Origin of the sequence: Glycomyces sp. TRM65418 (genome assembly GCF_019710475.1) — a bacterium.
Classification (GTDB): Bacteria; Actinomycetota; Actinomycetes; order Mycobacteriales; family Micromonosporaceae; genus Glycomyces.
In genome coordinates this window covers 115,344-172,292 of record NZ_JAJFAX010000008.1, presented here as the reverse complement: position 1 = coordinate 172,292, position 56,949 = coordinate 115,344, and the positions used below count along the sequence as shown (strand labels likewise).

General features: G+C 72.0%; 50 protein-coding genes and 1 pseudogene (2 of these 51 running past the window's edge). 28 read left to right on the top strand and 23 right to left on the bottom strand.

The window, feature by feature from the left end:
• The 6 genes in view from K3N28_RS17980 to K3N28_RS17955 are tightly spaced (at most 15 nt apart) and all read right to left on the bottom strand, a layout consistent with a single transcriptional unit that may run on beyond the window.
• Positions 1 to 654 carry the 5' portion of a methyltransferase domain-containing protein gene (locus tag K3N28_RS17980; RefSeq protein WP_228094129.1) on the bottom strand. 78 nt of this gene lie to the left of the window's left edge, so the window shows 654 of its 732 coding nt (coding positions 1-654); the start codon lies at positions 652 to 654; the stop codon falls past the left edge of the window.
• Between the two features lie 15 nt (positions 655 to 669).
• Positions 670 to 2,133, bottom strand: coding sequence for a polysaccharide biosynthesis C-terminal domain-containing protein (locus tag K3N28_RS17975; protein ID WP_228094128.1), 1,464 nt, complete (start codon positions 2,131 to 2,133; stop codon positions 670 to 672).
• Complete coding sequence (locus K3N28_RS17970; protein WP_228094127.1) at positions 2,121 to 3,005, bottom strand: sulfotransferase; 885 nt, start codon at positions 3,003 to 3,005, stop codon at positions 2,121 to 2,123. The genes K3N28_RS17975 and K3N28_RS17970 overlap by 13 nt, the downstream gene beginning before the upstream one ends.
• A 10-nt stretch (positions 3,006 to 3,015) precedes the next feature.
• A complete protein-coding gene (locus K3N28_RS17965; RefSeq protein ID WP_228094126.1) occupies positions 3,016 to 4,254 on the bottom strand; it encodes a hypothetical protein in 1,239 nt (412 codons plus the stop codon).
• Positions 4,251 to 5,651: a hypothetical protein gene (locus tag K3N28_RS17960; RefSeq protein ID WP_228094125.1), complete on the bottom strand. Its 1,401-nt coding sequence runs from the start codon at positions 5,649 to 5,651 to the stop codon at positions 4,251 to 4,253. The genes K3N28_RS17965 and K3N28_RS17960 overlap by 4 nt, the downstream gene beginning before the upstream one ends.
• A complete protein-coding gene (locus tag K3N28_RS17955) occupies positions 5,648 to 7,315 on the bottom strand; it encodes a Wzz/FepE/Etk N-terminal domain-containing protein (RefSeq protein ID WP_228094124.1) in 1,668 nt (555 codons plus the stop codon). The genes K3N28_RS17960 and K3N28_RS17955 overlap by 4 nt, the downstream gene beginning before the upstream one ends.
• 205 nt (positions 7,316 to 7,520) lie before the next feature.
• On the opposite strand from K3N28_RS17955, the gene K3N28_RS17950 reads away from it, so the two are divergent.
• On the top strand, positions 7,521 to 9,419 hold the full coding sequence (locus K3N28_RS17950) for a glycosyl hydrolase (protein WP_228094123.1): 1,899 nt from the start codon (positions 7,521 to 7,523) through the stop codon (positions 9,417 to 9,419).
• Between the two features lie 63 nt (positions 9,420 to 9,482).
• Here the strand turns inward: K3N28_RS17950 and K3N28_RS17945 are convergent, their stop codons facing one another.
• The 3 genes from K3N28_RS17945 to K3N28_RS17935 are packed head-to-tail and all read right to left on the bottom strand — an operon-like array spanning position 9,483 to position 10,914.
• Positions 9,483 to 10,091 carry a DNA-3-methyladenine glycosylase gene (locus K3N28_RS17945; protein WP_228094122.1) on the bottom strand — a complete coding sequence of 203 codons (609 nt, stop codon included), beginning with the start codon at positions 10,089 to 10,091 and terminating at the stop codon, positions 9,483 to 9,485.
• Positions 10,088 to 10,666 carry a DUF3515 family protein gene (locus tag K3N28_RS17940; protein WP_228094121.1) on the bottom strand — a complete coding sequence of 193 codons (579 nt, stop codon included), beginning with the start codon at positions 10,664 to 10,666 and terminating at the stop codon, positions 10,088 to 10,090. Before K3N28_RS17940 ends, K3N28_RS17945 begins: the two co-directional genes overlap by 4 nt.
• 14 nt (positions 10,667 to 10,680) lie before the next feature.
• Positions 10,681 to 10,914 carry an Lrp/AsnC ligand binding domain-containing protein gene (locus K3N28_RS17935; RefSeq protein WP_228094120.1) on the bottom strand — a complete coding sequence of 78 codons (234 nt, stop codon included), beginning with the start codon at positions 10,912 to 10,914 and terminating at the stop codon, positions 10,681 to 10,683.
• Between the two features lie 143 nt (positions 10,915 to 11,057).
• Here K3N28_RS17935 and K3N28_RS17930 point away from each other — a divergent pair, with 143 nt between their 5' ends.
• Entirely contained in the window at positions 11,058 to 12,014 is a 957-nt protein-coding gene (locus K3N28_RS17930; protein ID WP_228094119.1) for a thiamine-phosphate kinase, read from the top strand.
• A gap of 234 nt (positions 12,015 to 12,248) precedes the next feature.
• Here the strand turns inward: K3N28_RS17930 and rpmB are convergent, their stop codons facing one another.
• A complete protein-coding gene (gene rpmB / locus K3N28_RS17925) occupies positions 12,249 to 12,440 on the bottom strand; it encodes a 50S ribosomal protein L28 (RefSeq protein ID WP_030157716.1) in 192 nt (63 codons plus the stop codon).
• Between the two features lie 385 nt (positions 12,441 to 12,825).
• Here rpmB and K3N28_RS17920 point away from each other — a divergent pair, with 385 nt between their 5' ends.
• From K3N28_RS17920 to rnc, 9 genes are all read left to right on the top strand, one after another.
• Positions 12,826 to 14,010, top strand: a complete 1,185-nt coding sequence (locus K3N28_RS17920; protein WP_228094118.1) for a hypothetical protein — start codon at positions 12,826 to 12,828, stop codon at positions 14,008 to 14,010.
• 160 nt (positions 14,011 to 14,170) lie between these two features.
• Positions 14,171 to 15,826, top strand: coding sequence for a DAK2 domain-containing protein (locus K3N28_RS17915; protein WP_228094117.1), 1,656 nt, complete (start codon positions 14,171 to 14,173; stop codon positions 15,824 to 15,826).
• Positions 15,823 to 18,024 (top strand): ATP-dependent DNA helicase RecG, encoded by a 2,202-nt coding sequence (gene recG, locus K3N28_RS17910; RefSeq protein WP_228094116.1) that lies wholly within the window; start codon positions 15,823 to 15,825, stop codon positions 18,022 to 18,024. Before K3N28_RS17915 ends, recG begins: the two co-directional genes overlap by 4 nt.
• A gap of 143 nt (positions 18,025 to 18,167) precedes the next feature.
• Positions 18,168 to 18,725 carry a 16S rRNA (guanine(966)-N(2))-methyltransferase RsmD gene (gene rsmD, locus K3N28_RS17905; RefSeq protein WP_228094115.1) on the top strand — a complete coding sequence of 186 codons (558 nt, stop codon included), beginning with the start codon at positions 18,168 to 18,170 and terminating at the stop codon, positions 18,723 to 18,725.
• On the top strand, positions 18,722 to 19,213 hold the full coding sequence (coaD, locus tag K3N28_RS17900) for a pantetheine-phosphate adenylyltransferase (protein ID WP_228094114.1): 492 nt from the start codon (positions 18,722 to 18,724) through the stop codon (positions 19,211 to 19,213). The genes rsmD and coaD overlap by 4 nt, the downstream gene beginning before the upstream one ends.
• A 62-nt stretch (positions 19,214 to 19,275) precedes the next feature.
• The gene (locus K3N28_RS17895; RefSeq protein WP_374209824.1) at positions 19,276 to 19,788 is read left to right on the top strand and encodes a hypothetical protein; all 513 of its coding nucleotides are present in this window, start codon (positions 19,276 to 19,278) and stop codon (positions 19,786 to 19,788) included.
• Positions 19,789 to 20,120: 332 nt separating this feature from the next.
• Positions 20,121 to 20,690 carry a DUF177 domain-containing protein gene (locus K3N28_RS17890; RefSeq protein WP_228094112.1) on the top strand — a complete coding sequence of 190 codons (570 nt, stop codon included), beginning with the start codon at positions 20,121 to 20,123 and terminating at the stop codon, positions 20,688 to 20,690.
• A 27-nt stretch (positions 20,691 to 20,717) separates the two neighbouring features.
• Positions 20,718 to 20,891, top strand: a complete 174-nt coding sequence (gene rpmF / locus K3N28_RS17885) for a 50S ribosomal protein L32 (protein WP_136529731.1) — start codon at positions 20,718 to 20,720, stop codon at positions 20,889 to 20,891.
• A gap of 12 nt (positions 20,892 to 20,903) precedes the next feature.
• Entirely contained in the window at positions 20,904 to 21,620 is a 717-nt protein-coding gene (rnc, locus tag K3N28_RS17880) for a ribonuclease III (protein ID WP_228094111.1), read from the top strand.
• 293 nt (positions 21,621 to 21,913) lie between these two features.
• On the opposite strand, the gene mutM is transcribed toward rnc, so the two are convergent.
• The 3 genes from mutM to K3N28_RS17865 form a co-directional block, all read right to left on the bottom strand.
• Entirely contained in the window at positions 21,914 to 22,744 is an 831-nt protein-coding gene (mutM, locus tag K3N28_RS17875) for a bifunctional DNA-formamidopyrimidine glycosylase/DNA-(apurinic or apyrimidinic site) lyase (RefSeq protein ID WP_228094110.1), read from the bottom strand.
• Between the two features lie 13 nt (positions 22,745 to 22,757).
• Positions 22,758 to 23,381 (bottom strand): response regulator transcription factor, encoded by a 624-nt coding sequence (locus tag K3N28_RS17870; protein WP_228094195.1) that lies wholly within the window; start codon positions 23,379 to 23,381, stop codon positions 22,758 to 22,760.
• Between the two features lie 223 nt (positions 23,382 to 23,604).
• Complete coding sequence (locus K3N28_RS17865) at positions 23,605 to 24,351, bottom strand: CAP domain-containing protein (protein ID WP_228094109.1); 747 nt, start codon at positions 24,349 to 24,351, stop codon at positions 23,605 to 23,607.
• Between the two features lie 349 nt (positions 24,352 to 24,700).
• On the opposite strand from K3N28_RS17865, the gene K3N28_RS17860 reads away from it, so the two are divergent.
• The 4 genes from K3N28_RS17860 to K3N28_RS17845 all read left to right on the top strand — a co-directional run bounded on the left by K3N28_RS17860 (position 24,701) and on the right by K3N28_RS17845 (position 30,689).
• A complete protein-coding gene (locus K3N28_RS17860; RefSeq protein WP_228094108.1) occupies positions 24,701 to 24,889 on the top strand; it encodes a hypothetical protein in 189 nt (62 codons plus the stop codon).
• Positions 24,890 to 25,111: 222 nt separating this feature from the next.
• Positions 25,112 to 28,657, top strand: coding sequence for a chromosome segregation protein SMC (gene smc / locus K3N28_RS17855; RefSeq protein ID WP_228094107.1), 3,546 nt, complete (start codon positions 25,112 to 25,114; stop codon positions 28,655 to 28,657).
• Between the two features lie 90 nt (positions 28,658 to 28,747).
• On the top strand, positions 28,748 to 29,860 hold the full coding sequence (ftsY, locus tag K3N28_RS17850) for a signal recognition particle-docking protein FtsY (RefSeq protein WP_374209823.1): 1,113 nt from the start codon (positions 28,748 to 28,750) through the stop codon (positions 29,858 to 29,860).
• A gap of 40 nt (positions 29,861 to 29,900) precedes the next feature.
• A complete protein-coding gene (locus K3N28_RS17845; protein ID WP_228094105.1) occupies positions 29,901 to 30,689 on the top strand; it encodes a phosphotransferase enzyme family protein in 789 nt (262 codons plus the stop codon).
• Here the strand turns inward: K3N28_RS17845 and K3N28_RS17840 are convergent.
• The gene (locus K3N28_RS17840) at positions 30,662 to 31,483 is read right to left on the bottom strand and encodes a helix-turn-helix domain-containing protein (RefSeq protein WP_228094104.1); all 822 of its coding nucleotides are present in this window, start codon (positions 31,481 to 31,483) and stop codon (positions 30,662 to 30,664) included. The two genes, K3N28_RS17845 and K3N28_RS17840, sit on opposite strands and share 28 nt — an antisense overlap.
• Before the next feature lie 255 nt (positions 31,484 to 31,738).
• Entirely contained in the window at positions 31,739 to 33,019 is a 1,281-nt protein-coding gene (locus tag K3N28_RS17835; protein ID WP_228094103.1) for a transglutaminase-like domain-containing protein, read from the bottom strand.
• Between the two features lie 226 nt (positions 33,020 to 33,245).
• Between K3N28_RS17835 and K3N28_RS17830 the strand changes: the two genes are divergently transcribed.
• The gene (locus tag K3N28_RS17830; RefSeq protein WP_228094102.1) at positions 33,246 to 33,443 is read left to right on the top strand and encodes a hypothetical protein; all 198 of its coding nucleotides are present in this window, start codon (positions 33,246 to 33,248) and stop codon (positions 33,441 to 33,443) included.
• Positions 33,444 to 33,512: 69 nt separating this feature from the next.
• Here the strand turns inward: K3N28_RS17830 and K3N28_RS17825 are convergent, their stop codons facing one another.
• Positions 33,513 to 34,937, bottom strand: a complete 1,425-nt coding sequence (locus tag K3N28_RS17825) for a cellulase family glycosylhydrolase (protein ID WP_228094101.1) — start codon at positions 34,935 to 34,937, stop codon at positions 33,513 to 33,515.
• A gap of 158 nt (positions 34,938 to 35,095) precedes the next feature.
• The gene (locus K3N28_RS17820) at positions 35,096 to 36,142 is read right to left on the bottom strand and encodes a LacI family DNA-binding transcriptional regulator (protein WP_228094100.1); all 1,047 of its coding nucleotides are present in this window, start codon (positions 36,140 to 36,142) and stop codon (positions 35,096 to 35,098) included.
• 366 nt (positions 36,143 to 36,508) lie between these two features.
• On the opposite strand from K3N28_RS17820, the gene K3N28_RS17815 reads away from it, so the two are divergent.
• From K3N28_RS17815 to K3N28_RS17780, 9 genes and pseudogenes are all read left to right on the top strand, one after another.
• Positions 36,509 to 37,783, top strand: coding sequence for an extracellular solute-binding protein (locus K3N28_RS17815; protein WP_228094099.1), 1,275 nt, complete (start codon positions 36,509 to 36,511; stop codon positions 37,781 to 37,783).
• 72 nt (positions 37,784 to 37,855) lie between these two features.
• Complete coding sequence (locus tag K3N28_RS17810; RefSeq protein WP_228094098.1) at positions 37,856 to 38,830, top strand: carbohydrate ABC transporter permease; 975 nt, start codon at positions 37,856 to 37,858, stop codon at positions 38,828 to 38,830.
• A 2-nt stretch (positions 38,831 to 38,832) separates the two neighbouring features.
• Complete coding sequence (locus K3N28_RS17805; protein WP_228094097.1) at positions 38,833 to 39,792, top strand: carbohydrate ABC transporter permease; 960 nt, start codon at positions 38,833 to 38,835, stop codon at positions 39,790 to 39,792.
• Positions 39,793 to 39,938: 146 nt separating this feature from the next.
• A complete protein-coding gene (locus K3N28_RS17800; protein WP_228094096.1) occupies positions 39,939 to 42,365 on the top strand; it encodes a glycoside hydrolase family 2 protein in 2,427 nt (808 codons plus the stop codon).
• Between the two features lie 196 nt (positions 42,366 to 42,561).
• Entirely contained in the window at positions 42,562 to 43,527 is a 966-nt protein-coding gene (locus K3N28_RS17795) for a bile acid:sodium symporter family protein (RefSeq protein WP_228094095.1), read from the top strand.
• A 134-nt stretch (positions 43,528 to 43,661) separates the two neighbouring features.
• A pseudogene (locus K3N28_RS23605) lies at positions 43,662 to 44,750 on the top strand (pectinesterase family protein); the annotation flags it as partial.
• Positions 44,730 to 45,515 carry a rhamnogalacturonan acetylesterase gene (locus tag K3N28_RS23600; protein ID WP_374209822.1) on the top strand — a complete coding sequence of 262 codons (786 nt, stop codon included), beginning with the start codon at positions 44,730 to 44,732 and terminating at the stop codon, positions 45,513 to 45,515. The pseudogene K3N28_RS23605 and the gene K3N28_RS23600, both read left to right, overlap by 21 nt.
• 117 nt (positions 45,516 to 45,632) lie before the next feature.
• The gene (locus tag K3N28_RS17785) at positions 45,633 to 46,274 is read left to right on the top strand and encodes an HAD family hydrolase (RefSeq protein WP_228094093.1); all 642 of its coding nucleotides are present in this window, start codon (positions 45,633 to 45,635) and stop codon (positions 46,272 to 46,274) included.
• 115 nt (positions 46,275 to 46,389) lie between these two features.
• Positions 46,390 to 46,662 carry a hypothetical protein gene (locus K3N28_RS17780; RefSeq protein ID WP_228094092.1) on the top strand — a complete coding sequence of 91 codons (273 nt, stop codon included), beginning with the start codon at positions 46,390 to 46,392 and terminating at the stop codon, positions 46,660 to 46,662.
• A 139-nt stretch (positions 46,663 to 46,801) separates the two neighbouring features.
• On the opposite strand, the gene K3N28_RS17775 is transcribed toward K3N28_RS17780, so the two are convergent.
• Both K3N28_RS17775 and K3N28_RS17770 read right to left on the bottom strand, forming a co-directional pair.
• The gene (locus K3N28_RS17775; RefSeq protein WP_228094091.1) at positions 46,802 to 49,525 is read right to left on the bottom strand and encodes an AAA domain-containing protein; all 2,724 of its coding nucleotides are present in this window, start codon (positions 49,523 to 49,525) and stop codon (positions 46,802 to 46,804) included.
• Between the two features lie 69 nt (positions 49,526 to 49,594).
• Positions 49,595 to 50,791 (bottom strand): NAD(P)/FAD-dependent oxidoreductase, encoded by a 1,197-nt coding sequence (locus tag K3N28_RS17770; RefSeq protein WP_228094090.1) that lies wholly within the window; start codon positions 50,789 to 50,791, stop codon positions 49,595 to 49,597.
• Positions 50,792 to 50,880: 89 nt separating this feature from the next.
• Here K3N28_RS17770 and K3N28_RS17765 point away from each other — a divergent pair, with 89 nt between their 5' ends.
• Positions 50,881 to 51,513: a TetR/AcrR family transcriptional regulator gene (locus K3N28_RS17765; protein ID WP_228094089.1), complete on the top strand. Its 633-nt coding sequence runs from the start codon at positions 50,881 to 50,883 to the stop codon at positions 51,511 to 51,513.
• 72 nt (positions 51,514 to 51,585) lie between these two features.
• Here the strand turns inward: K3N28_RS17765 and K3N28_RS17760 are convergent, their stop codons facing one another.
• The 3 genes from K3N28_RS17760 to K3N28_RS17750 form a co-directional block, all read right to left on the bottom strand.
• Positions 51,586 to 51,963, bottom strand: a complete 378-nt coding sequence (locus tag K3N28_RS17760) for a hypothetical protein (RefSeq protein ID WP_228094088.1) — start codon at positions 51,961 to 51,963, stop codon at positions 51,586 to 51,588.
• 89 nt (positions 51,964 to 52,052) lie between these two features.
• On the bottom strand, positions 52,053 to 52,853 hold the full coding sequence (locus tag K3N28_RS17755; RefSeq protein ID WP_228094087.1) for a hypothetical protein: 801 nt from the start codon (positions 52,851 to 52,853) through the stop codon (positions 52,053 to 52,055).
• Between the two features lie 2 nt (positions 52,854 to 52,855).
• Complete coding sequence (locus K3N28_RS17750) at positions 52,856 to 53,998, bottom strand: nicotinate-nucleotide--dimethylbenzimidazole phosphoribosyltransferase (protein ID WP_228094086.1); 1,143 nt, start codon at positions 53,996 to 53,998, stop codon at positions 52,856 to 52,858.
• A 50-nt stretch (positions 53,999 to 54,048) separates the two neighbouring features.
• Between K3N28_RS17750 and dapF the strand changes: the two genes are divergently transcribed.
• Positions 54,049 to 54,831: a diaminopimelate epimerase gene (gene dapF, locus K3N28_RS17745; RefSeq protein ID WP_374209821.1), complete on the top strand. Its 783-nt coding sequence runs from the start codon at positions 54,049 to 54,051 to the stop codon at positions 54,829 to 54,831.
• Between the two features lie 281 nt (positions 54,832 to 55,112).
• Here dapF and K3N28_RS17740 read toward each other — a convergent pair whose 3' ends face one another.
• Complete coding sequence (locus K3N28_RS17740; RefSeq protein WP_228094084.1) at positions 55,113 to 56,501, bottom strand: NAD-dependent malic enzyme; 1,389 nt, start codon at positions 56,499 to 56,501, stop codon at positions 55,113 to 55,115.
• A gap of 306 nt (positions 56,502 to 56,807) precedes the next feature.
• On the opposite strand from K3N28_RS17740, the gene hflX reads away from it, so the two are divergent.
• Positions 56,808 to 56,949 carry the beginning of a GTPase HflX gene (hflX, locus tag K3N28_RS17735; protein ID WP_228094083.1) on the top strand. 1,286 nt of this gene lie beyond the right edge of the window, so only the first 142 of its 1,428 coding nucleotides appear in the window; it begins with the start codon at positions 56,808 to 56,810; its stop codon lies off the right edge, out of view.

The window sequence follows — 56,949 nt, the reverse complement described above, 5'->3', positions numbered from 1 at the left end:
CGCGGCCCAGCCCCACGGGGCCCGGTAGCAGCCCTGCGTGAACAGCGTGAAGCCCTGCATGCCGATCAGCTCGAAGCCGTGCCGGTCGAACAGGTCCTGCATCTCCTGATGCGACAGCTCCTGGAACCACGTGCTCGCGTCGAGCCGCCCGAAGGTCCGGCGCAGGTGCCGCAGGGAGGTCGCGTTGCCGTGGTTCTCGATGAGCAGGAGCCCCGCGTCGGCGTCGGGCAGCGCCGCCGCCGCGAAGTCCATCAGCTGGTCCCGCAGATGCAGGTCCACATTGAGCACGAACCGGAACGCCGTCACCAGCGCCGGCCGGGTCGGGTCGACGCTCGGCTCGGCGAGCCCGGGCTGCACCAGGTGCGCGTGCCCGGGCGTGCCGAGCTCGCGGCCCTTCTGGAGCATCGCCTCGGACGTGTCGTAGCCGTGCGAGACCGCGACCAGCCCCGCGAGCATGCGCGAGACCCGCCCGGTCCCGCAGGCGAAGTCGTGGTGGGTCGGCGGGGCGCCGAACGCGTTGGGGACGAATCCGCGCAGCCAGCCGGCCTGGCGGCTGGAGATTATCGAGGAGAACGTCCCGGGCGCGTAGGTGCGCTCGGCGTACTTCTCCACGGCGGTCGGGTCCTGGAACACCTCGGTGTAGTTGCTGGCCACGAAGTCCCTTTCAAGTCAGATCCTGGTCCGGTAGCGCAGCAGCGCCACCCCCCACGCGAGGCCCGCGGCCGCGAGCGCGGCCGACGTCCACAGCGGGCCGAGCGGCATGGCCGCCAGCGGCAGGACCCCGAATCCGAGGCCGGCCGCAAGCAGCGCCCGCCTCGTCAACGCCCCGAACGGGTGCAAGCCGAACGTGCGCCACAGTTGCGCGAGTGGAACCAAATTATTGACCAGAACGGCCGCGGACCATGCGATCGCCGCGCCGACGACGCCCATCGAGGGGATCAACGCCAGGTTCAACCCGATGTTGACGACGAGTGAAATCGAGACGTCGATCAGCTGCCACGAGGTCTTCCCGGCCATCGCCAGCATCGAGTCGACCACCCCGCACGCCGAACTGAGCATCATGGCGGGCACCAGGATCCACACCACCAGGCGGGCGTCCCCGCCGACGTAGTCCTGGCCGAACAGGCGCAGATACCAGTCGGCGAGCAGGCCGACGGCCAGGTACACCGGCCAGGTGAGCGCCACGATCCACGCCGTCGAGGCCTGGTACAGCGCCCGCGCCGACGCGGGCTCCCCGGCCGCCATCGCGGCCGCCGCCCGCGGCTGCACCGACTGCCCGACCGCGCCCGAGGCCATCTGGCCCACGATCACGAACCGGGTCGCGACCGTGTAGACCGCCGCCGGGCCGAGCCCGGCCAGCGCCGCGACCATGATGATGTCGAGCCGCTGCAAGCCCAGCTGGGCGACCCCGGCCGCGGCCCGCGGTGCGGTGAACCCCCAGAACGCCCGTGCTGAGACTCGATCGGGGAAGCCCGGGTCGGGCCGGGAGCGGCGGTGCCTTCGCAGCAGGTACCAGCCCGCCGCGAACGCCGCGGGCAGGTACGGCAGCACCCACGCGAACGTGATCGTGAGCGCCGAAGCGGTCCCGGCCAAGGCGATCGCCGCCAGCCCGATCAGCTGCGCCGCGGTGCGCCCGAGCTTGTCGATCATCACCGTGGGGCCCATGAGCCGGTAGCCGCGGGTGGCCGCCAGCAGCGCCTCCAGCGCGACCGACGCGGGCAGGAAGAGCGCGATGAGCCGCACCAGGTCCGGGCGGGCGAACATCGGCGCCGTCAGCAGCAGCGCCAGCGCCGCCGCCATCGACGCGATCGCGGCGGGCCACAGGCCCAGCCGCAGCACCGAGCCGACCGCGCCGTCCCGGCCGCTTTTGTGCAGGCGCGCCACCCAGTACACCAGGCCCGTCGGCGTGCCGAGGCGCGCGGTCGCGCCGGCCAGCAGGAACACCGAGGTCGCCGCGAAGAACGCGCCCGCTTCCGCGGGCGACATCGCGACCGCCGCCAGCCAGGTGACCGCGAGGCCGCCGAGACCGGAGACCGCCGCCCCGGCCAGGTTGACGAGGCCGCCGCGGGCGGTGCCGCGCAGTTCCTCGCGGCCGGCCTCGTCCGCGACGGCGGTCGCCGTCAGCGCCGCCAACTCGGCACGCTCCCGAGCCAGGCCGCGAGCCGCTCGTCGTAGGGCTCGTAATGAGCGGTCAGCGCTTCGCGCAGGGCATCCGACATCGGCGAGGGACGCCCGCGCGCGTTGTGCCGCGCGAAGGCGAACTCGCCGAGCCACGGCAGCCCCAGGAACCGGAGCACCCGCTCGAACGCGTCCTCGGGCCGCGAGAAGAACTCCCCGGAGTCGAGCACCAGCACCCGGTCCCGGCCCACCCGCTCCGCAAGCGGCTCGAGGAAGTCCGTGTACCGGCCGCGGGCGGTGTACGCGTGGTGCTGGTGGTCGAAGCTGTAGCGCCCGGGCTCGGCGCGCAGCCGCTCCTCGACCCCGTCGAGCCGCGCGTCTTCGGCGGCCACGGCCTCCGCGAAGTCCGCGATCGGCTCGAACCCGCGCGCCACCTCGTGCGCGTGGTGCGACCAGGCCCGCTCCACCGGGTCGCGCACGAGCACGATCACCTTCACCCCGGGCAGGTCGCGGGCGAAGCGCTCGGCCGCCAGGGGGTGGTACAGGTAGTACGGGCTCGACTCGAAGCCGATCGGCGCGAGCCCGGTGTGGTCGGCGATCCGCCGCGCGCTCGCCTGGGTCGGGAAGTGCCCCCGGTACCAGGCCATGCCGCGTTCGTAGTTCGTGTCGAAGTAGTGGACGCCCTTGTGGAACACCGGCTTCAGGATCGCCGGATGCTGGGCCAGGGCCCGGTACAGGGACGTGGTGCCGCAGCGCTGCCCGCCGCAGATCAGCAGGCCCGGCAGGATCCGCGACGCGGCCGTCAGGCGGCCGAACGTGCGGGACGAGTGGCCGACTGCGGCCTTCAACTGGTTCGGGATGCGCTCGCGCAGGGTCCGTTGGCTCATCGGGTTCTCCTCACTGCCCGCCGGTGCTCTCGGTCGGGGACGTGCGCTGGCGCGCGATGTGGCGAAGCAGGGTGGGCAGCAGCCAGCGGCCGAGGGCCCCCAGTGCGGCTCCGGCCCGTTCGGCCTGGTCGCCCATGTAGCGGGCGGCGAGGTCGACGAGGTACAGCAGCGTCGTCGGCTCGGCCTCGGCCGAGGTGACGCCCATGGGCGCCAGGACGGCCGAGGCGTCGGCGACGAGGCCGAGCACGGCCGTGGTCGGGTCGGCCCCCTTGGTGACGATGTCGTCCTGGAGGCGGTAGTGGGCGGCGTCGAAGCCGTAGGGCACGCCGGTCTCGAAGCGCTCGAGGTCCCACAGGTACACCGCGGACTCGGTCTCGCGGGTGTTCCACGGGGACCAGTCGCCGTGCCAGGACCCGAAGGTGAACTCGGTGGCGGCGTACCGGTCGAGGAGGGTCGTCCCGGCGGTCTGGAGCGTGTCGGCGTCGGGTTCGCCGCGCTCGGCGAGCGCGGCGAGCCGCGAGCGCAGCCGCGCGGCGTAGTCCGACTCGCCGAGCGGCGAGCGGGCGCTGCCGCAGGCGTCGGCGAGCTCGCGCATCGCGGCGGTGCGGCGGGAGGTCCCGAGGTCGGCCGGGGCCTCCCAGGAGGGGAGCGCGGAGGTCACCATGAGGTTGTGGCCGTTCCAGTTCCCGGCGTGCAGCAGCTCGGGCACCCGCAGCAGCCGCAGGTCGCAGAACTCGCTCAGGCGCCTCGTGGCGTTCGTCTCGGCCTCCACGAGCTCGCGCGTGAGCGGGTTGACGCCGAGCTTGGCGAACGCGACGGTCGTCGCGTCGCCGTCGAGGATCTGGAGCACGGGCTTGCGATTGGCCCGAGCCGGTCCGATGTGGATGCTCAGGTGCACCTCGTGGCCGAGGACCGACGCCAGGTGGTCGTCGATGCCTTCGGCGCCGCCGACCTTGAGGCGGTGCGGCAGCAGCACGCGGTCGACGCCCAGGCGCAGGGCCCACACGGCGGCGTCGCGCTTGAGGCGCGCGCCGCGCGCGGCGGGCCGGGCGTAGCGCCGCAGCGCGGCCGCGGCGACCTTGCGGTCGGCGGCCGGGATGAGCACGCGCGGCTTGCGCCGCCCGGGCACCACGATGTAGGGCCTGGCCGGTCCGCCCGCTCCCGTGCCGGGATAGAGCTGGTCGACCACCTCCGCGAGGTAGGTCGCCCGCCTGCGCAGGTCGTCGGCGGTCTTCAGGGCACGGCTCATCGGTTCTCCGTCTCTGGGCCTTGGTGAGGAACTCGGGCCTCGGGCGCGCTCGGGCGGCCCGTGGCGAGGAGGACGTAGCTGAGCAGGGTGAGCAGGAGGGGCGTGACGAGGGCGTTGTAGTAGAACATCGAGATCAGCGAGAAGCCGACGACGGCGCTCCCGGCGATGCCGACCGCGGTGTGGTCGTGCCGGAACCGCCACAGCACGGCGAACGCGAACCCGAGGTAGGTGACCGCGCCGAGGATGCCGTGGGCGAACAGGACCTGCCAGAGCTGCCCGTTCCCGCCGAGCGTGCGGCCGCCGCAGCGGGGGCACTCGGGCGTGGGACCGACGGCGATCGACTCGCCCGAGCCGAGGGTCTTGCGGGTGGAGCCGAAGCCGATGACGGGGGAGTGCTCGACGACGAGTTCGGTGGCGCGCTCGGAGGAGAAGGCCCGCCCGTCGTCGGAGTGGCCGTTGTCCATGCGGGCCTGGACCACCGTCCCCAGTGGCGTGAGCACGACCAGGAGCACGGCGGCGCAGCCGGCGCCGCCGAGGGCCAGCATGCCGCCGGGCCGCCCGGAGATCAGGAGCCGCAGGGCCGCGAAGACGGCGATCGCGGCCAGACCGAGCCACAGGCCGCGGTTCATCGAGTACACGGCCGGCACGAGCGAGACCGCGAGCAGCGCGACCGCGCCGACGCGCCAGCGGGTCCTCGTCGGGACGCCGAACGCGGCGACGACGAGCCACACCGAGGTGATCGCGAAGTTGTTGCCCCACGTGTTGGTGTACCCCCACGGCGCGGCCGGGCGCGGCGTCTCGTAGCCGAGGAAGTCCATGGTCTGCGCCGCCGCCGGGTGCACGAGGGACTGGACGAAGCCGTCCTTCGCGACGGCCTTCGGCAGCAGCGCCTCCACCGGGGAGGTGTACTCGAAACCGCCCGCGAAGGTCCCGAGGAGCCCGCCCGCGACGGTGACGGCGAACAGCCACGCGAGGAGCCGGACGAGCCGCTCGCGCCTGAGCTTCCCTTCGACGACGAGGTTGTAGGCCCACAGGGCGATGAGCGTGCAGCAGCAGTAGAAGCCGAACCGGAACGTCGCGCCGGGGAGGCTGGAGAACCAGGTCTCGGCCACCGTGCCGGGCGGGTCCACGCCGAGGTTCGCGAGGCTCAGGGTCACGGCGAGGAGGAACAGCAGCCACCACCCGAAGGCGGGCGGGACCGCGATCGCCCGGCGGCGCACGAGTTTGACCGCGGCGACGGCCGCCACGAACGGGATCGCGAGCACGCCGAGGCCGAGCGCCCACCACAGCGGGTAGGCGGCGAGGAGCCAGGTGATCGACGCGCCCTCGTTCGCGCCCCGGGCGGCCGGGTCGGTCCGGTTGCGCCCGGCCGAGCGGGCGGCCGCGAGGAGCGTCATCGCGACTCGGCCGAAGGCACGGCCGGCATCGCCGGCGTCGTCGCCTCCCGGCCCTCGTCCTCGACGGGTTCGAGCGAATCCGTGGGCGTCTCGTCGGCGGAGACCTGCCGCGGGCTCCGCGCCGGGGCGTCGCCGCCGGCATCGCGGCGCGCCGTGGGCAGCGGCACCGTGGTCATCGGACCGAGCACGCTCGGGAGCAGGATCGCCCCGAGCAGCGTCGTGTCGATCTGGCGCATGGCGACCGCGGCGGCCGCGGTCTCGCCGATCGCGTCCCGCTGGGACTGGACGGCGAGGATCACGGCGTCGGCGTGCCCGGCGAGGAGCTGCGCGTCGGCCGAGCACGAGAGCGGCGGGGCGTCGACGACGACGAACCGCCCGGCTTCGGCGAGCTTCGCGAAGGTCTCGGCGGCGGCCTCGCTCGTGGGGCCGGCGGCGCGCGCGGCGGCGCCGGGGCCGATCACGTTGAGGCTCGGCTGCCGCGGCGCGGCCTGAGCGACCTGGGCGAGGTCGACGCGACCGGACCAGACGTCGGCCAGGCCCGGCACCGGATCGGTGCCGAACAGCTCGGGCAGACCCACCGTGGTGCTCGGGTTCGCGGCGACGACGGTGACGCGGTCGCCCGCGCGGGCCATGGCGGTGGCGAGGTTGGCGGCGACGACGCTCGCAGCGGGCCCGGGGGCGACGCCCGCGACGACGACGACGCGCTGGTCGTGCGTGAGCTGCGAGGCGACGACGTTGCGGAGCTGCGCGAACACCCGGCCGCCGGGGCTGTAGGCCCCGAAGACCTCGCGCCGCTGGAACTTCACGGTCGGGGGCACGGAGGCGAGCACGTCGAGTTCGCAGCGTTCGACCAGATCGGTCGGGTAGGCGACCTTGCGGGCCAGGCGGTGGCGGGCCCACGCGAGGACGAGGCCGAGCGGCAGGCCGAGCCCGAGGGCCGCGGCGAGGTTGAACAGCCCGTTCGGGCTCACCGGCGCCTGCGGCACGGGCGCCTGGTTGATGACCCGGCCGGGCGCGATGGCGCCCTGCTGGGCCTCCAGAGCGGCGATCTCGGCCTCGAGGTCCCCGGCTTCGCGGCGCAGCGCGTCCAGATCGGATTCGCGGCCGGCGCGGTCCTCGCCCTCGTCCATCCGGTCGAGTTCGCTCTCGGCGGCGGCGATGTCGTCCTCGACCCCGTCGAGGCCGACGGCGGCCGCGGTGATCGCGTTCTGCAGCGCCGCGGAGGCCCCGGCCCGGCGGTGCGCGAGGTACGCCTCGCTGAAGGCCACCGCTCCGGCCTGGGCCGCCTCGGGGTCTCCGGCGCGGAAGCCGATCTCGAGGACCGCGGTGTTCGGCGGCACGGTGACCGACACGCGCGAGAGCAGATCGGCGTCAGGATCGGACCCGAGCGCCTCGGCGGCGGCCTCGGCGACCTCGGTGGACTTGACGAGCTGGGCCTCGGTGTCGAGATTGACCTGCCCGGCGGTGCGCGCCCCGGTGACGGCGGTGTCGCTCGCGGTGGGCAGGACCAGCACCGAGGAGGTGGACTCGTAGACTTCCTCGCTCTGAGCGGTGTAGGCGAACCCGGCGGCGACCGCCGCGACCACCGTTCCGGTGACGAGCCACCAGGAGCGGCGGAGAATGACGCCGTAGTCGGCGAGCGTGCGGGCGGCTGGGGTCCTCAACGCGAAAGCCTCTCTCGTTCTTGGGATCTCGGTTGCATAACGAGCGACACGCCGTCCAGGTGACGGCCGAAGCGCTGTTGGCGGGCGTGTGACACGGGACAGTGGCGGCGTTTGCGCGAGCAGGCCGGTAAGAACCGTTATGTTCGTTAATATGGTGATTCGCTGCATTTGAGTACGGATCACATTGGACGGAAGAAGGTGGACGATGGGCGACACCGGCACGCGCCAGAGCCTTTGGACGGGTCGAGGCCTCGTGACCGTCCTGGCGGCGCTCCCGCTGATCCTGGCGGGATTCGTGATCGGCTACGGAGTCGGATCGGACGGCGACCGCCAGGGCCCGGTCGACGAGGTCTGGCAGGACGGCGACGGCACCGTCGACCACGCGCCGCTCGCCGCCTCCTTCACCGCCACGGCCGTCACGGCCCCCGCGCCCGAGTCGCCCGCCGTGCTGCCCGTCGGCTTCTCCGAGGACCTCGGCGTCGCGGTGACGCACCTCCAGTTCGCGCTGGACGAGTCCACCGTGCGGCCCAGCCACACCGCGCAGCTGCGCCTGCCGGTGGCGGTCCCGCCCGACAGCGAGGACATGACCGTCGAGGTCGCGTCCGTGCACCCGGTGAGCTGCCTGTGCACGCTGACGGCGGCGACGGCCCCGCCGTACGGGACCGTGTGGGACGTCGTCGAGATCGACGCGGAGACCACCGAGGTCGTGCTCGACGTGACGGGCGCGATCGACGCGCCCGGCCGCTACGGGTTCGCCGTGACGACCCCCGACCGCGACGCCTACCTCGAATTCGAGGGCGTCGAATACGGCGAGGGACCGAACCTGCGCACCGTCTCGGTGGTGCCGCCGGCGAGCCCGGCGCCGCCGACCGCGCCGTACCCTGGCCCGAGCGCCGGCCCCCTCGCGCCGCCGGCCACGCAGGCCCCGGCGTCGCCGCAGCACCCGACCGGCTCGCCGGACGCGACGGGGACGCCCGGCGCGACCGAGCCGCCGACGGACGCGCCCGGCACGCCCGAGCCGCCGACGTCGTCGTCACCGGACGCGCCGCCCTCGGCGGACCCGAGCGCGGACCCGGCGCTGCCGGCCGCCGAGCCGGCCACGCAGCAGCCGCCGATGCAGCCCGAAGCGGATCGGAACGAGAACCGGCTCGCCGCCTGCGTCACCGGGGACAAGCTCATCCCGACCTGCGGCGCCCTCGTCGGCGCCGCGGCGGGGGCCCACACGTCTCGACCCAAGGAGGAGGCCTTCCTGGAATTCGAGTCCACGGTCGAGCGGACGCAGCAGATCTACCACGCGTACGAGCGCGGGGATGCGCGACTGTTCCCGACCGAGGAGCAGATCGCGCTGACCGAGGACCCGCTGCGGCCCCGGACGCTGTTCATCAACTGGAAGCCGCGCATGGCGGACTGGGCCGAGATCGCCGCGGGCGATCCCGAAGTGGACGCCTACCTCGACCGCCTCGCCGCGCACATCAAGGCGAACTTCGACAAGCCGTTCTTCTTCACCGTGCACCACGAGCCCGAGAACGACGTGATCCAGAAGGCGGGCTCGGGCATGGAGGCCGACGACTACGCGCGGATGTACCGCTACGTCGTCGAGCGCCTGCGCGGGGCCGGCGTCGACAACCTCGTGACCGTCATGAACTACATGGGCTACCTCAAGTGGGTGGAGAAGCCCTGGCACGGAGACCTGTACCCCGGCGCGGACGTGGTGGACTGGATCGGCCTCTCGGGCTACGGGCAGTCCCTCCACGACGACGGGAAGTCGGACTTCGGGGAGATCGTGGACCAGACGAAGGGCGAGAGCTCCTGGCCGGGGTTCTACCACTGGGTGGCGCGGGAGCACCCGGACAAGCCGATGATGCTGGCCGAATGGGGGGTGTTCCACGAGGAGGAGTACCCCGGGCACCAGGCGGCGGTCTTCAACGCGGCCCAGTCCCAGATGGCGCACTATCCGCGCCTGAAGGCGATCGTCTACTTCGAGTCGCCGGACGCGGAGGGCCGCAACTCGGAGGTGCACCGCCACCAGGACGTCTTGGACGCGTTCAGATCCCTGATGCGCTCGCGCCACTTCGACGTACGCCTGGAATGGCCGAGCAGCTGAGGCGGAGCGCCGCGTTCCGCGGAGTGGACTGAACCGGACGCCGCGCCTGGGGAAGCGAGCCCGTCAGCGCCCGGGCTCGCGGTCCTCGGCCTCCGCCGCCGGGGCCTTCGGGTGGCGCTTGTACGGGGACACGAACCGGTCGCCCGGGATCCAGAATCGCCAGGCCGCGTCCGCCGCCTTCGTGATGCCGGTCCGCGGGCCGGCCAGCACCGCCGCCGGTTCAGCGCTCGCGTACACCGCGCCGATCATGTCGCGGCCGTTGTCGTCCCTGCCCCAGCCCAGCGCCTGGGCCAACCGCGCCGGCCCCCGCGCGAGGTCCCGGTCCGTCGCCCGCGGCCCGCGGCGCTCGCGCGCCGCGTCGAGCCCGTCCACGACCTCCCCGGCCCGCAGCAGCACACCGGCCCCGAACCCCTCCGGACCGCAGACCAGGTTCCCGCAGTAGTGCATCCCGTAGGTGAAGTAGACGTACAGGTGCCCGGCCGGGCCGAACATGACCGCCGTTCGCTTCGTCGGTCCGCGGAAGGTGTGCGAGGCCGGATCGTCCTGGCGGTACGCCTCGACCTCGGTCAGCCGCACCGTCACCCCGTTGGCGCTCACCGCGCAGCCCAGCAGCTCCGGGGCCACGGTCACCGAGTCCCGCTCGAAGAACGAGCGGTCGAGCGGCGTGCTCATGCGCATCCGGTCGGCGCGTCTTCGGCGGCCGGGACCTTCTCGCCGATGACCGTCGACAGGTCGTTCAGGACGTCCACCGGCTGCTCGTTCTCCTCGGGCACGCTCACGCTCACCGGCACCTGCCGATCGAGCGTGGTCCATTCCCGACCGGCCTCGTCGGAGAACCAGCACACGCCGTTGAGCTTGAACACCGGCGCGGTGTCCTCCACCGCGACGGGCTCGGCCCCGCACGTCGCCACGGTCGCCGGGTCGCCGTAGGCCATGACCACCTCGGCCGCGGCGATGCCGGTTCCGCCCGCGCCGTCACCCACGGCGTCGCCCTCGACCGGGCGCGCCGCCAGACCGCCGGCCGACTCCGGGGCGGTCGCGGTGAGCGCCAGGCACACCAGCGCGTCCTCCTCGCTCAGCTCGGGGACGTCGACCGACACGGGCGACAGGTCCGCCTGCGCCGGGTGCGCATCCTCGGCCGCCGGCGCCATCGCGTTGAACACGAAGACGCCCGCCACCACCGCGACCGGCACCGCGACGACCGTCGCCACGACCGCCGGAAGCCGCGACTTCCCCTCAGACCCCACCAGGACCGCGCTCCTCAGATCTTGAGAATCGAACAGGTCAGCGTGCGCGTAATGCCCGCCACCCGCTGGACTTTACCCACCACCGACGCCCCCAGGTCCTCCACGGTGGCGGCCTCGGTGAGGATCACCACGTCGTAGGGGCCGGTGACGGTGTCGACCCGCACCACGCCGTCGATCTCGGCCACGGCGTCGGCCACTGAGGCGGCCATGCCGACCTCGGTCTGCACCAAGATGTACGCCTGCACCATCACAGGCCTCCTCACGGAAGGGGCGGAGAAGGGACCGGAGGTCGAGCCCGACACGGGCGGGGGCCGACTGCATCCCGATCGCCGTTGAGCGAAGATTACCCAGTGATTCACCGACCTTCAACCGCCCGAGGAATGATCCCGACGTGAGCGAGACCGTCGCCGAGGTCGGCGAGTTCCGCCTCATCGAGCGCTTCACGCGCCATTTCGCGACCACCCCCGCCGTGGTGCTCGGGCCCGGCGACGACGCCGCGGTCGTCACCGCCCCCGACGGCCGGGTCGTCGCCTGCACCGACATGCTCGTCGAAGGCAACCACTTCCGCCGCGACTGGTGCTCCGCCGCCGATGTCGGCCACAAGGCCGCCGCCGCCAACCTCGCCGACATCGCCGCCATGGGCGCCCGGCCCACCGCGCTCCTCGCGGCCGTCGCCGCCCCGCAGGACCTGCCCGCCGAATGGCTCGAGGGCCTCGCCTCCGGCATGGCCGCCGAGGCCGCCGCCGTCGGCGCGGCCGTCATCGGCGGCGACACCACCCGCGGCGAGATGCTCACCGTCACCGTCACCGCGCTGGGCGACCTCGAAGGGCGCGAACCGGTCGTGCGCGGCGGGGCCCGTCCCGGCGACGTGCTCGCCCTCGCGGGCCGGATCGGCTGGGCCGCCGCCGGACTGAACGTGCTCTCCCGCGGCTTCCGGTCCCCGGGCGCGCTCGTGAGCGCCTACCGCAGGCCGCAGCCGCCCTACTCGGCCGGACGTGACGCCGCCCTCATGGGCGTGCGCGCCATGATCGACGTCTCCGACGGCCTCCTCGCCGACCTCGGCCACATCGCGTCCGCCTCCGGCGTGGCGATCGACGTCGACACCGCGACCCTGCCGATCGCCGAGCCGATGCGCAACGCCGCCGACGCCCTGGGCGCCGACGCGCGCGGATGGCTGCTCACCGGCGGCGAGGACCACGCGCTGGCCGCCGCGTTCCCGCCCGACGTGACCCTTCCGGAGGGCTGGCGGCCGATCGGCACGGTCGCCGCAGGCAGCGGCGTCACGGTCGACGGCCGCCCGCGGCAGGGCCCGGCCGGCTGGGACCACTTCGGCGACTCGACGAAGTGACCGTCCGCAGCGCCTGACGTGCCTCCCGCGCCGGTCCGGAGCCCGCACGCAACGCCCGGGCGCGGTCCCCGCTCCACCCGCCCAGGGCGGACGGGTCTTCCCGCGGCCACCGTTCCGCCCGGGTGCGACGGCGACGCCCGGGCGTCGCGAACATCACCCGCAGCTCGATTTCGGGCACGACAAAGCGCCGCCGGGGCACTGCCCCGGCGGCGTAAGTCTTCGCGGCGTCAGCCCTTAACGGGTGACCTTGCCGGCCTTGATGCACGAAGTGCAGACCTTGGCGCGGCGCTTGTTGTCACCGGAGCCAGTCGCGATGCGGATGGTCTGCAGGTTCGGGTTCCAACGACGACGGGTCTTCTTGTGGGACCACGGGACGTTGTTGCCGAAGCCCGGGCGCTTCGCGCAGACTTCACACACGCTCGACATAATCCAAAACTCCTGCATTGACGTTCAATAGGCCCACCCCAACGGCGGGCAACCCGGCAATTCTAACGGACCCGGCGGACCGCCGGACATCCAGGTGGCGGGACCTGCGCCACAGCCGCCCCGGGAGCCGCGCGTCCGGGCGGAGCGTCGCGGCGGCCCCTCCCGGCGCCGACCGGCCCGCTGCCCGGGGAACGCCTGCGCCCCAAGCGGACCCGAAGCCGGAGCGCGCCGCCTCCTCGGTCCTGGCAGGACGCTCGGCGGCCGCTCTGTACTGTGGCGGCTGCCGCGGTCGGCTCCCTTGGGTGACTCTAGGATGGGTTCTGATCCCGTAGGCTGGCCGCATACATGATGTGCCGATGCCCATATCTTCTTTGGTGAGTCGAACATGAGCCACACCCCGCAGCAGCCTGCCGACGGCTGGCAGCCGCCGCAGCACCAGCCCCCGGTGTACCGCCCGAACGAGCAGCCGCCGACCGAAGAGCCGCCGCCGTGGTCCCCCGAGAGCCAGCGCATGGCCTCGTCGAGCCGGCAGGGCCCGGTCGAGGACGACGGCACCGTCAAATACGTGGGCGGACCGGGCCAGCCGCAGCAGTCGCCGCCGTACGGCCCGCCTCCCGGCGTCCCGGTCTCGCCGTTCGACGCACCGCCGCAGTCCCCCCAGCAGATGCCGGCCGCCGACCCGTTCGGCGGCGGCGGAATGCCGGTCTCGGGCATGCCGGTCTCCGGGATGCCCCCGGTCTCCTCGATCCCGGCTTCGGGCATGCCGGTCTCGGCCCCGGGCGGCCACCAGCCCCCGTACGGCCAGCCGCCCTTCGGCGGCGGCCAGTTCGGTCCCCAGGGCGGCCAGCTCGTCCCGGTCTCGGGCGGCGGCGCGCAGCCGTGGGGCGCGCCCGACACGATCAAGCGGAAGAACAAGAAGCAGGGCGGCAAGGGCCCGATGTGGCTCTTGATCGTCGGCATCGTGGTCATCGCCGCGGCCCTGGGCGTGGGCGGCTTCATCCTCTTCAACCCGGACGACAGCCCCGCCGACGACCGGACCGGCACCATCGAGACCTCCGCCGCGCAGGAGCCCACGCCGTCGGGCGAGGCCGCCCCGAGCGCCGAGGCCTCGGCCACTCCCGAGGCCCCCGCGGCGACCACCGTGCTCCCCGACGCCTCCGGCCTGAGCATCCTGGTTCCCGAGGGCTCGACCGAGGCCGCGACCCCGCCCGACGCGTTCAGCGCGGCGACCGGCTCGGTCCTGGGCGGGACCGGCCCCACGGTCTACTTCGGCGCGCTCGACCCGGCGAAGATCGGCGTCGCCGAGGACGTCCCGATCGCCACGCTCGGCGAGAACCTCCAGAACCTGGCCGCGAGCTGGGCCGGCGGCGCCGCCGAAGGGGCGCAGGCGACCCAGTACCGCGTGGACGCCCGCTCGGCCGAGTTCCGGACCTTCACCGTCGGGGACGTCACCGTGATGACCGCGGTCATCCAGGACGGGAGCGACTACGTGGGCTTCGTCGGGTCGGCCACCGCCGACCAGGTCGAAGCGCTCGAAGCGGCCCGCTCCAGCATCAGCTTCGGCTCGTAGGCCGAACGCGGCCCCGTCGAAGGACGGGGCGCACGGCATCGGCGTCGACCGGCCCGCACGCTCACCGCGTGCGGGCCGGTCGCGGTTCCGCGCCGGTCCGCGGCCCCGCCGCGCGGCCGGCGCTTCCGCCGGACGCGCCGGAGGCGTATCCTCATGGCCCGTGGTGGAAATCCCTGAGACCGGACGCCAAGTCCTCGACGCCGACATGATGCGCGAGTGGGCCGCGCGCGGCATCCACACGTTGACCCGCCACCGGCGCGGCGTCGACGAGTTGAACGTGTTCCCCGTCGCCGACTCCGACACCGCGACGAACATGGTCGCGACCCTCCAGGCCGCCTTCCAGGGCGGCACGCCCGGACTCGGCCTCGAAGCGCTCCTCGACGAGGCCGCCGGAAGGGCCCTGCTGTCGGCGCGCGGGAACTCCGGGGTGATCCTGGCCCAGATGCTGCGCGGTCTCGCCGACGTGTGGAACAGCGACCAGATCGACGCGAAGGACTTCGCGGCCGGCCTGCGCTCGGCCACCGACGCCGCGACCGCCGCCGTGGCCGTCCCGACCGCGGGGACCATCCTCACCGTCGCCGAGGCCGCGGCGGAGGCCGCCAAGAAGGCCGCCCCGTTCGGGCTCGTCTCGGCCGCGCGCGCCGCCGCCGAGGCCGCCGCGAAGGCCGTCGCGGCCACGCCCGGCCAGCTGCCCGCGCTCGCCCGAGCCGGGGTCGTGGACGCCGGCGGGCTCGCCCTCACCGTCATCCTCGAGGCCCTGGTGGAGACCCTCACCGGTTCGGTGTCGAACGGCGCGCTCGACCTGCTCGAACGCCACCGCGTGCGGGCGGTGTCCGAAGTCGAGGAGGTGCCGCGCGAGACCGGCTCGGAGGTCTACGGCTACGAGGTCCAGTACCTGCTCGAAGCGAACGCCTCCGCCGCCGCCGACCTGCGCCACCGGCTCACCGCCCTCGGCGACTCGGTGGTCATCATCGGCTCGCGCGCCGCGAAGGCCGTCACCACGTTCAACGTCCACGTGCACGTCAACGACATCGGCGCGGCCATCGAGGCCGGCATCGAACGCGGCCGGGTGCACCGGGTCTCGGTGACCCGCTTCGACGACACCGCCGGAGCACATGCGGCCCCGCAGCGCCGCGAAGCGCCCGCGCCGCACCCCGCCGCACCGGACGAGACGCCGAATCGCGTGGTCCTCGCGGTCACCGCCTCGGCCCGGGTGCGCGACTTCCTCGAACGCGAAGGCTGCCGCACCGTCGCGGCGGCTCCGCGCCCTGCTCGAGACGGCGACACCGACCCGGTCGCCACCGCGCTCGCCGAGATCCGCTCGGCCGGGGCCCGCGACGCGGTCGTCCTCGCCGTCGGCCCCGAAGCGGCCCGCGCCGCCGGGGCGGCCGTCCAGACCTCCCGCGGCGACGGCTTCCGCGTCACCGTGGTCCCCGCCGCCTCCGACATGCAGGCGCTCGCGGCCTTCGCCGTCCACGACCCCGAACGGCACTTCGACGACGACGTCATCGCCATGGCCGAAGCCGTGGCCGCCTGCCGCACCGGCGAACTGCGCCGCAGCGGCGGCGCGATCGCCGTCGTCGTCTCGGGCGAGACCGTCGCCGACTCCGACGACGCCGTCGCGGCCGCCCGCGACCTCGCCGACCGGCTCTGCTCCGCGGGGGCCGAACTGCTCACGCTCCTGCCCGGGGCCGGATCGGATCCCGAAACTGTCACAGCCCTGAGCGATCATGTCCACGAGGCGTGGCCGCTCGTGGAGATCCAGCAGCTGCCCGCCGGAGACGACGAACCGCTGTTGCTGATCGGAGCCGAATGACCATAGGGCTGGACACCCGGTTGAAGGAGGTCCTGGGCAAGGCCACGGTGAAGGCGCTCAGTGAAGGACTGGGCCTGGAGACCGTGGGCGACCTCCTCGGGCACTATCCGTTCCGCTACGCCCGGCGCGGCGAGCGCACCGACCTCGGCGCCCTTCAGATCGGCGAGGACGTCACCGTCGCCGCCCAGGTGCGCGCCGCCGTCAAGAAATCCTTCGTCCCCAAAGGACGCGGCCGAGGGCCCCGGCCGGGCGGGAAACCCCGCGACCTGCTCGAAGTCATCGTCGCCGACGAAGCCGGGCGCTCGCTCACCCTCACGTTCTTCAACCAGTCCTGGCGCGCCAAGGACCTCGTCGCAGGGCGCTGGGGCCTGTTCGCGGGCAGGGTCGCCCAGTTCCGCGGCCGACTCCAGCTCAACTCGCCGCAGTACCAGCTGCTCGCCGAGGACGCCGCCACAGGGCCCTCGAACGATGCGGCGAGCGCCATCGAGGAGTTCGCCGGGACCCTCATCCCCGTCTACCCGGCCACCGCCGAACTCCCGACGTGGAACATCGCCAAGGCCGTCCACACCGTGCTGGACCTCGTCCCGAGCCCGACCGACCCGCTCCCGCGCTCGGTGCGCGAACGCCTGCGCCTCCTCGACTACGGCAAGGCGCTGCGCCAGATCCACCGCCCCGACTCCCACGAGTCCCTGGGCGCGGCCAAGAAGCGCCTCAAATGGCAGGAGGCCCTGGTCATGCAGGCGGTGCTGGTGCGCCGCAAGGCCGAGTCGGCCGCGGAGGCCGCCACCGCCTACCCGCGCGGCGGGCCCATCGCCGACGCCTTCGACGCACGCCTGCCGTTCACGCTCACCGCCGGGCAGCGGCAGGTCGGCGACGAGATCGCCGCCGAACTGGCCGGGGAGCATCCGATGCACCGGCTCCTCCAAGGCGACGTCGGCTCCGGCAAGACCCTCGTCGCCCTGCGCGCCATGCTCCAAGTGGTCGCCCACGGCGGCCAGGCGGCGCTCCTCGCGCCGACCGAGGTCCTCGCGGCGCAGCACCACCGGTCCATCGTGGAGATGCTCGGCGACCTCGCCCGAGGCGGCGAACTCGGCGCGCCGCCCGAGGCGACCCGGGTCGTGCTCCTCACCGGATCCGCGACCGCCGCGCAGCGGCGCACCACCCTCGAAGCGGTCAAGTCGAACGCGGCCGGGATCGTCGTCGGCACCCACGCCCTCCTCTACGACGGCGTCGACTTCGCCGACCTCGGCCTCGTCGTCGTCGACGAGCAGCACCGCTTCGGCGTCGAACAGCGCGACGCCTTGCGCGCCAAGGCCGATCGGCCGCCGCACACGCTCGTCATGACCGCGACCCCGATCCCGCGCACCGTCGCGATGACCGTCTACGGCGACCTGGAGACCAGCCGCCTCACCGAACTCCCGGCCGGCCGCAGCCCGATCGCGACGCATGTCGTCCCCTACACGGACCAGCGGTGGATGCAGCGCACCTGGAGCCGCGTGCGCGAAGAGGTCGCCGCGGGCCGCCAGGCCTACGTCGTGTGCCCGCGCGTCGGCGGCGACGAGCGGGAGGACGGCGCGGGGGACAAGCGGCCCCCGCTGGCCGTCACCGAGGTCGTCGAGCAGCTCCGCAACGGCCCGCTCCAGGGCCTGCGCCTCGGCCTGCTGCACGGCCGGCTCGACGCCGACGAGAAGGACCGCGTCATGCTCGCCTACGCCGCCGGGGAGATCGACGTGCTCGTGGCGACCACCGTCATCGAGGTCGGCGTCAACGTCCCCAACGCGACCGCCATGGTCGTGCTCGACGCCGAGCGCTTCGGCATCTCCCAGCTCCACCAGCTGCGCGGCCGGGTCGGCCGCGGCAGCCACCCGGGGCTGTGCCTGCTCGTGAGCGAGGCCGCCGAAGGCGGCACCTCGCGCGAGCGGCTCGAAGCGGTCGCCTCCACCACCGACGGCTTCGCGCTGGCCGAGCTCGACCTGGAGCAGCGCCGCGAGGGGGACGTGCTCGGCGCGGCCCAGTCGGGCGTGAAGTCGCACGTCAAGCTCCTGTCGCTGCTCAAGGACGCCGACATCATCGAGGCGGCACGGGCCGAGGCCGCGGCGCTCATCGAGGCCGACCCGGGGCTGAAGGGGGAGCCGGACTTCGCGGCCCTCGTCGACGACCTCGCCGCCGACCGCGGCGACTACCTGGAGAAGGGCTGACCGGGCGACCGGAGCCGCCGCGTCGCCGCGGGGCACCGGCGAGTGTGCGCGGCCGGCGGCGGCGGTGCGCTGAGACGCGTCGTCGGCGGGCGTGGCCCCGGCACGGCTGCCGAACGCGCCGAGCCGGATTATTGTTGTGGCAAATGACTAGGATCATCGCCGGCAGCCTCAAGGGCCGCCGCCTCGCCACGCCGCCGGGGGACCGCACCCGGCCCACTTCGGACCGTGTCCGCGAAGCGCTGTTCAACTCGCTCGCCCCCGGCGGCGACCTCGAAGGCCTGCGCTTCGCCGACCTCTACGCCGGCTCCGGCGCGGTCGGCCTGGAGGCGCTCTCGCGCGGCGCCGCCGCCGCCCTCTTCGTCGAGTCGCACGCCCCGACCGTGAAGCTGCTGCGGCGCAACATCGCCGACCTCGGCGTCACCGGCGCCGAGGTGATCGGCGCCCCGGTGGAGAAGGCCCTCCAGAACGGCCCGGCCGAGCCCTTCGACATCGTCTTCGCCGACCCGCCGTACGCGGTCGCGGACGCGGGCGTGGGCGAGGTGCTCGAAGCGCTGGTCGCCCACGGCTGGCTCGCCGACGACGCCGACGTCGTCGTCGAACGCGGCGGCAAGGGCGCCTCGGTGCCGTGGCCCGAGAAGATCGCAGAAGACCGCGTCCGCCGTTACGGCACGACGGCCCTTTGCTACGGTCACGCCCTGTGAAACCTGAAGCTCGCATCGCAGTCTGCCCCGGCTCATTCGATCCGGTGACCTACGGTCATCTCGACATCTTCGGACGGTCCGCGCAGCTGTACGATGAAGTGTGGGTCGCGGTCTTCCACAACGCCTCCAAGAACGCGCTGTTCAGCGTCGAGGAACGGGTGGAGCTCCTCCGCGAGACCACCGCGGACATCCCCAATGTGCGGGTGGCCTCCTTCCAGGGCCTGGTCGTCGACTTCTGCCAGAAGCACGGAGCCGGCGTCCTCGTCAAAGGCGTCCGCGCGGTCTCGGACTTCGACTACGAACTGCAGATGGCCCAGATGAACTACGGCTTGCGAGGCATTGAGACGGTGTTCATCCCGACCAACCCCCTCTACTCCTTCCTGTCGTCCTCGATGGTCAAGGACGTGGCGAAATGGGGCGGCGACATCTCGCCCTACGCGCCTGAAATCGTCCAATCACGACTGGTCGAGCGATTGAGGCAGGATTAGCCACGTTTCCAACCCTCATCCGGGACAATGTCCCCATGACTGACATCGACGGGAGCAAATCGGTGGGTGCGCTCGACCGGATAGAAGAGATCATCGCCTACGTGGAGCAGGCCAAGGCGGTGGCCATGTCCCGCGCCTGCAAAGTGGACCGGGCCGAGATGATCGCCATGCTCGAAGAGCTCCAGAACGAACTCCCCGGCGACCTCCGCCGCGCCGAGGCCATGCTGCAGGAGCGCGACAAGATCATCGAGGCCGGCGAGCGCGAGGCCGAGCGGATCATCGCCGAGGGCGAGGCCGAGCACGCGCGGCTCGTCTCCCGCCACGAGATCACCGTCTCCGCCGAGCACGAGGGCAACCGCATCATCGCGGAGGCCCGCGGCGAGGCCCAGCGGCTGCGCGACGAGGTCGACGAGTACGTCGACACCACGCTCGCGAACTTCGAGCAGTTCCTGCACCGCGCCCTCTCGGGCGTCGAGCGCGGCCGCGACAAGATGCACACCCTCCGGGAGATCGGCACCTTCGCGCCCGGGCAGCCGGAGCATCACGAAGAAGAGAAGCCGCTCCCGCAGATCTAGGAGAAGCGCGTGCGCAGGCCCGGCACCGGGAACCCCGGTGCCAGGGCCGCTTTCGCGCGCCGGACGGTCGCATGGCGGGAGGTCGATCGGTCCACCCGGGGCGGGCCGGCCTGCCCTCCCGGGTACGGCGCTCGCGCCCGGAATCCGGGCCGAGTGCCGGCGGCGCCACGCCGCCTGCCGCGGATCGGCGCCGATCCGCACCCGCGGGCCGGGCGCACTCGCCGTGCCCCGCGTCGCCCGCTCCCTGGCTTGGAGCGGCCGTCGCCGTTGATGTAGCATTACCGGTCGGCCTCGATCGAGGCGCATCTCCCTGAAAGGACCGCAGCACACCCATGACGCAGACCGCTCTGGATCCCGCCGCGCCGCTGGTGTTCGACACCGCGGAGCTGCGTGGCGCGGGCACGATGATGCACATCGCGCGCGAGATCCCCGCACCCGAGGCGTACGGCCTCGAAGCGGTGTACGCGGTCCCCAAGGGCGCGGTCCTCGACATCGACGTGAACCTGACCGGCGTCAGCGAGGGCGTGCTCGCAACCGGGCAGGTGGAAGCGGTCGCCGAAGGCGAGTGTGCGAGGTGCCTCGCACCGGTGCAGGACGCCCTCAGCGTCCAGCTCCAGGAGCTGTACGCTTACGAAGGCTCCGTCACCGAAGCGACCACAGAAGCCGATGAGATCATGCGGCTCGAGGGGGACCTGCTCGATCTGGAGCCCGCGGTCCGGGACGCGCTGGTACTGGCGATGCCAGTCACGCCGCTGTGCCGACCTGACTGCCCGGGGCTGTGCGCCGAATGCGGCGTCCCCTGGGACGAACTGCCCGACGACCACGGTCACGAGACCGTGGACCCCCGTTGGGCGGGCTTGGACAAGCTTCGGCTCGCCGAAAACGACGGCGAATCGAAATAGCACAGCGAATAAGTATGGAGTTCTGAAGTGGCTGTTCCGAAGCGTCGTATGTCGCGCAGCAACACCCGGCACCGTCGGTCGCAGTGGAAGGCTGCCCCGATCCAGCTGGTCGAGTGCCCGCAGTGCCACGCCAAGAAGCGCGGCCACCAGGTCTGCGAGGTCTGCGGCACGTACAAGGGCCGCCAGGTCCTCGAGGCCTAAGCTCTCCCGCGCATGGGCGACAAGGCGGTACAACATTTCGAAGCGGTGTTCGGGGTTCGAGCGATCGACCCCGAACTGCTGCGTCTCGCCCTGACGCACCGGTCCTACGCTTACGAGCACGGCGGACTGCCCACCAACGAGCGCCTGGAGTTCCTCGGGGACTCCGTGCTCAGCCTGGTGATCACCACCGCGCTCTATCAGGAGCACCCCGATCTGCCCGAAGGGCAGCTCGCGCGTCTGCGCGCGTCGGTGGTGAACATGAAGGCGCTGGCCGGGGTGGCGCGTCGCATGGGCGCGGGCGGCATCGGCCCGCACCTCCTGCTCGGCAAGGGCGAGGAGTCCTCGGGCGGGCGCGGCAAGAACTCGATCCTCGCCGACGCGGTGGAAGCGCTGCTCGGCGCCGTCTACCTCCAGTACGGGATCGAGACCGCCAAGCGCGTGGTGCACGACTTCTTCGACCCGCTCATGGAGGCCGCGGCCGGTCAGGGCGCGGCCCTGGACTGGAAGACCAGCCTCCAGGAGCTGACGGCGGACTCCGGTCTCGGCGTGCCCGAGTACCGGATCACCGAGTCGGGCCCCGACCACGCCAAGCAGTTCACGGCGTGGGCGGTCGTGGCGGGCGAGGAGTTCGGCGAGGGCTCCGGCGGCTCCAAGAAGGACGCCGAGCAGATCGCCGCCCAGTTGGCGTGGCAGGTGCTGTCGGAACGCCTCGGCGTCAAGCAGCGATAAGCCGTTCGCGAGGGCGGGAACCGGGTCCCCGGTTCCCGTCCTCGCGCTCTGCGCGGGCACACGGAAGGACGCGGACCGACTGCCGTCCCTGACCCCCGCCCGCCCGGGGAAGGGGAGCGTCCATCGTTCCGCGCGGGTACGACGAGCACCTGCCCGTCCGGCGGTCGTGTCACTCGAAACGGTGGCCGAGCCGCGGCCGGGCGCCGATGGCCGGGGCCCGCCGCCGGTCATCGCGGACCGCGGCCGGTTCCGCACCGGCGCTCAGGTTTCCTCGGTGTCGGCACCGGTGCTCGTTAGCGCTGGCATTTCGGGCAGAAGTGGGCCGAGCGGTCGCCGATGACCTCCCGTTGGATCGGGGTTCCGCAGCGTTTGCACGGTTGGCCCGCGCGGCCGTAGACCGCGAGTTCCCGCGCGAAGTACCCGGCCTCGCCGCGTGCGTCCACGTACAGCTCGTCGAACGAGGTCCCGCCCACGGCCAGCGACTCGGTGAGCACGTCCTTGACGTGCCCGATCAGCTCCAGTGCCTTGCGCCGGGAGAGCGACTCGCCGGTGCGCCTGCCGCGCAGGCGCGAGCGCCACAGCGCCTCGTCGGCGTAGATGTTCCCGACCCCGCTGATCCAGGCCTGGTCGAGCAGGGCCTTCTTCACCTCGATGCGCCGCCGCAGCAGCCTGGCGGCGGCCGCGGCCGCGTCGAATTCGGCCTCGAACACGTCCGGGGCGATGTGGCCCAGGGTCTTCGGCACCGCGCCGTCCATCTCGGCGATCTCCCAGAACCCGAAGGTCCGCTGGTCGATGAACCACAGCTCGCGCTCGTCGATGAACCGCATCCGGCCGCGCAGGTGCTTGTGCACGGCGCGCCCGTCGGTGACGACGTGCAGCTGGCCGCTCATGCCGAGGTGGCACACGAGCGCGCGTCCGTCATCGAGGTCGAGCCACATGAATTTGCCTCGCCGCCCGCTCCCGGTGATGAGCAGCCCGCTCAGGTCGTTCTGGAAGGCGCTGACGCCGGGGGCGTGGCGGCGCACCGTCCGCGGGTTGTAGACCTCGACGGCGCTGATGCGTCCGCCGCGGAAGGCCGCGTCGACCCCGCGGCGGACCGTTTCGACTTCGGGAAGTTCTGGCACTCCTCAAGTATGACTAACTCAGCTGCGGGTGCTTCTCCCTGACCGTGTCGATCCCGTAGTTGATGGCGAAGGCGATCGCCGCGAGCCGTGAGTTGACGCCGAGCTTGCCGAGCACGTTCTGCACGTGGGAGCGGACGGTGGACACCGAGACGCCCATCTGGTCGGCCATGTGGCTGGTCGGCTCGCCGCGCACGATGCGGCGCAGGACGTCGTCCTCGCGCGGCGTCAGGTGGTGCGCGAGTTCGAGGGCGTCGTCGTCGCCGAGGAGCGGCGCGGGCTGCAGGGCCGCGCGCAGCAGCTGCGGGTCGTAGTAGGGCGGGCTCTGCAGCCCGCGGTCGATGGCGTTGAGCAGGTCGCCGGGCATGATGTGGGTGTTGGCGATCCCGGCGGCCGAGACCGAGACGGCTTTGCGGAGGACCGAGCCGTCCTCGCGGTCGGTGATGAGGAAGACCGGTCGCTTGCATTCGGTCAGGACCCGGTTCCGGGAGACCGCTTCGAGTGCGACCAGGCAGCAGTCGATCTGCGCATCCGCCGCCAAGAGCGCTTTGGCGCTCCTGGCCTCGACTGGGATGTCACCGCGTCGGTGGAGCAGAGGTCGAATGCTGGCGGAGAAGACCTGATTCGGGTCGTACAGCATGACACGCACGGTTGGCACCTCGTCCTTCAGGTTTTGCGGTCGCCTCCCCAGATGCGCGCCCGATCAGCAGGCGGCCATACCAGCATGACCGTTGGTAATCGCGCAGTCCAGCGTTGAGTCGGATGGACGACAGTAAGAGGTATGCGCGCGGCGCACCTGCGATAATGCGCGGCCCGTCGCCGGCTCGAAAGCGCCGCCGAGCGTGCCCGCGGGCCGGCGGCGACTATCCGAAGTTCTGGACCCAGTAGAGGGTGCCGTCGCGGTCGGCCACGCCGATGCCGATGACGTCGTACTCGCAGTTGAGGATGTTCGCGCGGTGGCCTTCGGAGTTCATCCAGCCCTCCATCGCCGCGGCGGCGTCGGGATAGCCCATGGCGATGTTCTCGCCGACGCCGCCTTCGAAGCCCTGCGCGTTGGCGCGGTCGGTGGGGCTGCGGCCGTCCTGCGAGTCGTGGCTGAAGTAGTCGTTGGCGGCCATGTCCTCGGCGTGGAGCCGGGCGGCGGCGTCCAGGCGCGAATCGCGCTCGAGGCTCCCGCAGCCGGCTTCGCCGCGCTCCTGGTCCGCGAGGTCGGCCACGGCCGCTTCGAGGTCGGCATGGGGGCTGGAGTCCTCCTGGCCCCCGCCGCCACCGTCGCCGGAGTCGCCCTCGTCCTCGGAAGGCGGCGCTTCGGAGGTCTCCTCGGGGGTCTCGGTGGTCGGGGCCTCCTCGGGCTCCTGCGGGCGGATGTCCGCCTCGCCGGTCGCGAACTCCGCGAGCGTCTCCACTGCCGCGGCGTCCCCGGCCTCCGAGGTCGCCTCCGCGGTCGCCGGGGCGCCGCCGGTGGAGGCCGCGACGCCGTCGAGTGGCGTGTCGAGCGCCCACAGTGAGGTCGCGGCGGTCGCGAGGCCGAAGGTCGCCAGGATCGTCAGGAACGTCCGGCGGCGGCTCTCAGAGGGATCGCGATGGCGTCCGCCTTGGAGTCTGCGCATGGGATACGGCCTCGTCACGTAGGGTTACGTGTGAAATGTTCGTATTTCGCGGACCTTACCAGGTTCCGCCCGGCCGTGCACGGGACATGGAGTACCCCGCCGGGAGTGACCCACCCCCCTCCGGTGTGACCCCCGTCGAAACCCGAGGGCAAAGCATGTGCAAAGCTTGACGAAGACCGCCGTTCAGGCGGATGATGTTGAGAGACGGCCAGCGTTCACGAGCCGTGCTCCACTGGTCCGTCGAGGGGCAATCGGCCCCAACGGCTAAAAAAATTCACTCATCGAAATGCGACGTTTTTCATGGTGCGTACGCCAACGCCACCATTCGACGTGATCGCAAGGAGAAACCATGGCGAAAGCCCTCTACGGCCACATCGGCCAGGCTCCCAACAAGCGCCTGCTCGAAGAAGTGGTCCAGCTACGCGCGCGAGTACGCAACCTCGAGTCCGAGCTCGCCGAGCTGCGGGCACGGGAGAACGAGATCGAGCACGATCAGGTCGAGGAGTTGATGCGGCTGCACGAGCCCGCGTTGACTTAAGTCGTCACTCGCGACATAGGAACACCAGCGCGCCTGCTGCGGGACAGCCGGCGCGCATTGTCGTGTCCGGGCCTCTTTCGGGCCCGCGCCCGCCCACGCGGCGTCCCTCCTCGTCCCCGTTCGCCCCGCCGGGGCCCTTGAACCGCCGGTGCCGGTCACAGGCGCCTTGTAGGCTGGGACGGTCCTGCACCCAACTCGACGCACACCAGCCCGGAGCGACCGTTGTACCTCAAGAGCCTCACGCTGAAGGGCTTCAAGTCCTTCGCCTCGGCCACGACCCTGCGTTTCGAACCCGGGATCACCTGCGTCGTGGGCCCGAACGGCTCCGGGAAGTCCAATGTCGTCGACGCGATCGCGTGGGTCCTCGGCGAGCAGGGCGCGAAGTCGCTGCGCGGCGGCAAGATGGAGGACGTCATCTTCGCCGGCACCACCGGCCGTCCCGCCCTCGGACGCGCCGAGGTCACCCTCACCATCGACAACTCCGACGGCGCCATCCCCATCGACTACTCCGAAGTGTCGATCACCCGCCGCATGTTCCGCTCCGGCGAGGGCGAGTACGAGATCAACGGCGACCGCTGCCGCCTGCTCGACGTCCAGGACCTCCTCTCCGACGCCGGCATCGGCCGCGAGATGCACGTCCTGGTCGGCCAGGGCAAGCTCGACTCCTATCTGCACGCCCGCCCCGAGGACCGCCGCGCGTTCATCGAAGAGGCCGCGGGCGTCCTCAAGCACCGCAAGCGCAAGGAGAAGGCCCTCCGCAAGCTCGAGGGCATGCAGGGCAACCTCGACCGCCTCGCCGACCTCACCGGCGAGCTGCGCCGCCAGCTCAAGCCGCTCGGCCGCCAGGCCGAGCTGGCCCGCCGCGCCCAGACGATCCAGATGGACCTGCGCGAGGCCCGCCTGCGCCTGCTCGCCGACGACCTGACCTCGCTGCGCGGCAACATCGCCAAGGACCTCGCCGACGAGGAGGCCCTCAAGGAGCGCAAGGCCGTGCTCGCCGACGAGCACGAGCGCCTCACCGTCCAGATCGACGAGATCGAGGCCGCGCACGCCCGCGACAAGCCGCGCCTGGCCCGCCTCCAGGAGACCTGGTACCGGCTCCAGGCCGTCGCCGAGCGCCTCCGCTCGACCGCGCAGCTCGCCGCCGAACGGCGCCGCTACCTCTCCGAGGACGCCGCGGACGACCGCGCCGGACGCGACCCCGAGGTCCTGGAGACCGAGGCGCAGCGCATCCGCGAGCAGGAGGTCGAACTGCGCGAGTCCATCGCGGAGGACTCCGAACGCCTCGCCTCCGCTGTGGAGGCCCGCGAGGAGACCGAGGCCGCGCTCGCCGAGGCCGAGCAGCGCATCGTCGCCGCCGTGAAGGCCGCCGCCGAGCGCCGCGAAGCCCTCGCCACGCTGCGCGGCCGCGTCGACTCCCTCAAATCCCGCACCGCCGCCGCGGCCGAAGAGCTCGAACGCGCCTCCACGGCGCTCGCCGAGGCCCGCGAACGGGCCGAGGCCGCCGCCGAGGCCTACGCCGAAGCCGAGGCCGAAGGCGAAGCGGTCGAAGCGGACACCGAGTTCGACGAGGCCGTCGCCGAGGCCAAGGCCCGCGTCGCCGCCGCCAAGGGCGAAGTGGACCGCCTCCAGGCCGCCGAACGCGAGGCCGACCGCGAAGCCTCGCAGTGGGCCGCCCGCGAAGAGGCCCTCGCCGTCGGCCTGCGCCGCAAGGACGGCGCCGCCGCGCTCCTGGCCCGGTCCGAGGCCGTGCCCGGCGTCCTCGGCTCCGTCGCCGCGCTCCTCACCGTCGAACCCGGCTACGAGGCCGTGCTCGCGGCGGCCCTCGGCCGCCTCGCCGACGCCATCGCCGTCACCGGCCCGGACACCGCCGCCGCGGCGCTGCAGCTGCTCCGCGACGAGGACGGCGGCCAGGCCGCGTTCCTGGTGGCCGGCGCTCAGGCGCACGCCGCCGTCCCACCGGAGTTCAAGGCCGTGGTCGACACCGTCTCGGCACCCGCCGAACTCGCCTCCACCGTGCGGGCCGTCCTCGCCGGCATGGTCGTCGCCGACGACCTCGAAGCGGCCCGGGCGATCGCCGAGGCCCACCCCGAGCTCACCGCCGTCACCCGCGACGGCGACGTCCTCGGCGCGGCCGCCGCCCACGGCGGATCCGCCAAGGGACAGTCCTATATCGAGGTCCAGGCGGCCGTGGACGAGGCCCGCGACCGCAAGATCGCCGCCGAGTCGCTCGCGGCGCAGCTGCGCGAGCAGTTCGACGCCGCCCGCGAGGCCCACGCCGAAGCCGAGGCGGCCGCCGAAGAGGTCCGCGCCGCGCAGCGCCAGGCCGAGGCCGCCCACAACGCCGTCACCCGCCGCCTGGCCGAACTCGGGGCCGCCGCCCGCGGCGCCGAAGCCGAGGTCGCCCGCCTCGCCCAGGCCAGGGACCGCGCCCAGGCCGCCCGCGAGACCGACACCGCCGGGCTCGCCGACCTCGAAGTCCGGCTCGAGGAACTCGAATCCCTGCCGGAGGTCGAGGAGCCCTCCACCGACGAGCGGGACGTCCTCGCCCGCGAACTCGAGGCCGCACGCCGGAACGAGATGGAGACCCGTCTCGCCGTCCGCACCGCCGAAGAACGCGCCTCCGCGCTCGCCGGCCGCGCCGACGCCCTCGCCCGCCAGGCCCAGTCCGAGCGCGCCTCCCGTGCCCGCGCCGAGGCCCGCCGCGCCGCCCGCGCCCGCGGGGCCGCGGTCGCCGCGCTCGTCGCCGAGGCCGCCGCGGAAGCCGGGGTCCAGCTCACCGTGTCCCTCGAGGCCGCCGCGATCGAACGCGACCGCATGGCCGCCGAGCAGACCCGCCGCGAAGCCGCCCTCGCCGACCTGCGCACCCGCGCCGGAGCGACCGCGGCCGAACTCGAACGCATCACCTCCGCGGCGCACCGCGACGAGGTCGCCCGCGCCGAGCAGCGCCTGCGCATCGAGGCGCTCGAAGAGAAGGCCGCCACCGACTTCGGCGTCGACATCGAGACGCTCCTGGCCGAGTACGGGCCCGACCGGCCCGTCCCGCCCACCGCCGAAGAGGTCAACGCCGCCTCGGAGCGGGGCGAACCGGAACCGGGGCCGTACGAGTTCGACCGCGCCACCATGGAGAAGCGCGCCGCCCGCGGCGAGCGGGAGCTCAAGCTCCTCGGCAAGGTCAACCCGCTCGCGCTCGAGGAGTTCGCGGCCCTCGAAGAGCGCTACAAGTTCCTCAACGAGCAGCTCGAGGACGTCAAGCAGACCCGCGCCGACCTCACCACGGTCGTCAAGGAGGTCGACGACCGCATCCAGCAGGTCTTCGCCGAGGCCTTCGCGGACACCGCCCGCGAGTTCGAGCACGTCTTCCAGACCGTCTTCCCCGGCGGCGAGGGCCGCATCCTGCTCACCGATCCCGACGACCTGCTCCACACCGGCGTCGAGGTCGAGGCCCGCCCGCCCGGCAAGAAGGTCAAGCGGCTCTCGCTGCTGTCGGGCGGCGAGCGGTCGCTGACCGCGCTCGCGCTGCTGTGCGCGATCTTCCGCGCCCGCCCCAGCCCGTTCTACCTGATGGACGAGGTGGAGGCGGCGCTCGACGACGTCAACCTCGGGCGCCTGCTCGACCTGCTGCGCCAGCTGCAGGAGAACTCGCAGCTGCTCATCATCACGCACCAGAAGCGCACGATGGAGATCGGCGACGCGCTCTACGGCGTGACGATGCGCTCGGGTGTCACGCAGGTCATCAGCCAGAAGTTCTCCCGACACGAGGACTGAGGGCCTGCCAGTACAGTGGTGCAACGCGTGCAATTGCATTGATTGCAGGCACGCTCGCAAGCAAGCTGCTGGAGGATTTTCGTGGACAACCTGTGGATCTGGCTGGTCGCGGCCGTCGTCGTGATCGCCGCCGTCGTCGGCATCGCGTTCGGCGTGCGCGCGTCTCGGTCGAAGTCCGAGCCTGTCGAGGCCCCGGCGGAGGAACCGCAGGTCGAGGCCCCGAAGGAAGCCGAACCTCAGGCCGCCGCTCCCGCGATCGAGACGCCCGAGCCCGTCGCCGGCCGCCTGGTGCGGCTGCGCTCGCGCCTGGCCCGTTCCAACAACGCGCTCGGCAAGGGCCTGCTGGCGCTCCTGGCGAGCGACAAGCTCGACGACGACGTGTGGGACGAGGTCGAGGAGACCCTGCTGGGCGCCGACGTCGGCATGGCGGACACGACCGCCGTGGTCGAGCGCCTCCGCGAGCGCGTCAAGGTCCTCGGCACGCGGGACCCCGAGGAGCTGCGCCGCCTGCTCAAGGCCGAGCTCACCGCCGTCCTGCGGCCGGAGCTCGACCGGTCCGTCGCCACGGCCCCGCCCTCGGGCGAGGGCCCGGCCGTGATCCTCATGGTCGGCGTGAACGGCTCGGGCAAGACCACGACCTGCGGGCGTGTGGCGCGCGTGCTCATCGCCGAGGGCAAGACGGTCCTCATGGGAGCGGCCGACACGTTCCGCGCCGCCGCCGCCGAGCAGCTGGAGACCTGGGGCTCGCGCGTGGGCGCGAAGGTGGTCCGCCGCGGCGAGGGCGCCGACCCGGCGTCGGTGGCCTTCGACGCCGTCAAGGCCGGGACCGAGGAGGGGGCCGACGTGGTCCTGGTGGACACCGCCGGGCGGCTCCAGAACAAGGCCGGGTTGATGGACGAGCTCGGGAAGGTCAAGCGGGTCATCGAGAAGCAGGGCCCGGTGGCCGAGACGCTCCTGGTGCTCGACGCCACGACCGGTCAGAACGGGCTCCAGCAGGCGAAGGTCTTCGGCGAGGTCTGCGACGTCACCGGCATCGTGCTCACCAAGCTGGACGGCAGTGCCAAGGGCGGGATCGTGATCGCGGTTCAGCGGCAGTTGGGGGTACCGGTTAAGCTGGTCGGACTCGGGGAAGGGCCGGACGATCTGGCCCCGTTCGAGGTCGGAGCGTTCGTCGACGCCATCGTCGACGGCGCCGAGTCCTGACGACGACTCAAGACGGACACGGCAGGCACGGCGGGGACCGGTGAGCCAAGACGAGATTCCGCTTATTGGCGGCAACACGAGCACGGTCATCCGGCTGGGGGACACGGTCCGCCGGAACACCGGACCGTGGACTCCGGCGGTCCACGCGCTGCTGCGGCACCTCGACGGCGCCGGTTTCACGGGTGCGCCGCGGGTGCTGGGCATCGACGAGCACGCCCGCGAAGTGCTGTCCTATGTGGAGGGTGAGCCGGGCAAGTATCCGCTCGCGCCGCACTGGACCACCGACGAGACCATGTGCGCGGTGGCGAAGATGCTGCGGATGTTCCACGACGCGCAGTACGGCTTCCATCCGCCGCCGGGCGCGACCTGGCGGTCCTTCGGGCCGCCGCCGCCGGACACCGAGGTCATCTGCCACCACGACGCCGCGCCGCACAACGTGGTGTGGCGGCCCGACGGGACGCTCTCGCTCATCGACTTCGACCTGGCCAGCCCCGGCGCGCGGATCTACGACGTCGCGTACGCGGCCTGGACCTGGGTGCCGATCTTCACCGACCGCGACTCGATCACGCTGGGCTGGAAGAAGCCCGACCGGGCGCGGCGGCTGCGGATGTTCGCCGACGCCTACGGGCTCTCCGACCGCGACCGCCAGCGCTTCATCAAGGTGATCCGCAAGCGCATCGTGGACCACATCGAGGGCATCAGGCGAATGGCCCAGGCGGGCGACCCGGCGTTCGAGCGGATCGTCGAGAAGGGGCATCTGCGCCGCCCGGCGCGGGACCTGCGGCTGCTGGACGCCGAGCGCTACATCCTCGATGAAGCGCTGCGTTGACGCTCGCCTAGCGCGCGCGATCCCCGCCCTTCTTCTCGCACGGACAAGACGAAGACCTCCGACGAGCCGGGAGCCGGGGGTCTTCGCCTTGCGCGCGGCGCGATGCCGACGTGCGACCGCAACGGGTGGAGCGCTCCCAGAAGCGGACGGGCGGGAGCGCCGTCGCATTCGGATGGGGGAGCGCCGCCGGGCTGCGGCTTCTCGATGGATTTGAGGGAAGTGAAGCAAACGTACCGTGTGAGCGCTTGCCTGTCAATGGATAGGCAAATGTCAATGTAAAGTACTCGCGTGTACGGTTCTCGACGCCCCGTGGCCGCGGCGGCCTCCTTGAGCCCCAACGGACTCAGCACCGTGATACGGCCCCGGCCGAGCTTGGCGACACCGCTCTCGGCCAGCTCGCCGAGCACCTTCATCGTGGTCTCCCGCGACGTGCCGACGAGGGCCGCCAACTGCTCGTGCACCAGGCCTCGGCGGGCGAGCGCGATCGCGAGGGAGACCGCGCCGATGCCGATCGCCATGCCGAGCGCGCAGGTCAGGAACATGGCGGTGCCGCCGAGGACCGGCGCGGACCGGAAGGTCTGGGCCATGATCGCCAGGAACGGCGCGACGGTGCACGACAGCCAGGCGAGCGCGAAGCACAGCCCGAACATCGTCATCGACCCGAGCGAGCGCTGCACCTCGCGCTCGGCGAGCTTCGGCACGAACGAGGGCAGGTCGCGGCCGATCAGGAGCCACACGCCTGCGGCGGCGACCGCCCCGGCGACGAGGGCGAACGCGAAGGGGGGTTCTTGCATGGGCCGAGTCTGGCAGCGGGCGGGGCTTCTGGCAGCCGGCTCACATAAGCGGGATCGAATCCGGCGGCGGCGAACCGGCCCGTCCGAGGCGGGGCCGCGGCGGTCAGCGGCCCGGCCCGGCCGCGCGGCGCGAGCGGGACCGCAGCCTCCTGCCCTCGGCGGGTTCCCCGCCCCTGGCCGCTGCCGACCCGAGGCGGACGGGTTCCTCGCCCGCGTTCCCGCCCGGAGGCGGCCCGACCGGCCGCTCCGCGGCGGTCACGCCGCCGTCCAGTGCAGCTCCCTCGTCGCCAGCTGCCCGTAGGGCGTCACCGCCGCGAGGTCGGCCTTGTGCTCGCCCTGCTCGCGTTCCAGCGCCTTCGTGAACTTCCGTTCGGCCGCGTGCGCGCTCTTCGGCGCCACCGTGATCGGCTCGCCGTTCCACGCCGCGCCCACCGCGTACGGATGCTCCGGGTCGATCCGCACCGCCGGCGCACCGTCGAGGTCCGCCACCGCGACGCTCAGGTCCGACAGCTTCGGGTAGGCCGCGGCGCTGTCGCGTACGAGCCGGTCGGTCGCGACGACCTGCCCGTCCTGGAACACCGGCACGAATCCCTCAGGGGCCCAAGCGATCCCAGTGACCGAGGCGTGCGCGAAGTACGCCGCCCACAGTGCCGGGTCCTTCATGGCCGCCCGCGGCCCCACGTGCACCGGCTTCGCGGGCCGCTCGCGCGTCTGCAGCTCCGGCAGGCCCAGGGGCCGGGAGGCCTCGTCGGCCCAGTAGGCCCCGTGCTGCCCGTCGAGCAGCACCCACCGGTCCAGGTCGTCGATCCACGCCTCGGCGACGGCGTGTCCCTGGCCCACGCCGTCGTGGTAGCCCCCGCGCCGCAGCCACACCCGCCGCGCCGGGATGCGCAGCGCGTTCAGCCCCTGCGCCAGCACGATCGAATACTCGACGCACGAGTACCGCGCTCCGTTCGAGACCTGCTCGAGGACGTCCACGGCGTCCCCGGCGTTGATGCGGGCGTTCGTGTGCCGCCACTGGGCCGAGGTCCAGCCCAGCACCGTCTTCGCCGTCGCCCACGCCCCGCCGGAGGGCCGCGGCAGCCGTGCCAGCAGCGAGCCCTCCCGGTGCGGTTGGACGCGGTCGAGCCGCAGCGGCGCGCCCGTCTCCGGCTCGGGCCAGGCGGTGATCCGCAGCGGCGGCTCGGGCACGTTCGCCCGCGCCCGTTCGAGCACCTGCGCCCAGTCGGGGTCGGCGCCGAACGCGGCCGAGAGCTCGGGCTCGAACATGTCGGTCTGGTGGAAGCCCGCCTCGATCGCCTCGTCGAGCCGCGATCGCGCGGCCTTGAGGCCGACCTTGTGGGCCGCGATGGCGAGCGAAGGGGCCCACAGGTCCCGCCAGAACTCGCCGTCGGCGCGCAGCATCCGCTCGAGGTCGAGGAGCGTCCACCACCGTGCGCCCCGCATGGCGTCCTGGGCGACCGTGCGCACGCGCGCGAGCTTCGCGGGACTGTGCTCACGGCCGGCTTGCGGACTGCGCCGACTGGGCTGGGTCATGCGTATGAGGGTAGTCACCCGGACGCGCCGCGCAAACCCCGTTGTGCCGGAGGCCTCCGGACGCTAGAGTGAGCGACATGATCCTTTAGAAGAGATTCGGCCGCCTCCTGCGATGAGGCCGCCACACGACTGAGTGCAGCTTGTCGAAAGCAGTCTTAGAGACGTCGAGTCCTGACTCCGTTTCGCGCTCACGTCTCTTCATGCTCTACCTGAGAAGGGGATCCCTATGACCGCCGAAGCTCCAGAACCGCAAGAGGGCGAAGCCCGAGAGCCGCTCAACCGCGAGGAGCGCCGGGCGCTCGCCCGCGGCAAGAAGGCCGGCAAGTCCGGCCACCAGCCGATCGGCTCCAAGAAGGGGAACGTGCGCTCCCAGACGCCGAAGGGCGGGCCGGGCAAGTTCCAGCTCCCCACCAAGAACGGCTGACCCAGCACCGAAACGCGGCGACGGCCGCCGGACCTCGCATGGTCCGGCGGCCGTCGCCGTTGTGACTTCCTAGATCGCTTCGCAGGTCACGGCCGGGGTCCCGGTCGGGCTCGACGCGATGAAGCCGAAGACCTCGCGGCTCTCGCCGCCGGCGATGACGGCGTTCCAGCCGACGTCCTCAGCGGTCACGTTCGCGCCCGAGGCCGTCACGGCGGCGTTCCAGCTGCTGGTGATCCGGGTCGATCCGGCCCAGGTCCACGTCAGCCTCCAGCCGTCCACGGCCCCTTCGGAGGCGGTGATGACGACCTTGCCCTGCCAGCCGGAGTCCCAGTTCCCGACCACGCCGATGGCCGCCTCGCAGTCGCCCTCGATCGGGCCGCCGGTCGGCGGCTCCTCAATGGGGGGCGTGGTCGTCGGGTCCGGGTCGCCGCCGTACACGGAGGCGCGCTCGGCGGTGTTCTGGATGCCGTACTGGGACTCGAAGATCTTCCGGCCGTAGTCGGTCATCTGGTTCGGGTCGAAGTTGAGCACCTGGTCGAGGTTCTCGGCGCCGCCGCCGTTGCCGGAGTAGGACCAGGCGATCCAGCCGATGCCGCGGGCCTGCGCCTCGCTCTGGACGGTCTGCCAGGCGACGGGCTCGCCCTGGTGCACGTCGCCGTACTCGCCGACGATGAGCGGCAGGTTCATCGCCTCGAACGCGTCGAAGTAGTCGATGACGGTCTGCGCGTTGCCGTAGACCTGGTACATGTGCACCGAGAACAGCGTGTTGCCGAGCGGGTCGGCCGCGGCCACGGTGGGCGCGTTGTCGCGCATCGTGTTGGTCCAGTCCTGGCCCCAGTTGGGAGCGTCCACGACGAGGGTGTGCTCGAAGCCGATGTCGCGCATCCGGTCGACCGCGTTCACCGTCGCCTGCGTCCACTGCTGCGGGTCCTGGTTGCCGATCGGCTCGTTGCCGATGTTGATGAGGACGTAGGCCTCTTCGCCTTCCAGGACGCTGTAGAGGCCCTCCCAGAAGGTGACGGCCTGGTCGAGGGTGGCCGCGCCGGCCTGCTCGCCGTAACCGGTGGTGTCGTGGACTTCGAGGACGCAGATGAGCCGCTGCGCCTTGCACTCGTCGACGATCTGCTGCACCCGCGCGGGGCTCGAGACGCCCCAGTCGCGGTGGCCCGAGCCGAGGACCACGCGCACGGTGTTGGCGCCGAGGTCGCTGAGTTCGCCGAAGCTTTCGAACTCGCCCTGGTACCAGACGTCGGGGTGGGTGGAGCCGCGCATGACGAACGGGTTGCCGTTGGCGTCGATGAGCTGCGTGCCCTCGATGGAGAAGCCGCCCTGCTGCTGGGCTCCGGCGGGCGCGAGCTGCAGCAGCCCGGCGACGGCGATGGCGAGGGTCGCCGCTGCGGCCAGGAGCCACTTGCGCATCCGCCGGTGCTTTGACAGTCCCTGCCGCGCCAGTCGACGCCATGCCGGGGCGGCGTCGGTTGTGCCGATGTCCATGTCGATCCCATCTATGAGTTCGGTGAGAGGTGAATCGGTTAATCCCAACCTCAACATAGAGAACCATAAATATCGATGGGGTTCAAGACATGGGCGCGATTTCCTCCCGTGGCCTCCCGAATCCGAGGTCGCGAACCCGGTTCGGGCGCGGCGGCGGCTCAGGCCGGGACCGGTCCCGTCGATCCGCGCGGGGAGAGCTGCGCGGGTCGGCACTGAACCGAGAAAGTGCGCACTGCCGCGTTCGGCGGCTCGGTGCCGTCGGCGCTGATGAGCGACATGAGCACCTCGGCGGACTTGGACCCGTACGCCGGGATGTCGCGGGCCAGCGAGGTGAGCGCGGGGTGGGTGAGGCGGCACAGCGGCGAGTCGTCCCAGGCCACCACCGACAGCTGCTCGGGGATCTCGAGGCCGAGCTCGTGGGCGACGCCGAGTCCGGCCACGGCCATCACGTCGTTGTCGTAGATGATCGCGGTGGGGCGCCGGGCGGAGGAGAGCAGCCGCCGGGTGATCTGGGCGCCCTGCTCGCCGGTGTAGTCGCTGTGGAACGTGACCATCGATTCGAGGTCGAGCCCGGCCGCGGTCTCGGCGTAGGCCGTGTCGCGGATCGAGGTGTGCAGCAGGCGGGGGAGTCCGGCGACGCGGGCGACGCGACGGTGCCCGAGCGCGTACAGGTACTCCAGGATGTCGCGGCACGGCTCGGCGTCGTCGTGCCAGACGGCCGGGAGGCGCGCGCCCTCGATCGGGCCGCCGACGGCGACCGCGGGCAGGCCCAGGTCGGCGACGAAGTCGAGCCGCCGGTCGCTGGTGCCCACGTCGCACAGCAGCACGCCGTCGACGCGGCGCTCGGCCCACCAGCGCCGGTAGACCTCCAGCTCCTCCTCAACGGTGCCGACGATCTGGAGGGTCAGGCCGAAGGACCCGGCCGAGAGGGTCGCTTCGATGCCGCTGATGAGCTCCATGAAGTACGGCTCGATCCCCAGGGTGCGCGCCGAGCGTCGCAGCGCGATGCCCACGGCCTGCGCGGAGGAGACCGACAGGGAGCGCGCGGCCCGGTTCGGGACGAAGCCCATCTCCGCGGCGATGGCGAGGATCTTGCCTCGCGTGGCCTCGGAGACGCCGGGCCTCCCGTTGAGCGCGTAGGAGACGGCGCCCTTCGACACGCCCGCCGCGGCGGCGATGTCGGCGATGGTCACTCGCCTGGTCATCGGTGGTCCTCTCAGGGCACGGGTACGGCTTGCGGGCCGTCGAGGTCGGACGGGGACTCGCGGACGGCGCCGGGCCGCACGGACGTCGGCGCCGACGTCGCCGGGGGCGCGGAACACCGGGGCCCAGGGCTGCGCCGCCGGTTTCCAGACTGTAGCGCACCGATCCGCGAACCGGTTCAGCCTTCCTCGTTCCAGACATCGACAGGCATGATTTCAATTCGGTTACGGTAGTGCCGATGCATTGACTGGTGGTGACGGGGGATATAAATTCGGGTCACTTATCCGGTTAAGCGCCCTGGTCTCGGCGGCTCATGGGGCCTGCGGCGCGGGCCGGTAACCCCTTCACCGAACGGAGTGAACGTCACCGTGATCTCGAGAACCAAGCGTTTCGGCGCGGCCGCGGCAGCGGCCGCCGTCGTGTTCACCGCGGCCGCCTGCTCGGACGACGAAGGCGGTGGCGGCGGCACCACCATGGAAGAGGAGAACGCCGACACCATCACGGTCTGGCACACCGGGGACGCCACGCAGCTCCCGATGATCGAGGCCGTCGGTGCGCTCTTCGAGGAGGAGCACGGTGTCTCCGTCACCGTCGAAGCCCTCGACTGGGCCGACGCCCACACCCAGATCCTCACCGCCATCCAGAGCGGCGACGGCCCCGACATCTTCACCGGCGGCCTGTCCTGGGGCATCGAGTTCGGCGAGCTCGGCGGCCTGGTCGACCTGCGCCAGTACGACACCGAGAATCTCGAGTCCAATGTGATCGAAGGCCTCTGGAAGTCCATCGAGTCCCCCGGCGGCGAGCTCTACGGCGTGCCGCTCAACATGACCACGTACTCGATGTTCTACCGCACCGACATCCTCGAAGCCGAGGGCATCGCCGTCCCCGCCACCTGGGACGAGATGGACGCGGCCATCACGCAGCTCCAGGGCGCCGGGTACGAGACCCCGTTCGTCGCCACCTGGGAGCCCATCGGCTGGCTCGACTGGTTCAACTACATGCACCAGGCCGGCGGCACCCTCTACAACGAGGACTGCACCGAGGTCACGATCGACTCGCCCGAGGTGGTCACGGGCACCGAGTACTGGGCCAAGCGCTTCAGCGAGCAGAACGTCCCGACCGACCAGCCCGACCTGGGCGCCGGCATGGCCGCGGGCGACTACGTGTTCGCCACCGGCGGCTCCTGGAACTACGACGGACTCGCCACCGGCTTCCCCGAGCTCGAGGGCAAGTGGAGCTCCGCGCCGCTCCCGGCCGGCCCGGCCAACGCCGGCAGCTTCATCGGCGGCAACGTCATGGGCATCATGGCCCAGTCCGAGGCGCCCGGCACCTCCGCCGCGTTCATCGACATGATCTACTCCGACGCGGGCATCGACGCGATGCTCACCACGGCCGCCGAGAACAACGTCCTGTGGCTGCCCCCGCGCACCGACAAGGTCATGGACACCCACCTCGACGAGGCCAACAAAGAGGCCCTGACCACGATCTTCGAGACGTCCGTCGGCCCGCCGAACTGCACCGGCTGGGAGCCGGCCTCGCCCGAGGTCCAGCGCGCCCTGCAGACCATCGTGCTCGAGGGCGCGCCCGTCGAGGACGCCCTCGCCGAAGCGAAGGCCGCGATGGAAGCGACCCTGACGCAGTAACCCGCCGACCGGACGGGGCGGGCGCGCTCGGGCGCGCCCGCCCCGCGACCCTCACCGCTTCGGAGTACTCCCTTGACCGTCAAAGAGACCGCCGGCCCCGAGCGGGCCGAAGCGCCCGACACCGGGGCCGCGCCGCGCCGCAAGGGCCGGCCCTCGCACCGCCTCCAGCGATACGGGCCCGCCTACGTCATGCTGCTGCCCTTCGCGGTGCTGTTCCTGGTCTTCCTGATCTACCCGCTCGGCCGCTCGTTCTACTACTCGCTCACCGACTTCAACGGCATCAAGGCCCCCGAGCTCGTCGGCCTCGAGAACTTCACCGAGCTCCTCGTCAACGACGAACGCTTCCACAAGGCCATCTGGAACACCGTCAAGTACGTGCTCGGATCGGTGGTCCTCACGATCGCGCTCGGCTTGACCCTGGCCATCGCCTTCAAGACCACCTCCCTGCGCGACCGCGTCCTGCGCACCGTCTTCTTCCTGCCCTCCGTCTCCGCGGGCGTCGGCGTGGTCCTGGTGTGGAAGTGGATCTTCATGGTCGACTCCTGGGGTCTCGGCAACACCGTCGTGCGCTTCTTCGGCGGCTCCAACAAGGCCTGGCTCGCCGAGCCGTCCCTGAGCATCCCGATCCTGGTCACGATGGCCGTCTGGGGCGGCGCCGGATACGCGATGGTCCTCTTCGTGGCCGGCATCAACGCCATCCCCGAGGAGCTGTACGAGCAGGCGTCGATCGACGGCGCCTCCAAGGCCCGCCAGTTCTGGCACATCACGCTGCCGCTCCTGCGCCCGGTCATGGTCTTCGTCGTCATCACCTCGACCATCGGCGCGTTCCAGATCTTCGAGCCGGTCTACCTGCTGTGGAACCGCTCGGCCTCGATCGTCGGCGGCCCCCTCGACAGCGCCCTCACGATCGTCCCCTACCTGTACGACATGGGCTTCAACCGCTTCCAGCTCGGTTACGCCTCCGCGATCGCCTGGGTGCTGTTCCTCATCATCTTCCTGGTGACCCTGGTCCAGCTGCGCGTCACGAAGACCTTCAAGGAGTTCTAGAGATGAGCGTCAAGACCATCGTCGAGGCCGACCAGGTCGTTCGGGGACGCAGGACCAAGCGCCCCAAGCGCGTCAACGTCGCCGCCGAGCTCGCCCGCATCCCGCTCTACCTCTGGGCGGTCGTGGTGCTCATTCCGTTCTGGTGGATGATCATCGCCGCGTTCAAGACCGTCCCGGAACTGATGAAGAACCCGCCGACGTTCTTCCCCGAGAACCCGTCGGCGGACTCCTTCTACGACCCGGAGTACCAGGGCCCCGGGGGCGACCCCGACCCCGACCACGTCGCGGGCGTCTTCCAGCGCTGGGAGGACGTGGCCGGCGGGTTCTTCCGCTTCGCGCTCAACTCCTTCGGCATCACCGTCGTCGTGACCGTGCTGAGCCTGCTCATCGCCTCGCTGGCCGCGTACATGCTCACCAAGACCGCCGCGCCCGGCCGCCGGACCGCGTTCGTCGTCATCATCTCCTCGATGATGATCCCCTGGCAGGTCAGCCTCATCCCGAACTACCTGCTGACCTCCGACCTCGGCATGACCGACTCGTACCTCGGCTACATCATCCCGGGCCTGGCGAAGGCGTTCGTGGTGTTCTTCCTCGTGCAGTACCTGCGCTCGATCCCCGACGACCTGGTCCACGCCGCGCGGGTGGACGGGGCGAGCGAGTGGCGGATCTGGTGGCAGATCATCCTGCCGCTGCTGCGTCCGGCGCTGGCGGCGATGGCGATCTTCGTCGCGCTGGGGGAGTGGAACAACTTTCTGTGGCCGCTGATCATCATCCGCAGCGACGAGCTGATGAACCTCCCGGTGGCGCTCTCGAACCTGAACAACGCGATCGTCTCCAGCCCCGGCCAGATGGGCGTGGCGATGGCCGCCTCGCTGCTGGCTACGCTGCCCACCGTGGTGTTCTTCTTCCTGTTCCAGAAGCACTTCATCAAGGGCATCGCTCTCTCCGGGATCAAGGCTTAGGAGCGGCGACCGCGATGAACAGGCAGCACCGGGACAAGAGCATCGGCTTCTCGGATTTGAAGGCATAACCGGCATCGCCGCTGGACGCTCGGCGTTGAGCGTTCAGCGGCGTGCCCACAGTCCTACTAAGGCAATTAGGAGTCTCTTTGAGCGCCAAGCGAACCCTCCACGAAGGCTGGACCGTCTCCGGCGACCCCGGGGCGCCGGTGGCCGTCGAGGGCGTCCCCGCGTCGGTGCCGGGCGTCGTCCACACCGACCTGCTGGCCGCCGGGCTCATCCCGGACCCGTACGTCGACGACGCCGAGCGCGAACTCGCGTGGATCGGCCGCACCGACTGGGTCTACCGCACCGCCTTCGAGCACGAGGCGGCCGACTGGGACGGGATCGACCTGGTCTTCGACGGGCTCGACACCGTCGCCCGCGTCAGCCTCAACGGCACGCTCCTCGGCGAGACGGCGAACATGCACCGCCGCTACCGCTTCGACGCGCGTTCGGCGATCCGCGAGGGCGCCAATGAACTCGAAGTCGCGTTCACCTCGCCGTACGCCTATGCCGAGGCCCAGCGCGAGCGGCTCGGCGACCGCCCGAACGCCTACCCCGAGCCGGGGAACTTCATCCGCAAGGCCGCCTGCAACTTCGGCTGGGACTGGGGGCCGAACCTGGCGGGGGTGGGGATCTGGCGGCCCGTGCGCCTGGAGTGCTGGACGACCGCGCGCGTGGACGAGGTCGTGCCGCGCGCGACCGTCGAGGACGGCCGCGGGATCGTCGACTTCTCGGTGCGGCTCAAGAAGGCCGCCGACCAGGACGTCGACCTGTTCTGCGAGGTGGCCGGCCACGCGGCGACCGTGCGCCTGGCGGCCGGGGTCGAGACGGCGAACGTGCGCGTCGAGGTGCCCGACCCGGAGCTGTGGCACCCGCACGACCGCGGTGAGCAGCCGCTCTACAGCGTCGCCGTGACCGTTCGCGGCGGCGAGTCGGATCTGGACTCCTGGGTCGGCCGGATCGGGTTCCGCACCGCCGAGCTCGACACCGAGCCGGACGACGACGGCCGCCCGTACACGCTGCGGATCAACGGTGAGGCCGTGTGGGTCAAGGGCGTCAACTGGATCCCCGACGAGGCGCTGTTCAGCCGCATCGACCCCGCCCGCGTCGAGCGCCGCCTGCGGCAGGCGGTCGCGGCCGGGATCAACTACATCCGCGTCTGGGGCGGCGGCGTCTACGAGTCCGAGGACTTCTACCGCGTCTGCGACGAACTCGGCCTCCTCGTCGGCCAGGACTTCCTGTTCGCCTGCGCCGCCTACCCCGAAGAGGAGCCGTTCTGGTCCGAAGTGGAGGCCGAGGCGCGGGACAACCTCGCCCGGCTCGCCCCCCACCCGAGCCTGGTCACCTGGACGGGCAACAACGAGAACATCTGGGGCTGGCATGACTGGGACTGGCAGCCCGACCTCGGCGACCGCACCTGGGGCGCGGGCTACTACCACGACCTGCTGCCGAAGCTCGTGGCCGAAGTGGACGGCACCCGGCCGTACTGGCCCGGCAGCCCCTACTCCGGTGTGCGCGAACTGCACCCGAACGAGCAGGCGCACGCGTCCGTCCACATCTGGGACGTCTGGAACGACGAGGACTACACCCGCTACCGCGACTGGAAGCCGCGCTTCGTGGCCGAGTTCGGCTACCAGGCCCCGCCCACGTGGGCCACGGTGCGGCGCATGGTCACCGACGAGCCGCTCCAGGCCGATTCGCCCGCCATGCTGTGGCACCAGAAGGCCGACGACGGCCAGGCCAAGCTCCAGCGCGGCCTCGACGCGCACCTGCCGCCCGTCCGCGACTTCGACGACTGGCTGTACTTCACGCAGGTGAACCAGGCCCGCGCGATCCGCTTCGGCATCGAGCACTTCCGGTCGCTGCAGCCGTACTGCACCGGGTCGATCGTGTGGCAGCTCAACGACTGCTGGCCGGTCACCTCGTGGGCCGCGATCGACGGCGAGGAGCGGCTCAAGCCGCTGTGGTACGCGCTCAAGGACGTCTACGCCGACCGCCTCGTCACCTTCCAGCCCGAGGGCGACGGCCTGAAGATGGTGGTGGTCAACGACGCCGCCGAGGCCTGGAACGGCGTGATCGGCTTCTGGAAGTGCAACACCGAGGGTCGCATCATCGGCCGCGCGCTCGTGACCATGGAGATCGACCCGCGCGAGACGGCGGTGCTCGAACTCGAACCGGGCGCGATCCCCCGTGACGGCGAGTTCCTGGTGACCGGTCGCGAGGACTTCCCTCGCGCGACCTGGTTCACCAAGGAGGACAAGGACATGGACTGGCCGAAGGCCCGGTTCACGGCCGAGACCGCCGTCGTCGACGGCGGCGTGACGGTGACCGTGACGGCCGAGACCGTCCTGCGCGACCTGTGCCTGTTCCCCGACCGCCTCGACCCGGACGCGGTCGTGGACAAGGCCCTCATCACGCTCGTCCCGGGTGAAGCGGTCACGTTCACCGTCGCGAGCGAGGCGATCGCGGCCTCGCCGGAGCTGCGGAAGGCCCTGGTCGCGAAGCCGGTGCTGCGCGCGATCAACGACTAGCCGGACCGAGGGGCGCGCGGGCGGCGCGGTGAGGCCGCCCGCACGCCCCTCACGGGTCGATCACATGCTGGGAACCGGATTCCCGAATCCGGGTCCGCGAGTAGAGTGACTGCCGTTCCGGCGTCCTCCGAGACCCCTCCGCCCCTGTTCAAGGTACCGACGCCCGCATAGGTACGACAGAAAGCGGATCCTCCCGATGATCAAGCGCATCAGCGACCGCACCGGCATGTGGCTGCCCGTCATCGTGCTCGCGGCGGCGGCCGTCGCGTTCGCGACGCCGAGCACCTTCACCCCGCTCGGCCCCGCCGTCCCCCACCTCCTCATGGTCATCATGCTCGGCATGGGCATGACCTTGCGGCCCAAGGACTTCGCAGTGATCGGCAGGCGGCCGTGGCCCGTCCTCATCGGCGTCCTCGCCCAGTTCCTCGTCATGCCGCTCGCCGGTTACGGCCTCGCCCGCGTCTTCGACATGGACCCGATGCTCGCCGTCGGCATGGTCCTGGTCGGGGCCGCGCCCGGCGGAACCGCCTCCAACGTGATGGTCTACCTCTCCCGCGGCGACACCGCGCTGTCGGTCGCGATGACCTCGGTCTCGACCCTGCTCGCGCCGCTGCTGACGCCGGTCCTGGTGCTGTGGCTGGCGGGGGAGTTCCTGCCGGTGGACGCGGGGAGCCTCTTCGTCTCGATCGTCCAGATCGTGCTCGTTCCCGTCGTCGTGGGCCTGCTCCTGCGCCGCTTCGCGCCGCGCCTGATCGCGAGGGTCCTCGACACGCTGCCGCTGGTGTCGGTCCTCGGCATCACGCTCGTCGTCATGGCGGTCGTGGCGGGCAGCGCCGACACGCTCCTCGAGGTCGGCGCGCTCGTGTTCCTGGCGGTGGTGCTCCACAACGGCTTCGGGCTCGCGCTCGGCTACTCGCTGGCGAAGCTGTGCCGCCTCCCGGCGACCGGGCGCCGCGCGGTGGGCCTGGAAGTCGGCATGCAGAACTCCGGCCTCGCCGCGGCGCTCGCGACCGCCCACTTCAACCCCGTCGCGGCCCTGCCCGCGGCGGTGTTCTCGGTGTGGCACAACATCTCCGGCTCCCTGCTGGCGGCCTACTGGTCCCGCCGCCCGGTGGGCGAGGCTCCGAAGCAGAAGGAGGGCCGCGAGGCGGTCGACGCCTGAAGGGGCGGCCCCGCCGCGGTGGCGGCGGGGCCGCCCACTGCGCGAGATCGGCTCATCGAAGCTCTTGAATGCTATGCGGCAATCGGTTACCGTGGACGAGGTAAGCGCTGTCACCCTCTCTTGAAAGGGTTGCCATGGCCCCTCCCCTCTCGCGCCGGCTCCTCCTCGCCGCCACGGCCGCAGCCGCCGCGACCGCCGTCCCCGCCGCCGCGTACGCGAAGGGCGGCAAGGCCTTCGGCCGCTACGGCTCGCCCGACGAGCGCCTCACCGCCGACACGCTGTACGTCCACCCGGCGGGCCGCGGCGACCACGCCACCGTCCAAGCGGCCGTGGACGCCGCCGCCCCGGGCGCCACGGTGGTCATCGCCGCGGGCACGTACCGCGAACTCGTCCACGTCACCTCGGCGCAGACCGGCCTCACGTTCATCGGCGCGACGGGCGACCCCCACGACGTGGTCATCGTCTACGACCTCGCCGCCGGGACCTTGAAACCGGACGGCACCACCTACGGCACCTCCGGTTCCGCCACCGTCAAGCTCGACGCGGGCGACTTCACCGCCCGCGCCGTCACCTTCGCCAACGACTGGCTCCGCGCCGACCACCAGGGCGTGAGCGGGACCCAGGCCGTCGCGTGCCGCGTTCGCGGCGACCGGTCCGCGTTCTTCGACTGCCGCTTCCTCGGCCACCAGGACACCCTCCTCGCCGACAGCCCCGCCGCGACGGTCGTGGGGCGGCAGTACTACCGGCGCTGCCACATCGAAGGCGACGTCGACTTCGTCTTCGGGCGCGGCACGGCCGTCTTCGACCGCTGCGAGATCCGCTGCCTGGAACGGGACGTCGACTTCACGCCGAAGGGGATGCCGTTCGCGCCCTCGACCTCCGGCGAGTTCGACCACGGCTACCTCGCCGTCGGCTGCCGCGTCACCTCCGACGCCGGCGACGCCGAATACAAGCTCTCCCGGCCGTGGGTGCCCAGCTCCAACCCGACCGCCTGGCCGTCGCTCACCGTCCGCGACACGTGGATCGGCCCCGGCGTCGACGCCGCCGCGCCGTACACGAACATGAGCAGCGGCCACCCGTGGCAGGACCAGCGCTACGCCGAATACGCGAACATCGGCCCCGGCGCCGCGATCGTCGACCCCGCCGCCAGGCCGCGCCAACTCTCGGAAGACGAAGCGGCCGAACACACCGCGGAGGGCTACTTGGGAGACTGGAACCCGCAGGACGAGCCCGAGGCGGAGGCCCCGCGGAGCCGCGACTTCACGATCTTCGTCGCGGGCGACTCGACCGCCTCCACGTACGCGCAGGCACGCCGGCCGCGTGCCGGTTGGGGCCAGGCGCTGGACGTCTTCACGACCCGCGGCGTCACGGTCGACAACCGCGCCTGGTCGGGGGCGAGCTCGAAGAGCCACACGGACCAAGGCGTGCTCGACGCGATCGCCGCGGCGATCGCGCCGGGGGACTGGCTCCTGATCTCGTTCGGCCACAACGACCAGAAGACCGACGATCCCGACCGCGGCACCGACCCGTACACGACGTACCGGCAGTACCTGCGCGGCTACATCGATGTGGCGCGCCTGCGCCGGGCCCACCCGGTGCTGGTGACGTCGGTGGAACGCCGCCGCTTCAGGGACGGCCGACCCGTCGAGTCGCTGGGGGAGTACCCGGAGGCGATGCGGGCGCTCGCCGACGAGGAGGGCGTCCCGCTGATCGACCTCCAGGCCGAGAGCCTCGCGCTGTGGGCCCGACTCGGCGAGGAGGGCACGAAGGACCACTTCCTGTGGCTCGACGCGGGCCACGAGCACTATCCGAACGGCATCGAGGACAACACCCACTTCCAAGCGAAGGGCGCCATCGAAGTGGCCCGCCTGGTGGCGAAGGCGGCGGCGAGCCGGCGTCTCATGAAGGGCGGCTTGACCGGCCTGAACCACGAACACGATCCGGACGAGATCACCTGGCCCGAATCGATTTCCGAGCCGCCGCTCTAACCCGACCCGGCCGAACGCGGCACGGCCTCAGCGGAGCCGTGCCGCCGAGTCTCCATGAGACGGCGGCGCAGCGGGATGCCGTATGTGACGCCGTTGCGCCCTCCGTAGCATCGGGTCATGCCCTTGCTGATGATGGACCTGGACAACACGCTCGTCGACCGCGACGCGGCCTTCCGCACCGGCGTGACCGAGTTCCTCGCCGCGCACCGGCTGCCGGCCGAGGACGTCGACTGGATCATGGAGGTCGACGCTTCCGGATACGCCACGCGCGCGGTCGTCTCTCAGGCGATCATCGACCGGTACGGCGACGGCCTCGACCAAGGCGAGGTCATCGCATCCCTGCGGCGCGGCGCCCGCCAACACGCCCGGGTCACCGCGGAGACCGAAGCCGCACTGCGCGAGGCGCGGGCGGCCGGGCACCAGGTCGTGATCGTCACGAACGGCGCCGTCCCGCAGCAGACCGGCAAGATCACGGCCTCCGGGCTCGACCGGCTCGTCGACGCGTGGGTCGTGAGCGAAGGCGTCGGCTCCCGCAAGCCCGAGCCCGGGATCTTCCACGCCGCAGCGGCAGCGGTCGGCGCCGGCCTCGACGGCGCTTGGATGATCGGCGACCGCGACGACGCCGACATCCTGGGCGCGCACCGTCTCGGCCTGCAGAGCGCCTGGCTCCACTTGGGACGCACCTGGTCCCGGACGGCCTACGCCTCGACGCACATCGCCGACTCGGTCGCCGAAGCGATCAAGCACGCCGCCGGCTAGACGCTCCGCGCTCCGAGTACCGCTGCCGTCCAGCCCTTCCGCCACTGCAGCGGACCGCGGCCCCCTTGGCCCCATGGGCCCCTTCGGTCCGGTACACCTTCGCTACGCTGGGTGAATGGAGCGAACTGACAACGAAGTCGAGCGAGTCCTCAACCGGGCCGGCCGGGCCACCGCCGCGCTCACGATCGTGGCGGCGCTGACGCTGCTGCTGGGTGTCATCGGCGGCGTGACGGTCGGCGGCGGCACCGGAGCCTGGATCTTCATCAGCACCTTCGCGGCCGCGGCGCTGCTGTACGGCGTCGGGATGATGATCAACCTGCTCGGGATGCAGCTGATGGAGATCTGGCGTCAAGGCCGCCGAAGCCAGCCGAGCGAACTGAGCGATTGAGACGCCGCGCGGCGGCCCTCGCGGCCTGCTCAGGGGCCAGGAGTTCGCCGGTGCGGTTGACGGACCGTGACGCGAAGCAGTCCTTTCCTCAGCGTTCGCCGGATCGCCGGGAAGCGGCGACCGGCTTGCCGTGTGGTCCTCAGCGCCGGTCGAGCTCCGCGAGGACGTCGATCGCCGCTCGCGACGGGTCGTCGTCATACGCCGACGGGAAGGCCTCGACGATTCGCCAGCCTGCTCGTCGCAGGGCACGATGGCGGGCGATGTGGGCGCTCGGGCCCTCCGGGTGCGATTCGGCGATCACGCCGATCGCCTGCTCGGCCTCCCCCACCACCAGGTCCACCGTCCAATGTCCCACCGGATACGCCTGCCGCACAGGGACATCGGCGCCTTCCAGCGCATCCGCCAGATTCCCCGTCCATTTGCCGACCGCTGCGCCGTCGCCCGGCGAGCGCGGCGGCCGGTCGGCGTACCGCAGGAACTCGCCGATCAGACCGTCCGCCTCGCCGATCGCGGTCACCACGTGCAGATGGTGCCTGGCCCGCGTGACCATCACGTTGAACAGGTTCGCCCCGGCCGCGAACCGGCGGCGTCCCGCCGCGTCGCCCCCGGCCACGCCGAGCGCGACGATCACGATCCCGGCCTCGCTGCCCTGGAACGCGTGCACCGTGCCGGTCCGCAACCGGTGGCGGCGAATCGTCTCCAGGTCGAAACGCTCCAGGATCGCCGCCTCGATCGCCTCGGCCTGCGCCCGGAACGGCGAGATCACCGCCAGCCCGACCTCGCCCGCGTCCACCAGCGCCGACAGCAGCTCGACCGACCGCTGCACCTCCGCCTCCACCACACCGTCCTTCGAGGACTTCGCGGCGACGCGGTGCACGGCGATCACGTCGGCCTCGTGGTTGCGCGGATGCGTGGTGGTCGGTCGGACCCGGCCGTGATAGAACTTCGCGGCCGAGAACCCGATCAGGTGCGGGACGCTGCGGTGGTGCTCGGTCAGCTCGATCACCGGTCCGGCCCCGCAGGCGAGGTCGTAGGCGCTGACCTTCCCGATGTCCAACTGGCCCAATCGGTCCGAGAGACCGTGGCGATGCAGGACGTCCTCGGTCTTCGCCGCGCTCGCGAAGGACACGAACCGCAGCTGCTTCGGGTCGCCCGCGACCACGGCCCGGCGGGCGCGGGCCAGCACCGGAGCGGCGCGCAGCTGGTTGATGTGCGAGGCCTCGTCGAGGATCACCAGGTCGAACATGCCCGCGCGAGCGGGGAGCACGTCCTCCACGTCGGCGACGGTGCCGATCCACAGCGGCATCGCCCGCAGCAGCGCCTCGCGGTTCACCCCCATCAGGCGGGACCGGCGCTGCGGCCGGTTGCCGGTGCGCAGCGCGTTGGCGAGTTCCGCGAGGGCCCTGCGGGCGGCGGCGTCGCGTCGGTCGGCGGAGCCGGTCTCGAGGTTCAGGTAGTGCCCGATCGCCTTGGACGCCTCCGCATCCGCGTTCTCGAGGCGCTCCCAGAGCGGCGCGAGGCGCAGTCCGCCCGCGGCGGCGAGCCGGGCCAGCTCCCGCTGGTCGCGGGCCGCTCGAACGGCGCGGGCGATGGAGGACGGACTGCCTTCGCCGCCCGCGAGCCGGCGCAGACGCTTGGAGGCCGAGCGGGCGCGGAGCCGCCGCCACCATCCGCCTTCGCGCAGGGACGCGGCGAGCAGGCGTTCCGCGTGGTCGAGGTCGGCTTCGCGGAGTCCCGGGAAGTCGTCGAGCAGGAACAGCGGCACGCCTTGCTCGCGGCCGCGCCGGGTTTCGAGTTCGAGCCACTGGGCGATCGCCGCCTCGGTGCGCCGGACGTACGCCATGGCGTCCGTCGCCTCCTCAAGGCACCGCTCGACATCGCGGCTCTTGTGCCCCTTGCCGGTGCCCCATCCGAGCATGGACAGGAACTGCTGGCGGCGCTCGGAGTCGCCGAAGTGGACCGGGAGCGGCCCGGGATGGCGATCGATGAGCGCCGCCAGCACGTCGGCGGCGTGGACGGACTGGGCCGCGATGAGGACCGACTGTCCGTTGGCGATGGCGTCCAAGGCGATCGCGGCGAGCGTGTGGCTCTTGCCGCATCCGGGCGCGCCGGCGATGACGGTGACCGGAGCGGTGCGGGCCTGGACCACGGCCGCGGCCTGCTCGCCGCTGAGCGGAAGCGGGGACCACGGCGGCCGGGTGTCGGCCTCGGCGACGTCCTGGATCTCGGCGGGGTCGTACATCGCGGCGAACGCGGTGCGGTCGAGGTCCGGCCGCTTCGCCCACTCGCTCAGCTCCTTCGCGAACGAGGAGGGGTTGGCCTCGGGGGAGATGTAGACGACCGCCATCGGGACCACCTCGAGTCGGTTGCTCGGCGGCGGCTGATGCCCGAGTGCGACATCGGGAAATCCGGCGGCGGCCGCGGCCGCCGGCAGCCACGAGAGGTCCTTGACCGTCGTCTCGTGCTTCTCGGGGTCGAAGACCGACTCGAGCAGGAACGCGAACCCCGTGTTCACGAGGTCACTGTGGACTTCGATGTCGCCTGCCGGGATCACGAGCTGCCGGGAGGCGTCGGCGGGGTCGGCTTGGAGCCGGACCGGTCGACTGACCAGCGGCAGACGGACCCGGCGGGTCTTCCCGTCCACCACGGTGAGTCCCGTGACCATGCCCCAGCCCTGGCGCAGGAGCCGCTCGTCGCGGTGGAGTTCGTCGTACTTCGCCAGATCGGCGCCGTCCCTGGTGGACTGGAGATCGAGGCACGCCACATGCTGGTCGCCGAGGTGGTCGCGGCGGAGCCGCTGCTGCGACGGCTGGGCGGCCGGGGCGAGGTCGGCGAGGGCAAGCAGGAGCCGGGAGGCGCTCATGTGGGCCGAGTCTACTGACGGGAGCGGACACGCCGCTGGTCACGCCGCCTGTCCGGCATGGTCGGCGGCTCAGGTCGGGCGGTCCTCCAGGAGTCTCCGGATCGGCTTGATCGCCGCGCTGAGCGGGACGAAGCGGGCGGCGGTGTCGCGCAGGACCGTCGCCGCTCTGCCGGTGTTGAACATGAGGCGGGCCAGCTGCCGGGAGTTCTGCTGCGCGGCTTCCACTCTCGGGCGCTGCGAGCGCTCGTGGGCGTGCAGGACGGACGCCACTCGGTCGGGGGTGCAGTCCCTCAGGCGGCGGGCCAGGGCCGCGGCCGATTCGATCGCCATGCCCGCGCCGATGCCGGCCGTGGGAAGGAAACCGGCGGCCGCGTCGCCCACCAGACCGACTCGTCCGGTGCTCCACGTCGTGCTGCGGTGGTCGAACAGCGGCCAGAAGTAGGCCTCGCGGCCGTCCCCGATGTCGGCGAGCACGCGGTCCATCCTGGATCCGGCCCGGGGCACCTCGCGGCGGATCGCTGCGGCGACGGCCGCCAAGCCTCGCGGCTCTTCGGAACGCGGCACGCAGACGATGACGCCGAGCCGGTCCTTCACCGGGTACGTGCCGACGAACCAGCCGGCGCCCCACAGCTCCTCGCCCAGGTCGGTGTCGTCGTCGGCCTCGGTCCAGACCACCCAGCCGCCCCAGTCCGAGTCGTAGGCCCCGACCTGGTCCTCGGCGAGGATCAGGTCCCGGGTCGACGAGTGGAGGCCGTCGGCGGCGATCACGACGTCGAAGGCCGCTTCGGGTGCGCCCTCCGGAGCGGCGAAGGTGGCCGTGACCTCGTTCGCGTCCTGGCGCAGCGCCTTGACCGTCGTGTGATGGGCGACCGTGCCGCCCGAGGTCGCCAAGGCCGCCATCAGTTCGCCTCGGCTGATGCCCCGGTAGTCGCCGTAGGCGTCGAGCAGCTCGCCCATCGCGTACTCGCGGGTGAGCGCGCCGCGGCGGTTGCGAATCCGGTAGCGGTCCATCGGGACGCTGCGGACGCGGTACTCGTCGGTGAGGCCGAGTTCCGCCAGGACCGGATCGACCAGCGGCATGAGCGCGAGCATGTACCCGCTGGGGGCGTCCGGGCCGGCCCGTTCGATCAGCACCGGGCGCCGCCCGTCGCGGCGGAGCAGCTGCGCGAGCGTCAGTCCGGCGATCCCGGCCCCGACGACGAGCACGCGCAGCCGGTCCTCCCGTGCGGCCTCCAGTTGCTCCTGCAGCGAAGTCGGTTCGAGCATCGTTCCTCCTCGAGGGGTGGACCGGGTGGTCCAATCGAGCCTAGCAGCGACCGTGGACCACCCGGTCCACCGGTGCTAGCCTGAGCCGCATGGAACCGAACGCGGCCGGAGTGCTGCCCGCCGAGCGACGTCGGACCCTCCTCGAACACGCCGCGGCCGAGTTCGCGCGCGCCGGATACGAGCAGGCCTCCCTCAATCGAATCCTCCGCGCGCAGGGCATGAGCAAGAGCTCGTTCTACCACTACTTCGCCTCGAAGGAAGCCCTGTTCAACGCGGTCGTCACCGACCTCGGAGCCGCGCTCGTCCAAGCGCTCGAGCCGCCGCGCGCCGCCGCGATGGCGGGCGGCGACTTCTGGGAACGAGGGCACGCGCTCGCCGAGCGGCTGGCCCGGCTCGCTCGCGACGAACCCGCCTTCGGCCTGTTCGCCAAGCTCTTCTATCTGCCCGACGCGCCCGCCGCTCCGGGCGGACCGCTCGCGACGATCCGCGCGGCCGTGGACGACTGGATCGACGCCGCGCTGGCGATCGGCCGCGAGAGCGGCGCGATCGGCGACGACCTCCCGCTCACGCTGCAGCGCCACCTCTGCAAGGCCGTCCTCTGGGCCATGGACGAATGGACCGTCGAACACTTCGGCGCGTTGACGCCTCGGGAACTGCAGCGGCTGCCGGCGGCGCAGATCGACGCCCTCCGGCGTCTCCTCGGGGCGCCGACGAGCCGGTAGCGCAGGACGGCCTCCCTGGACGCGAGGCGCGCTCGCGTCCATGACTGCGGGTTCGGTCCCGAGCGCTCGCGCTTACGCGCTCAGGGTCACCAGCGAGAACGACACCGACGGCGCCAACGCGGCCGGCGTCATCACCGTACGCTCGAACCTGCTGCGAGAGAACAGGTTCAGCAGGCCCGTCAGCGCCAGGCAGACCAGAATCGCCCACATCCCGATGGTGAGCTGCGGCTCGCCGACGACCGATATCAGGTCGGCTTCGCTCAGCAGGAACAGCGCGAACACGGCGTAGATCGCGACGACGACCGCGCTGCCGACGCGGCGTTTCGGCGGCAGCACGTCGTGCCGGCCGCCCCAGGCGAAGCGGCCCAAGGGCGCTCCGGCGGCGAGGGCGATCTGGAAGACGGCGAGGGCGGCGAGCAGGACCAGCCCCGCGATCGCGAAGGCGGGCATGCCTCGACGCTACTGGATCTCTCGGGCGGCGCGGTCCCGGGAACCGTGGCGGGGCCGAACGGACGAGCGAAGTCGCGTGGCGGCGGCGATCAGTCGGCGAGGAGCGCGAGGCGGCTGCGGGCCGTCTCGGCCAGTGCTCGCAGATCGCCTGCGGTGTAAGGCTCGAGGAGGCGCGCGATAGCCGTCAGGGCCCGGTGGAACGCCTCGGGGCCCAGGTCCGGTGGGTGCGTGTCCTCGATGTCCGGCGGGAGTTCGGCGTCGGCGTTCTCGACCGTGACCGCGCCGAAGCCGGGGTACACCAGGCCGAGCCGGTGGGCCCAGAGCCGCCAGAGGTGGTCGCGGGCCTCAGTGAGGGACTGCATCGCCCGCCATGTGCGGCCTCGGTGCCGGTGGCGGGCGGCGTCCCCGATCGCCAGCCACGCCAGGAAGGTCCACTCCCGGACGGTGGCGTCGTCGGCGTCCCAGCGGCTCCGATCGAGCGGCCTGCGCAGGCGGCCCGACTTGTCGACGGTGGCGCGGGCCTGCGGCGGCAAGCCGGTTCGGACGTCCGCGTCGAAGACGACCAGCGAGAGCTGGCGGCCGTCTTCGTAGACGCAGACGAGGTGGGTGGCCCGGCCGTCGAGCGGCTGCGTCAATGAGGCGGCCACCGGCGCGAAGGACTCGACGGCCGATCGCGCTTCGGCGATGCGGGCCTCGGATACGGGCCGCTCGTCGTCCGAGCGCGCCGACCGATCCGCTTCGCGAACGCCGATGCCGGCGTCCACATCGGAGAATTCGTCGCCCGCGCCTCGTCCCAGCGACCCGCCGAGTTCCACCCAGTCCACCCAGTCGGTGCGCCGAGCCCAGTCGTTCAGGGACTCGACGATTGCTCGAGGATCCGCGCCGCTCATGTCTAGGCCTGCCGCTTCTCGGCGTCTCCGGGTTCGGTCGGCACCGCGGGAGCGTCGCTCGGTTCCGCAGGCGCGTCGACGACCTGGGCGGCGTCCGCCGTCGTGGTCGCCTCGGCCGCCGTTCGAGCCGCCGCGGGTTCGGGTGCCGCCTCCTCGGCCGGCATCGGGAGCGACTGGGCGATGCGGAGGCTCTGCTGGAGCAAGTCCCAGCCGAGGGGCAGCGCGGCGCCGTCGGGCAGGTCGAGTTCGAAGCCGAGGTCGTCGGCGAGGCCGCCCTGCTTGGCGAGCTTGACGACGACGGGGTGCGTGGAGCGGTTCGGCGCGTAGCACCACTTCGGGGCCGCCAGGCCGAAGTCGCGGGCGATCATCATGGCGGCCATGGCGGCCGGGCCGTCGATGAGGATCGCGGTGGAGCGGGTCGCGGCCGTGAAGATCGCGGCGGCCATCGCGCCGATCTGCGCGCCGCCGAGCCGCGAGATGAGGGCCTCGGGAGTGCGCTTGAACCCTCGGTTGAAGGCCAGGTGGTCGCGCAGCGCGGCGATGCGGCCCATCCAGGCCGAGTCGAAGACCGCGCCGCCGGGGGCGTGCAGCTGCGGCAGGTACGTGGTGATGTCGTCCTTGGCGATGAACGAGCAGACCGCGACGGCGGCCGTGGAGGCGCCCGCGCCGAGTCCGGCGACGAGGAGGAGGTCCGCACCCCCGTCGATCGCGCGGTCGGCGGTCTCGCGGCCCAGGCGGAGGACCTCGTTCAGCTCGGTCTCGTCGAGCAGCGGCCCGTCCGTGCCCTCGCTCGCGGGGGTGCGGACGACGGTGATCGGCAGCCCCGAGCGGGCGGCCTGCTCGGCCAGCGGGCCCTCGCCCCGTTCGAGCGCCTCGGCCTGCTCCTCGATGGGCGCGTAGTCCCCGGCGGCCCAGCCGTCGGGGTACTCCCCGGCGAACAGGAGCATCCGCGGCGAGGCGAACGGCTCGGGCGCGTCGGTGGCCTGCATGCGGGCGGCCCACCCGACGGCGGGCTGGAGGCGGCCGAGCCCGGAGCCTTCGATGAGGGCGTCCTGCAGCCGCGCGTTGGCGCGGGTGGTCCACACCCCGTTGGGGAACTTCGCTTTCAGGTCGGCGAGGGGCCCGGCGTCGGTCGTCTCAGTCACGGCATAAGGCTAGCGCGGAAGCCGTGGGGCACAATTGCCCAGTGACCACCATCGACTTCGCCAAGGGGCACGGCACCGGCAACGACTTCGTGATCGTCCCCGACCTCAAGGACGCGCTCCCGCTGAAGGACGCCCAGGTGGCGGCGCTGTGCGACCGCCGCTTCGGCATCGGCGGCGACGGGCTGCTGCGCGTCGCGCCCTCCGAGGACCCGGCGGCCGAGTGGTTCATGGACTACCGCAACGCCGACGGCTCGATCGCCGAGATGTGCGGCAACGGGGTGCGGGTCTTCGTCCGCTACCTGCTGGAGCAGGGCCTGGCCGAGGGCCCGGAGATCCCCGTGGCGACGCGCGCCGGCATCAAGACGGTCCGCGTCGAAGGCGACGAGCTGCGGGTGGACATGGGGCCTGCCGCGTTCGGCCCGACCTCGCAGGCGTCGGTGGAAGGCTTCACGTGGCCCGGACAGGCCGTCTCGATGGGGAACCCCCACCTGGTGTGCCACCTCGGGGACGACGCGGAGCTGGAGGCGCTGGAGCTGTTCCACCAGCCGCGGTTCGACGCCGGCGTGTTCCCCGACGGCGTGAACGTCGAGTTCGTGGTCGGCGCCGCTCCGCATGTGCGGATGCGCGTCCACGAGCGCGGCGTCGGGGAGACCGCCTCGTGCGGCACGGGCGCGTGCGCGGTCGCCGCGGTCGCGCTGCGCCACGCCGGGCAGGACACGGGCGTGTGCAAGGTGGACGTCCCCGGGGGGACGCTCACCGTCACCGTGACCGAGGAGACGCTGTACCTGACGGGGCCGGCCGTGATCGTCGCCGAAGGCTCCTTCCGCTTCTAGCAGGACCGTGAGCGCCGGAGGATCCTTCCGCGTCCGGCCGGATTTCGCGGGAGCCGAGTCCGCCGGCGCATGAGGCCACGAGCGGCAGTCGAGCGGCGTCCGACGCGTATACCGTCCCCAACCCCCACCCACCCGGAGAACGGTAGGTCCCAGCGTTGCGCGCCGGTGCGACAAGAACCGTGGTCTCGCGCGGTCTTGTCACCCGAACGAGTGCGCCGCCGTGGCCACCCGAACGAGGGCGCCCCGGCGGCCGCCGGCCGCCGGGGCGTTTCGCTCGCCCGCTACCGCATCGCCTGCTTGACCGCGGCCGCCACGGCCGGGGCCACGTTCGGGTCGAAGACGCTCGGCACGATGTACGTCGCGTTCACCTTCTCCTCGCCCACGCAGTCCGCGATCGCCATCGCCGCCGCCACGGCCGCGTCGTCGGTCCAGTCGCGCGCCTGCGCGTCCAGCAGCCCCCGGAACACGCCCGGGAACGCCAGCACGTTGTTGATCTGGTTCGGTTGGTCGGACCGGCCGGTCGCCACGATCGCCGCGTACCGCGCCGCCTCGGTCGGGCTGATCTCCGGGTCCGGGTTCGCCAGTGCGAACACGATCGGGTCCTTCGCCATCTTCGCCACGTCCGATCCCTTGAGGATGTTCGGCGCGCTCACCCCGATGAACACGTCCGAGCCCGCGACCGCGCCCGACAGGTCCCCGGAGAAGTCCTGCTTGTTGAAGTGCGTCCCGAGCCACTTCCAGGTCTCGTTCTCGAACTCCATGCCGCTGTGCAGCGCCCCGTCGCGGTCCACCGGGATGATGTCGCCGATCCCGGCCTTCTCCAGCAGCCGCATGATCGCCGTCCCGGCCGCGCCGCAGCCGACCACCGTGGCCCGCACGTCCTTGAACTCCTTGCCGACCACGCGCAGCGCGTTCGTCAGCGCCGCGAGCACCACGATCGCGGTGCCGTGCTGGTCGTCGTGGAACACCGGGATGTCGAGCCGCTCGCGCAGCCGCGCCTCGATCTCGAAGCAGCGCGGCGCGGCGATGTCCTCCAGGTTGATGCCGCCGTACGTCGGCGCGAGCGCCGCGACGATGTCGACGATCTCGTCGGTGTCCTGCGTGTCCAGGCACACCGGCCACGCGTCGACGTCGCCGAACTTCTTGAACAGGGCCGCCTTGCCCTCCATCACCGGCATGGCCGCGGCCGGCCCGATGTTGCCCAGGCCCAGCACCGCCGACCCGTCGGTGACGACCGCGACCGTGTTGCGCTTGATCGTGAGCCGCCGGGCGTCGTCGGGGTTCTCCGCGATCGCCATGCACACCCGGGCCACGCCCGGCGTGTACGCCATCGAGAGGTCGTCGCGGTTGCGCAGCGGCACCTTCGCGTTGACCTCGATCTTGCCGCCCAGGTGCATGAGGAAGGTCCGGTCCGAGACCTTCTTCACGTCGAAGTCCGGCATGGACTCCAGGATGTGGGTGACCTGCTCGGCGTGGGCCGCGTCGGAGGTGTCGCACGTGAGGTCGACGGTCATTCGCTTGTTGTCCGAGCCGACCACGTCGAGCGCGGTGACGATCGCACCCGCCTGTCCGACGACCGTGGCGAGGCGTCCCGCCGCGCCCGGATCGGCCGAGAGGGCCAGCCGGACCGTGATGGAGAATCCGGCGCTGGGAAGACGGGCTGCAGTCATGCCGCTCCTTATTGGTGCACTTCGTCGTGGACGCGCCCGCTCGGCGGTGCTCAGGGACGGCTCGCAGGCTTCGCCGAGGCTGACCGTGCAAGGCCGGCGAGCGTCGCGAAGGCCGCTCGCGCGCCGTGCATCCGCCGAGTCGGATGCCTTGAATGATGCCACCGCCCCGCGCCCCGGCGCCTCGGCCCTGTGCAGGGCATCGGCCCCGCCACTCCGTGCGGCGCGCGCCACGCTTCGCGGCGGCGGCGCTACGCTGTGGGCGATATTCGGTCGCAGTCGGGGCCAAGGCGTGTCAAGCTTGTGGTGATGCACGAAGAGCACAAGAGATCCCGCGAAGACTTTCCGTCCGCCGAGTCCCCCTCCGCCGGGGACCTGGACCTGGAGGCCCGCCAGGCGCTGCGACGCGTCTCCGGTATAGCCGCCACCGAACTCGAAGACGTCACCGACG

What these genes read in the sequence shown, in the direction of transcription:
- K3N28_RS17970 (WP_228094127.1), bottom strand. Translation starts at nt 3,005, where the DNA reads ATGAGCCAACGGACCCTGCGCGAGCGCATCCCGAACCAGTTGAAGGCC.
- K3N28_RS17965 (WP_228094126.1), bottom strand. Translation starts at nt 4,254, where the DNA reads ATGAGCCGTGCCCTGAAGACCGCCGACGACCTGCGCAGGCGGGCGACC.
- K3N28_RS17960 (WP_228094125.1), bottom strand. Translation starts at nt 5,651, where the DNA reads ATGACGCTCCTCGCGGCCGCCCGCTCGGCCGGGCGCAACCGGACCGAC.
- K3N28_RS17950 (WP_228094123.1), top strand. Translation starts at nt 7,521, where the DNA reads ATGGGCGACACCGGCACGCGCCAGAGCCTTTGGACGGGTCGAGGCCTC.
- K3N28_RS17945 (WP_228094122.1), bottom strand. Translation starts at nt 10,091, where the DNA reads ATGAGCACGCCGCTCGACCGCTCGTTCTTCGAGCGGGACTCGGTGACC.
- K3N28_RS17935 (WP_228094120.1), bottom strand. Translation starts at nt 10,914, where the DNA reads ATGGTGCAGGCGTACATCTTGGTGCAGACCGAGGTCGGCATGGCCGCC.
- rpmB (WP_030157716.1), bottom strand. Translation starts at nt 12,440, where the DNA reads ATGTCGAGCGTGTGTGAAGTCTGCGCGAAGCGCCCGGGCTTCGGCAAC.
- K3N28_RS17920 (WP_228094118.1), top strand. Translation starts at nt 12,826, where the DNA reads ATGAGCCACACCCCGCAGCAGCCTGCCGACGGCTGGCAGCCGCCGCAG.
- recG (WP_228094116.1), top strand. Translation starts at nt 15,823, where the DNA reads ATGACCATAGGGCTGGACACCCGGTTGAAGGAGGTCCTGGGCAAGGCC.
- rsmD (WP_228094115.1), top strand. Translation starts at nt 18,168, where the DNA reads ATGACTAGGATCATCGCCGGCAGCCTCAAGGGCCGCCGCCTCGCCACG.
- K3N28_RS17890 (WP_228094112.1), top strand. Translation starts at nt 20,121, where the DNA reads ATGACGCAGACCGCTCTGGATCCCGCCGCGCCGCTGGTGTTCGACACC.
- rnc (WP_228094111.1), top strand. Translation starts at nt 20,904, where the DNA reads ATGGGCGACAAGGCGGTACAACATTTCGAAGCGGTGTTCGGGGTTCGA.
- K3N28_RS17870 (WP_228094195.1), bottom strand. Translation starts at nt 23,381, where the DNA reads ATGCTGTACGACCCGAATCAGGTCTTCTCCGCCAGCATTCGACCTCTG.
- K3N28_RS17865 (WP_228094109.1), bottom strand. Translation starts at nt 24,351, where the DNA reads ATGCGCAGACTCCAAGGCGGACGCCATCGCGATCCCTCTGAGAGCCGC.
- K3N28_RS17860 (WP_228094108.1), top strand. Translation starts at nt 24,701, where the DNA reads ATGGCGAAAGCCCTCTACGGCCACATCGGCCAGGCTCCCAACAAGCGC.
- K3N28_RS17840 (WP_228094104.1), bottom strand. Translation starts at nt 31,483, where the DNA reads ATGCAAGAACCCCCCTTCGCGTTCGCCCTCGTCGCCGGGGCGGTCGCC.
- K3N28_RS17835 (WP_228094103.1), bottom strand. Translation starts at nt 33,019, where the DNA reads ATGACCCAGCCCAGTCGGCGCAGTCCGCAAGCCGGCCGTGAGCACAGT.
- K3N28_RS17830 (WP_228094102.1), top strand. Translation starts at nt 33,246, where the DNA reads ATGACCGCCGAAGCTCCAGAACCGCAAGAGGGCGAAGCCCGAGAGCCG.
- K3N28_RS17825 (WP_228094101.1), bottom strand. Translation starts at nt 34,937, where the DNA reads ATGGACATCGGCACAACCGACGCCGCCCCGGCATGGCGTCGACTGGCG.
- K3N28_RS17820 (WP_228094100.1), bottom strand. Translation starts at nt 36,142, where the DNA reads ATGACCAGGCGAGTGACCATCGCCGACATCGCCGCCGCGGCGGGCGTG.
- K3N28_RS17805 (WP_228094097.1), top strand. Translation starts at nt 38,833, where the DNA reads ATGAGCGTCAAGACCATCGTCGAGGCCGACCAGGTCGTTCGGGGACGC.
- K3N28_RS17795 (WP_228094095.1), top strand. Translation starts at nt 42,562, where the DNA reads ATGATCAAGCGCATCAGCGACCGCACCGGCATGTGGCTGCCCGTCATC.
- K3N28_RS17785 (WP_228094093.1), top strand. Translation starts at nt 45,633, where the DNA reads ATGCCCTTGCTGATGATGGACCTGGACAACACGCTCGTCGACCGCGAC.
- K3N28_RS17780 (WP_228094092.1), top strand. Translation starts at nt 46,390, where the DNA reads ATGGAGCGAACTGACAACGAAGTCGAGCGAGTCCTCAACCGGGCCGGC.
- K3N28_RS17775 (WP_228094091.1), bottom strand. Translation starts at nt 49,525, where the DNA reads ATGAGCGCCTCCCGGCTCCTGCTTGCCCTCGCCGACCTCGCCCCGGCC.
- K3N28_RS17770 (WP_228094090.1), bottom strand. Translation starts at nt 50,791, where the DNA reads ATGCTCGAACCGACTTCGCTGCAGGAGCAACTGGAGGCCGCACGGGAG.
- K3N28_RS17765 (WP_228094089.1), top strand. Translation starts at nt 50,881, where the DNA reads ATGGAACCGAACGCGGCCGGAGTGCTGCCCGCCGAGCGACGTCGGACC.
- K3N28_RS17760 (WP_228094088.1), bottom strand. Translation starts at nt 51,963, where the DNA reads ATGCCCGCCTTCGCGATCGCGGGGCTGGTCCTGCTCGCCGCCCTCGCC.
- K3N28_RS17755 (WP_228094087.1), bottom strand. Translation starts at nt 52,853, where the DNA reads ATGAGCGGCGCGGATCCTCGAGCAATCGTCGAGTCCCTGAACGACTGG.
- K3N28_RS17740 (WP_228094084.1), bottom strand. Translation starts at nt 56,501, where the DNA reads ATGACTGCAGCCCGTCTTCCCAGCGCCGGATTCTCCATCACGGTCCGG.